Genomic DNA, 56,769 nt, shown 5'->3' with positions numbered 1-56,769 from the left:
CAACGGCGATGTCGGTTCGCTCCCTGAGAATCTGCGCCGCCTCGGACGCGCTGCTGGCAGCCACCACTTCGTAGCCGATGCTCATCAACAGTTCCGACGCGACGCCGAGCACATCGGGCTCGTCCTCGACGAGCAGAACCGTCTCGTGCTTCGCAACATGCGGAACACTGACCACAGCCTCCGGCTGCGCAAGCGGCAGATACAGATCGACTTTCGTACCCTTACCCACCTCGCTCGAGAGATGCACGTCGCCCCCCGACTGAGTGATGAAGCCATACACCTGGCTCAGGCCGAGCCCTGTTCCCTTGCCCGGCTGCTTGGTGGTGAAGAACGGCTCGAACGCCTGCGCCAGCACGTCGCCGGACATGCCCGTGCCGGTATCCGCAACCGAAATACGCACGTAGCGGCCAGCCGCCAACCCAGGCGGCAAGTCGGCGTCCGACTGAACGGCGCCGGTGCCGATCGTCACGGTGCCGCCCGCCGGCATTGCGTCGACCGCGTTGACGACGAGATTGAGCAGCGCCGCCTCGAAACGCCCTGCGTCGACCAGTGCGAAGGTATCGCCGGGCTGCAGCGCAAGTTCGACCTTCGTGTTGCGGTTGCCCGCGCGCGAAAGCATGGGCGCGAACTCGCGAATCAACGCGTTCAGGTCGTGTACCTGCGCCTGCAATGGCTGTTGCCGCGCGAACGACAGCAATTGCTGGGTGAGCGAGGCGCCACGGTCGATCGCCCTGCGCATGCCTTCGATCATCTTCCGCTCGATCGGCGTGCGCGACTGGATGGCCAGCACCTCCAGCCCGTTGGAAAGTACCGCCAGCAGATTGTTGAAGTCATGCGCGACGCCGCCCGTCAGGCGCCCGATGGCCTCCATTTTCTGCGCCTGGAACAAGGCCGCATTGGCCTTTTCCAGCGCGGCGGCCGCCTGCTTGCGCTCTGTAATGTCGCGTGTCACTTTGGCGAATCCGACCAGGGAACCCGCCTCGTCGCGGATCGCATCGACCACCACGTGCGCCCAGAAGCGGCTGCCGTCCTTGCGCACGCGCCAACCTTCGCGCTCGGCACGGCCTTCTTTCGCCGCTGTTGCGAGAATCAGCGCGGGCACGCCGGCCGCCTTGTCTTCGTCCGAGTAGAAGCGCGAGAAATGCTCGCCGATGATTTCCGCCTGCCGATACCCTTTGATCCGCTCCGCGCCGACGTTCCAACTGGTCACCACGCCCGCGGGCGACAGCATGAAAATCGCGTAGTCGGTCACGCCCTGAACAAGAATCCGGAACTGCTCCTCGGTTTCACGCGTCGCGTCCTGCCTGTTGTCATTCTGGCTCATGTCGGGGGCTGTTCCGGTGAAGTCGTAAAATGTACTTGTAAGTCACATTTTACGCTGCACTTATGCGGCTTGTTTCGCCGGCATTGTCGGTTTGCCATTGCAACGCTTGCCCAACGCGCAGATGCGCCTGGCGGCCTGGCGGATTTCCCGCCAGTCAACCAGGCTTACTCCTTTGTTCGACGGCGAGCTCGATCGAATCGAGCAACGCTTCTTCCGCGAACGGCTTGCGCAGAAAACTCACGGCGCCGTCGCGCAGGGCTCGCCGCACCGTTTCGTCCTCGCCGTGCGCGGACATGAATACCACCGGTATGGTCCTGTGTTCCGCTTTGAGTCGACGTTGCACTTCCAGCCCCTGCATGCCCTGCATGCGAACGTCGAGCAACACGCACAGTGCGTCGTCCGCGAGCGGCGACGCAAGAAAATCCTCGCCGGACGAAAACAGCATCGTGGTATATCCGACCGACTTCAGCAGATTGCCGATGCCGTTGCGTACCGAGGCGTCATCGTCGACGATGCAAATAAAGCTCATAGCTGCCCCTACTCCCATTGCGCTTTCATTGCGCCGACGCGGCATATCCGCTGTGTCTTCACAGTCATATTAATTGGGAAGACCAGGGCGAGCCATTATCCATAGGGATACGTTGCCCGGCACGCGCTCGGTGCCGCCGGCCGCGCATGCGGTGCCCGAGGCGTTTGCGCGCTCTGCCGCCGCCGTGCCGGCATGACACTAAAGTATGAGCCCTCATTCACGCAGGCCACGGCCCGAGCCGCTTCGGTCCACCTGGCTGCGCATCAGGGACCCACGCAGAGCGCACAATAAAAAGGCGCCCGAAGGCGCCTGCGGACAACCTGCCATGCACCACAGGTCACCTTTCGTCGCTGTCGACGCCTGCGCCAACGAGGCACACAAACGCCGTCGCCTTCAACACGCATTCCACCGCGGTCAGTGCAAAGCCGAGCGGAAAGAGCCGGTATTCGGCAGGCAAGGCGAACGCCATGGCAATCAGACCGATCGTGCAAAAGAATCCGTAGGCGATGCGCGCAACGCGCTGGCCTGCGAGCACGAAGCCCACCAGCGCGAGCCAGAGCAGCTTCGCGGTGACCAGGGCGAGCGCGTCGCGCACGGAGGTGCTGATCCACAGCTCGAATGGCAGTTCCAGCACTGACCACGCTCCCGTTGCGATGACGACGCGGCGCGTCCAGCGTCCGGGCAGCGGCGGTTTCGCAACCTCGGCAGCCGAAGCGCGCGACAGCCCGCCGCCGCTCGCGTAGGGAATGTCAGCGCCGTGCACGGGCCGCCAGTCACGGCGATCGATGTCGCGAGCCGATTCGTCCAGATATCGCATGAGGAGTGCTCCGGTGGTAGCAGGGTTCGGCGCGGGGCGGAGTGCGCAACGCGGTGCCGCCGCGCCCGCTTCGCACGAGCCTCGCCGCATGGAAACGATTATTGGCCGAGCTGTAGTGCCGGTCTTTCCAGAACGCCTGCGAGCTTTCGCAAACGCACGGCATGCACGGCGCACCCGCCGGGCGCAGCCGCGCCCGGCTGCATGCAGCGTGCGAATCTGCAACGGGCGGGCATTTGCAAAAGCGCCGCGCACGAGCTTCACGCATTCTTCTGCGCATGTTCCCAACGAAACGCCAGGAAACGGTCATGGCCAAAAAGACAATCCGCATCTACAGCGACCCCGCCGGCGGTTGGGGTGCGCTGAAGGCAACCGGCGAGGCGCTCGCGCTGCAAGGCGTGGCCGTGTCCGGCGCAAAGACGCTGCTGCACATGAACCAGCCGGAAGGCTTCGACTGCCCCGGTTGCGCATGGCCCGACCCGAAGCACACGTCGTCGTTCGAGTTTTGTGAGAACGGCGCCAAGGCCGTGGCCTGGGAGGCCACCGCGAATCGCTGCACGCCTGAATTCTTCGCGGAGCATAGCGTCTCTGAGCTAACCGCCTGGGACGACTACGACCTGGAAATGGCCGGCCGACTGACGCATCCGATGGTCTACGACGCGCCCTCCGATCGCTATGTGCCAATCGAGTGGGACGACGCATTCGCGTTGATCGCAACCCATCTGAACGCTCTCGAAAGTCCGGACCAGGCGGACTTCTACACGTCGGGGCGCGCGTCGAACGAAGCGGCGTTTCTCTACCAGATTTTCGTGCGCGAATTCGGCACCAACAACTTTCCCGACTGTTCGAACATGTGCCACGAGGCAACGAGCGTCGGCCTACCCGAATCCATCGGGGTGGGCAAAGGCACGGTGCTGCTCGAAGATTTCGCGCAAGCCGACGCGATATTCATCTTCGGCCAGAACCCCGGCACGAATAGCCCCCGCATGATGAGCGATCTGCGCAGCGCTTCGCGGCGCGGCGCGAGCATCGTCTCGTTCAATCCGTTTCGCGAGCGCGCACTGGAGCGCTTTGCGTCGCCGCAGGACCCCGTGGAAATGGCCACGCTCGGCTCCACGAAGATCAGTTCGTTTTTCTATCAGGTTCGCGTGGGCGGCGACGCCGCCGTGCTCAAAGGCATGATGAAAGCCGTGATGGAAGCGGACGACGCCACGCTCGCCGCGAACGGGCCGCGCGTACTGGATACCGCTTTTATCGAGGACCATACGCACGGCGTCGAGGCGCTGTTCGCCGATCTGCGCACGACCAGCTGGAACGCGATCGTGCGGCAAAGCGGACTGGCGCGCGAGGACATCGAGAACGCGGCGAACATCTACATGCAGGCGAACAACGCGATTCTCGTGTACGGCATGGGGCTCACGCAACATCGCCGCGGCACGGAAACGGTGCAGCAGGTAGCCAATCTCGCACTGTTGCGCGGCAATATCGGTCGGCCCGGCGCAGGGGTGTGCCCGGTGCGTGGCCATTCGAACGTGCAGGGCAACAGAACCGTCGGCATCACGGAGAAGCCTTCGCCTGCACTGATCGACGGCATCGAGCGGGCCTTCGGTTTCCGGCCGCCGGCCACGCATGGCCACGACGTGATCGGCGCGATCGAATCGATGATGCGCGGCGACGCCAGGGTGTTCGTCGCGCTCGGGGGCAACTTTGCGGCGGCCGTGCCGGACTGGATTCGCGTGCAGGCGGCAATGCGCAAGCTCGATCTGACGGTTCATATCGCCACCAAGCTCAACCGCAGCCACCTCGTCCACGGCAAGAACGCGCTCATCCTGCCCTGCCTTGGCCGCACCGAGATCGACATTCAGGCGGACGGCCCGCAATCCATCACAGTGGAAGATTCCATGTCGATGGTGCACGCGTCGGCCGGGCGCAACGAACCCGCGTCGCCGCATTTGCGCAGCGAACCGGCAATCGTTGCCGGCATCGCGCGCGCGACGCTAGGCAGCCGTTCACATGTCGACTGGGAACATCTTGTCGCGAGCTACGACCGCATCCGCGACAAGATCGAAACCGTCTACCCGATTTTCAATGCGTACAACGAGCGCATTCGCGTGCCTGGAGGTTTCCATCTGGCTTCGAGCGCGCGCGAACGCGTGTGGGCAACGCCCACAGGCCGCGCGAACTTCATTGTGTTCGAGGGACTCGGCGAAGATCCGCACGAGCCCGATCCCGATGCGCTGTGGCTCACCACGATGCGCAGCCACGACCAGTACAACACCACGCTGTATTCGCATTCAGACCGCTATCGCGGCGTGTTCGGCCAGCGCGACGTGGTCTTCATGAACGCGCGCGAATTGCACAAGCGCGGCCTGCAAGCGGGCGAGCGGGTCGACATTCATACGCTCGCGAATGACGGCATGGAACGCGTGATCCGCAATTTCAAGGCCATCGAATTTTCGCTGCCTGACGGTTGCTGCGGCGCCTACTACCCGGAAGCGAACCCGCTCGTGCCGCTCTATGCGTTCGACCCGAAAAGCCGCACGCCTTCGTACAAGTCGGTGCCGGTAAAGATCGCACGCGCCGCGACGCCCGCTGCCGACACCCCTCGCAAGCCCGCCACTGCCGCCGCCACGGGAGGCCAACATGCATCTGAATGAGGTCCTCGATCTGTCGCGTGCGCAGTTTGCAATGACGGCCATCTTCCACATCCTGTGGCCGATTCTCACCATCAGCCTGTCGGCGTTTCTCGTGCTGATCGAAGTACTGTGGCTGCGCAGCGGCAACGTCGTCTATTACAGGCACGCGCGCTTCTGGAGCAAGCTGCTGGTGCTGAACTTCGCGGTCGGCGTGGTCAGCGGCATTCCGATGGAGTTTCAGTTCGGCACCAACTGGGCCGGCTTTTCGCGCTATAGCGGCGAGTTCTTCGGCAACATTCTCGGCTTCGAAGGTGCGATGGCGTTCATGCTCGAAGCCGGTTTCATCGGCGTCATGTTGCTGGGGTGGGCTCGCGTGCCGCGCGGCGTGCATCTGTTCGCGACCTGCATGGTGGCGCTCGGCTCGAGCATCTCGGCGTTCTGGATCATGGTCGCCAATTCGTGGATGCAAACGCCTGCGGGCATCGCCGTGCAAAACGGCAAGATCGTCGTGACCGACTACGCGGCGGCGATCTTCAACCCCGACATGGTGTGGGGCGTGGCGCACATGTGGGTAGCGGCGATAGAAACCGGCATGTTCGTGATCGCGGGCATCTCCGCGTGGAATCTGCTCAAGCGGCGCCATCCGGAATTTTTCGTGCGCTCGTTCAAGATCGCCTTACTAGTGCTCGTTTTTGTGACCCCGCTCCAGATCTGGCTCGGCGATTCGAGCGGCGGCAGCGTATTTGCCACGCAACCGGCCAAGGGCGCCGCTATCGAAGGACACTGGACCACCAACAAGCCGGGCACCGCCGCGTCGTGGTCGCTGCTCGCGTGGCCCAATCAGAAAGAGCAGCGCAACGACTGGTCGATCGAAGTCCCCGGCATGCTGAGCATTCTCGCCACGCATACGCTGCACGGCGAGGTCAAGGGCCTGTCCGAATTCAAGCCCGCGGACCAGCCGCCGATGCTGCCTCTGCTCTATTACTCGTTTCGCGTGATGGCCGGAATCGGCTTCGCATTCATGTTGCTGGCGTTCTGGACGGCGTTCGTCTTGCGCAAGACGCGCGCAAACCTCGAGCGGCTCCTCGAACAACGCAAGCTCCTCATCGCCTGGGTGCTCTGTATTCCACTGCCTTATGTGGCGGTCGAGGCCGGCTGGATCGTGCGCGAAGTGGGTCGCCAGCCGTGGGTCGTGTATGGTCTGCTGCGCACCAAGGAGGCGGTCTCGACCGTGGCCGCTTCGTCCGTGACGTTCAGCATGGCAATGTTTTTCGCCTTCTACGTCGTGCTGCTGGGCACATTCTTCGTGCTCGCGCGCGCCTGGCTGCGCGCAGGGCCCGACCTTTCCCTGAATCCGCCTGCACCGGTCAAGGCCGAAGCGCAAGCGGCCGTCACCGAATATTGATCGTTCACATTGCGAGGCAAGTTTATGGACAGCTCTACACATGCAATGCTCGCTATCACCTGGTTCGGTCTGATCGGTCTGATGCTGGCGTTTTACGTGATTACCGACGGCTTCGACCTTGGCATCGGCATACTCAGTCTCCTGCGCAAACGCCGCGAGGATCATGACGCGATGGTGCAGACCATCGGCCACGTCTGGGACGCCAACGAGACCTGGCTCGTCGTGCTGGGCGGCGCGTTGTTCGGCGCTTTTCCGCTTGCCTATGCGCTGCTTTTGCAGGATCTGTATCTGCCGGTCATGCTGTTGATTGCCGGTCTGATCATGCGCGGCGCGGCGATCGAATTCCGTCATAGCGTGTCGCACGGACCGCTGTGGGACAAGGTGTTCGGCATCGGCAGTCTGGTCGCGGCGCTTGCGCAGGGCGTGATACTCGGCAAGCTCATCACGGGGCTCGCGCCGGGCGCTATGAGCGGCGTGTTCGTGGCCGTCTCCGCAATCGGCGTGGTAGCGGGCTATGCGCTGCTCGGCTCGACCTATCTCGTGAAAAAGACGGTAGGCTCGCTCGAGCAATGGTCGCGCAGGCTCGCCCTTCTCAGCGCTTTCATTACGGTCGCTGCGGCCGTGGTGCTGACTGCGGCGACATGGTTCATCAGCGACGTCGGACATGACCGCTGGACGCAACCGGGCGTGTTCCATTTGCTGAGCGCACTCGGTGTGGCCGCGGCAGTGGCGTTCGCCTTCATCATGGGCTCACTCTATTTGGGCAGCTCGAACGGGCCGTTTCGCGCTTCCGTCGCACTCTTTCTGCTGTCGTTCGCCGGGCTCGCCGTGAGTCTGTTTCCGTACTTCGTGCCTGGCAAGCTCAGGGTAATCGAGGCCGCATCGGGTACGCCCACGCTCGCGTTCATGCTGATCGGCATCGGCCTGATCTTTCCGGTAATGATCGGCTACAACCTGTACCAGTACTATATTTTCCGCGGCAAGGTGGGAGCCGCGGCTCATCAGGAAGGGTGAGAAGAGCAGTGAAAAGCGCCGTGCGTGCGATGCACGCGGCGCCGTCGTAACGGCTTGAAGGTGCAGATGGGTGCAGGCGGGCGCATGCGGGTGCATGCAGATGCATGCGGGTGCAGGCCCTCACCTCATATCATGCGGGCGCTGCCTCGTTCATCACCGAGCCCAGAATCATGGCGCCCGCGTTGAGCGGGGCCGGCCTGCAAGGCCTCGGCTTATAGATCGCGTCGCCGCGCTGAATGGCGCGGCCGCTCATTGCACAGACGCCGGCGGTCCGCGCGCGGCTTGCATGCCAAGTCTGGTCGCCGTAAGAGCAATGCGTGGAATCCCGCCATATCACGGTGGCTGTCGTTCTACTCGGCCGGTCGATCACCTGGATCTGGACGGCGGAGCGCTGGCTCAACGCGGCGAGCCGTGCGCCGTTGCGGCCAGCGCGTTGAGCCAGCGCTGCGATGTCACCGACGCCTGAATTCGCGCCGCCGGACAACGTGGACAACAGCCCAAGCGTCTGTTGCCACGGATCGTTGCCACCCGCTTTCGTCAGCATTTTTTCGCTCCCCTTGTACCGATGATTCCGTTAATCGTCACGTTGCCGAGATACGTTGCAAGGCAGTGCAGCGCCCGCCATTGCGCGAACCCGTTCCTGCGAAATGCGCTCACTGGCCGGCGTTTGCTTTCATCTTCCAGCAATGTGGCGTTTGCCCGACGAAGCGCTTGAATACCGTGGTGAAGTGCGCCTGTGAGCGAAAGCCGCAGCTCAGCGCAACGTCGAACACGTTGTGTTTCGATTCGCGCAAGAGCTGCTGCGCATGCTCGATCCGGCGGCGCAGCAGATATTCATGCGGACGCATGCCGGTTGCGCGACGGAACTGCGACGCGAAGTGCATGCGCGTGAGTCCGGTACTGTTGGCGATGTCCTCGAGCCCGATCGATTCCGCAAGGTGTGCATCGACGAATTCGAGTGCGCGGCTAAGCCGCCACGGCGGCAGCGGACTTGCCTCGCGACGCTGCCGTTGCGGCAGCGAGAAATGCCGCGCGATCACGCGCGACACGATGGCGAGGCTCACTCCGTCCGTGAACACCTTGCCGAGTGCGGCGTCGTCGGACTGCGAAACCGCGAGCGCCTGCGCGAGGCGCTCGAGCGCGGGATCGCACACGATGCCAGGCGCGTCGAGGCGAATCTCGCCGCCATGCGGCCGGCCGAAGGTGTCCTCGAAACATTCGCTCAGCACCTGCTGCGAGACGAACAGGTGCAAGACATCGCCGGGCGCCTCGAAGGTTGCGCTGCACGGCACTTCAGGCGCAGTGATCTGCACCGCACCGGCGGTCACTCTGCCATGTACGAGCGTGCGGCCCGCATAAACGAATCGGAGCGACGTGCCTTTCAGGTTCATCGCGATGCAGTGATGCGTGGCGCTTCCCGGGTTGGCGACCTCGACGGGCTCCAGGTCGTGACGCGTCCAGCGCGACACCAGTATGCCGCCCGGCTCGTGCGCGTTGAGCGCGTCTTCGCGAGGGCAGCGCCAGTGGTGCTCCACACCGATCCGGCTTAGTTGGCTCCTTCTTGCGAATGCAACCGTGGGTTCAGGATACGACGTCGACGAACTGGTCATGATCTGGTCATCCGGTTAGTTGGGACACAGTGCCGGAGCGCGACGGCGCTGTGTTGACGAGAAGGTATCGCGCGGCAAGTCGTGCAACCAGCCCTACTTAGGTGTGGTCTCAATGACCTATGGTTGAGGCGTCCTATTCGCAGGTTTAGCCATGCCGCGAAGCGCGCCGACGAGCGCAGCGCAGCGTGGGCCGTGCAGACCCCGCTTTGCGCAGGATGATTGGTCACGGCCCGCCCAGCCGAGGCTCGGTGCGCAGAACGGTGGAGCGCCTATACCTTCGTATGAGCCGGCAAGCCGCGCGGTGCGGCCGCAGTGCCCGCAAGCGCCGCATCGGCGGCCTTAGCGCAGCGGCGGCTTTAGCCGTATTAGCGGCCTGGACGGCACGAGCGGAACTGGCGGAACTGGCGGCACTGGCGGCACTGGCGGCACTGGCGGCACTGGCGGCACTGGCGGATTAGCGGCATTAACGGCATTAACGGCGTTAGCGGCATCAACGCATCAACGGCATCGACGGCATCAACGCATCAGCGGCATCAACGGCATCAACGCATCAGCGGCATCGACGGCATCAACGCATCAGCGGCATTAACGCATCAGCGGCATCAATGGCATTAACGGCACTAGCGGCACTACCGGCATTAACAGCATTAACGGCACTGGCGACACCAACGCATAAACGCATCAACGGCAAAAACAGCAATCACCCGGCTAACGGCACCGCCCGAACCTGCCTCAGCATCCGCACGGTGGGCACCACGGACGCGGCGCCTGCCCGCTGCATCGGCCCGCGCAATCCACGCGGCACGCGCATCGTCAGGCGTCGGACCTGCGCGCCGCCGCTCCGGTACGTTGCGGCAGATCTAGCCCGAGCGTCTCCGCCTTGCGCACGAAATCGGCAAGCGAGCGCGCGCCCATCTTGCGCATGGCCTGGCCGCGGTGAATCTTCACCGTGATCTCGCTCAGGTTCAGCTCGCCCGCAATCTGCTTGTTCATCAGACCGGCGGCGACGAACGCCATGACCTCGCGCTCGCGCGGCGTCAACGACTCGTAGCAACGGCGCAAGTCGGCGACCGAGCGGCTCGCCGCGCGACGCTGCGCGTCGCTCGCCAACGCCTGCTCGACGGCGTCCAGCATGTCCTGATCGCGAAACGGCTTGGCGAGAAAGTCGGTGGCGCCCGCCTTCATGGCCTTCACGGTCATCGCGATATCGCCATGTCCGGTCATGAAGACGATGGGCAGGCCGAGCTGGCTCGCCGTTATCTGCTCCTGCACCGCGAGCCCGCTCTGCCCCTTCAGGCGCACGTCGAGAATGAGGCAGCTCGGCACGTCCGGCATGTCGATGCCGAGAAATTCCTGAGCGGAACCGAAGGTCTGCACATTGAGCCCGACCGAGCGCAACAGCGTGCGCAGGGCATCGCGCATCGATTCGTCGTCGTCGACCACATACACCATGGCGCCGGCGCCCTCTTCGACATGCAGACTACTGCTCATGACATCCTCCTTTATCGATGGGCAGCACGAACTGGAATACCGCACCGCCGCCTGCGCGCGGCTCGGCCCAGATGCGCCCGCCGTGCGCTTCGACAATCGAGCGGCAGATCGACAAGCCCATGCCCATGCCGTCCGGCTTGGTCGTGAAAAACGTGTTGAAGAGCCGCGCGGCGTTTTCTTCACCGATGCCGGTGCCGCAGTCCTGCACGATCACATGCACCTGTGCGTCCTCCAGCCGCCGGGTCGCGATACTCAGCCTGCGCGGCCCCGCCACCTCCGCCATCGCCTGCACGCCGTTCATGATCAGGTTGATCATGACCTGCTGCAATTGCACGCGGTCGCAACAGGCGGCAAGCGGCGGTTCGGCAAGGTCGAGCTCGGGCTCGATGCGGTTGCGCTGCAATTCGCGCTGTACCAGCTCGATCGACTCGACGATCACCGCGGCAAGGTCCACCGCCGTCGGCCGGCGCTCGCGTTTTCTCGCCATCGAACGGATCTTCTGGATCACGTCGTCCGCCCGCTTCGCGTCGCGCACGATCTGTCTGAGCGACTGCGCCGCTTCCTCGAGCTCCGGCGTGGGCCGGTTCAGCCAGCGCAACGCCGCGCTGCCGCAGGCGGCGATTGCCGCGATAGGCTGCGCAACCTCGTGCGCAATGGACGCGGCCAACTCGCCCAACAGCGTGATGCGGGTCACGTGGGCGAGTTCGTCGTTGGTGCGCGCGAGCGCTTCCTGGGCGCGCTTCATGTCGGTAATGTCCATCAGCGCCGCCACGTACTCCTTGTGGCCGGACCGCGTCGCAGCAAGATGGGCCACGCAGTGAACGTGCTTGATGCTGCCGTCGGGCATGGTGAGCCGGTGTTCGATATCGACTAGCGGCTCTGCGCCAACAGTCTGTTCGAAGGCGCCACGCACGAGCGCAAGATCGTCGGGATGAACGCGCGCGAGCAACGCGTCGATCGAGGGCAGCGTGTCCCGCGAGTATCCGAGGATGCGGTACGCTTCGTCCGACCACCACATCTCGCCGGCCGGAAAGCGCATCGCAATGCTGCCGGTCCGGCTCAGTTGCTGGGCGTCGCGCAGGAAAGCCTCGCTGCGCTCGAGTGCCTGCTCGGCCCGCTTGCGGTCGGTAATGTCATTGTTGGTCGCGAGCACCGCGCGCGGGTTGCCTTTCTCGTCGCGCAGCAGCGCGGCGCGGCTCGCGATGACCACCACGCTGCCGTCGTGGCGCACGCGCTGCAGTTCGCCATGCCAGCGGTCGGCGCGCAGCAATTCGGAGCGGACCTGTTCGTCGGGCACGGGGTACGAGGTTTGCGTCAATTCCTGCAGCGACTGCCCGAGCGCCTCTTGCGCACTCCAGCCGTACAGCGCCTGGGCGCCGTGATTCCAGAACGTGATGCGGTCGTTCATGTCGTGAACGACGATCGCGTCGTGCGCCAGGTTGAGCAGTTCCACCTGCTCGCGCAGCGTCGCGGTGGCGGCCTGAATTCGCAAAGCGAGTATCGAGGTGGTCGCGATCGCCAGCAGGCTGACCACGCAGCGCGCGATCGCGCCGCTCGAATAGCTGTCCTCGTGCGAGATCACGAAGCCCAGCAGCGTCAGCACCACGCATCCCCACGCGGCCGCTACCGTGGACGGACGCTCGCCGGTCGAGGCGACCAGCAGCACTGCGACCACGTAAAACACGGCGACGGCGATATCGAGTGGAGTCAGCGCGTCAAGGACGAAGACGCACAGTGAGATGACGGCCGCCAGCGTCAGCAGCACGTTGCGCTCGAACGGCAGCGCGAGCGTCGCCCGAGCCGACGTCTTCACGACAAGCGGGTCGAAGGGGCGCCGCATGGCAGGACTTTGACGGAGTGGTTGAGTGCGGACATCACGTAGATAACGGGCGTTGGTTGGCGAATACCGCAGCCTGTCCGTCGAATGACAGCCGGGTGGCTGTCAGCACACCTCACACCGGACGTAGCAGCGAGCGATCGCTTTCATGATGAAAGCGATCATGCACCGCGCGTCGCGAATCGCAAACTTATTTTTCCTTAAGGCTTCAAAAATGCCCGGCGCCTTGCGCGGCGAGCCCGGTTTCGGGCCGCTGCCAGCCGCTCGCGCGAGACGCCGCGCCACGGCTCGAGAGCGAGCTTCGGTGCTTCGGTGCGCCGCCGCCTGCGGCGGCGGCGCATCATGCCTCGGTCGGAGCTTAGGGCCTAGGGCTCCAGGCTCAAGGCTCAAGGCTCAAGGCTCAGGGCTCAGTGATGGCCGAAGTCTTTACGCGCGATAGGCACCGTGCGGACTTTCGCATACTGAAATGCGGGAATCGCCTTGACCGCTTCGCGGGTGGCGCCCGGCCACACGAGCTTGCCGTTCATGTAGTCCAGTTGCGACATCGGGATGGCCACGTCATGGTGCGACACGCCCAGAAACTGGTGCGCCGCCACGATGCCGAACGAGACCGCGTTATCGGGCGCAATGATGATGTCGTGAAGCACACCGACCTTCTGCCCTTCGTCGTTATAGATGCTCTTGCCGAGCAGGCTTTTCTTGACACTCCAGCCTTCCACCACGAGTGCCGTCTGTTCGACGCTAATGCCGATCGGCTGCGCGCCCGCCACCTGCGCGCTGGCCTGCTGGCTCACCACGCCCAATGCCGACACCGCCATCAATACGATTGCCCACTTTGCCTTGATCATGTTTTCTCCACGAAATGCGTTGAACGGAATTGCCTGTTTGCACCACGGCGCCCGACTTTGCCTTGAGCGGCGGGCGTCGCTGAGCGCTACTGTGAACGCTTTGCGCGGAGCATGTTTTTCGATTCGCACGATGTCGCGCCGCGCATCTCTTCAGGGCGCGCCTCGCGGCCGGAGCGTGACGGTGCACGTCATGCCCGTCGCGAGCCTGACGCCGGCCGGAATGCGGTCGAGATGAACCCGTACCGGCACGCGCTGGGCGAGCCGGACCCACGTGAAGACCGGATTGACGTCCGCTAGCAGATCGCCGTTGCTGGTCGAATTGTCGCGGTCGGCGATGCCGGAGGCGAGGCTGTCCACGTGCCCCTCGATGTCCGCGCCGCCCGACAGCAGTCGCACCACCGCGCGATCGCCGACGTGCACGCGCGGCAGCTTGGTCTCCTCGAAATAGCCGTAGACCCAGAACGAGTTCGAGTCGATCAGGGCCATGCGCGCGCTGCCCGCGGTAGCAAAGTCGCCCGGGTAAAGATTGAGGTTGGTGATAAAGCCGTCGGAGGGCGCGCGCACTTCGCTGCGCGCCAGATTCAGTGCGGCTGTCTGTTGCGCCACCACGGCTGCCTTGACGGTGGCTTCGGCGGCGCTGTAGGCGGCGACGTCGGCGGCATGGTCGGACGCGGCCTGGCTTGCGAGCGACGCGAAATCCAGCCGGCTTTCGTCAGAAATAACGTCGCCCGCCAGGTTGGCGCGGCGCGCGGCCTGGGCTCGCTTCATTGCCAGATCCGCTGCGCTTGCCGCCATGCGTGCCTTCGCCTGAGCCATCTGCGCCTGCGCACGCGCCAGATCCGCGTCGGCCTGAGCAAGCGCGTAGTGAAAGCGCGCCGGGTCGAGCACGAACAGAATGTCGCCCTTGCGCACCCACTGGTTGTCCACGACGCGCACTTCGCTGACCAGCCCCGAGACGTCGGTGGCGACCTGCACGACCTTCGCGCGGACCCGGCCGTCGCGGGTCCACGGCGAGTACATGTACTCGAGCCAGAGCATGCGAACCAGCACGATCGCGACGACGAGCAGCGTGAGCGTGAAAGCGGCCCGCAGGATGGATTGCGTTTTCATCTAAATGACCTGGCGTTAGCGTGGGCAGTCGGTGGGGTGAAAAAAATGGTGGATGCCGTGGCCGTTCATTGCCACAACAGCAGCGAGGCGCCGCTAAACAGCGCGGCAAACAGCGCCACCCGAAAGAGGCTTGGGTGCCACGTGCAGCGATAAAAGCCGAATCTCGCCAGCACGAGGTCGAGAACCACGAACAGCAGCGCGCAGCCGACGAGAATCGGCAGCAAGCCCGGCACGAGCAGCGAAAAGAGGTCGATTTCACCGGGCATTCGCCACTCCTTGCGGCAAGTCGTGCGGCAAGTCCTGCGACTCGTCGGCCTGGAACCCGCCGCCCAGTTCCTTCATCAGCAGCGCCCACGCATCGAGCCGCTTTGCCTGAATTGCCGCGAGGCTCTCCTGCTGTTCCAGTTGCGCGTTTTGCGCGGCAAGTACATTGAGAAATTCGGTGATACCGCTGCGATAACCGGCGTCGGCCAGCTGGAACGACTTGCGCGTCGACGCGAGCGTGCTTTGCACCGAAGCCTGCTGCTCTTCGAGCGAGCGCAGCGACACCACCTGCGCCGCAACGCCTTGCAGCGCGTTGACCACGCTCTGGTTGTAGGCGTCCACGGCGGCGTCGCGCGAGGCGACCGCCACGCCGTAGTTGCCGCGCCGCCGGCCGCCGTCGAAAACCGGCAGCGAGATCGCCGCGCCTGCGCCGTGACCCAAGCCATTGCTGTCGACGAAGTTCAGGAAGCCGCCGAAAGTCGCCGCGGAACCGAGCGACGCCATTGCGACCAGATTGATGTCCGGATAGAAATCGGCGTGCGTCGCGGCAATGCCCTTGTCCGCTTCCTGCACGCGCCAACGGTTGGCCACCACGTCGGCGCGGTGCCCGAGCAGATCCGCCGGCAGCGAGGCGGGCAGCTTCACCGGCACGCTGAGCGCCAGGTTGGGACGGCGCAACGTGTCGCCATAACCGGGCCCCTTGCCCGCCAGCCCGGCAAGGCCGATGCGCGCGAGCGCGATCTGCTGCTGCGCCTGCTGTAACCGCGTGGTGCTCATCGCCAGCTGACTTTCGGCCTGGCTGACCTCGAGGCCGCTGCCGACGCCCGCGCGAAAGCGGCGCTCTGCAATGTCGAGCGTGCGCTGCTGCTGGCTTTGCACGGCGCTGTGAACGTCGAGCAACGCATACGCCAGCGACAACTGCACATAGCTGCGGACCACGGCGGTCTGCAGTTCCACCTGAGCGAAACGCGCGTCGGCGGCCACCGCGCGCACATTGTCGAGCGCGCCCTCGCGAAGCGCGCGCGACTTGCCCCACAGATCGAGATCGTATGAAAGGTCCGCCTCTATGCTGTTGCTCCACACCGTCGTGCCGCCGGGCGGCGCCGGCGTCGTGTAGCGCGCGTAGCGCCGGCGCTCGAAGCTGCCGCTCGCATTCAGTTGCGGCAGTTCGGCTGCGCCCGCCACCTGCGCCTGAAAACGCGCCACCTCGATGCGCTGCCCGATCGCCTGCAAGCCGGGATTGCCGGCGGTGGCGTCCGCCACCAGCCGGTCCAGTTGCGGATCGTTCCATTGGCGCCACCAGCCGCCGGCCGGCCATTTCGCATCGGCCTGCGTGGCGCGCAGCGCAGCGCCCGGATCGAGCGCCGCGGCGTCGAACGGCGTTTCGCGCGTGTGAATGCCGCCATCGCCGATGCATGCGCCAAGCAGCAGCGCGCTGGCAAGCGCGGCTGTCGCCGGCCGCCACGCCGCGCGCCAGCAGATGGACGAAGAGAAGGAAAAGGACGAGGACGAGGACTCGAAATGCCGTTTCATGCGGGCGCCCGCTTCGTGTGGCCGAGCGGCGCGGGCCGCCACACGCTCAGCGTGTCGTCGGTCAGCGTCAGTTCGGTGAGATGCAGCAACGCGCGCATCCGGTAGCGCGCGAGCGTGTTCGCGTCGACAGCGATACCCGGTTCCGGCGGCAGCAGATCAAGCGCGCGCCGGGTGGCTGTCCGCGCATTGTCGACGGCCTGCGGCGTGGCGACGACAAAAGCCTCGGCGAGCGCCGCCAGCCACGCCTGCTGCGCGGCGCGCCATCCCGGCGGCAATGGCGGGCGGTTTTCGCCGCCTGATTCTGCTTCGCCATGCCCTTCGCCCCGCGCTTGCCTCAGCCGCCCGGCGAGCTGCTCGGTATGCATGCGCATCAGGATCATCGCGCGCCCGATCTCGAGCGCGGCGAACGCCCAGGCCATCAGGCGCTCGCGGTCCAGGTGCCGGTCCACCGGAGCCTGTGCGACCTCCAGCATGAAGTCGCGCACGCCCGCTTCGAAGCGATACAGAAGGTCGTCCAGCTCGCCGTCGCGCGCGTCCTCTGCAATCAAGGCGCGAATCTGGCCGATGTACTTCGCGTTGATCCACTCGCCCGCGCGCGGCACCAGGACCGAAAACGCGACCGCGGCGACCGCGATACCGCACAAGAGCGCAAAGCCCGTGTCGAGATACCCGCTCGGGTTATAGACCGTCGGGTTCGTAATGCCGACGATAAAGCAGAAGTAGAGGCTAAAGCCGAGTCCAAGAATGGCCGTCTTCGCAAAGGTGTTCACATAGCTGCCCACCATCACGAAGATCGCCATGGACGCGGCGAGCAATTCGAATGTATCGATGCGCGGCAACACGAAAAAATTGAACCCGAACCCCGCGATCCAGCCGCCCAGGCAGCCGCCGAAAATCTGCCAGCTCGCCACGATCGGATTGGGTGCGAGCGCGAACAGCGCACTTGTGATGGCCACGGCGACAATCGCCGTCGCCCCGCCCACCCAGCCGGACGCCATCCACGCCGCACCGACCAGCAACACCGCAACCGCCGCGCGCGCGCCCGCAATGGTCGCGGCAATCCGGTTGGCGTTCGCGCGCGTCGTTCGAGCGCGGCCGAGGCGAGCGAGAGCCCCGAGTACCGACTGTGGCCAGGGCGCCAGGACAATGCTGCGCGCGGCGACATAGCTGTCGCACATCCTGCGCAGATCGTCGATTGAAAAGAACAGCGCCCCGCCGGTGGCCGCGACGAACTGGCGCTCGTGCGGCGGCAAGTCCGCGAGCGATTGCAGCAGGCGGCCCAATTGCGCGGGCAAAGCCGTTTCGAATGCGTCGAGGCGGCTCGCCGTGGCCTTCACCTGTTCGATTGTGACGAGCTCGGCCGGTGCGTGATTGGGCACCACCGCAAGCAGCCCGCCAAGCAGTTCCTGCACCGCGGCGAGCGCGCGCGGGTGCGCTTGTGCGGCGGCACGCGCCTGCAACTGCTGCAACGCGTGAATCCAGCCGACGGTATCGAGAAAGCCGCGGTCGAAGTCCATGTAGATGGGATTGCGCAAACGGATCAACGGATCTTCGAACACCGCGCCGCTGCGCAGGCTCTCCACACCGACACGCTCGCGTATCAGCGCGACAAACGTGTCGAAGCCGGCGAGCGTCGCCGCGCGCTCCAGCACTGCGTGCATTGCGTTGAGCAGATTCGTGAAGCTCTTGCGGCTCGACGCGTACAGTTCGGGCACCACGGGGCGCGGCAGCAGCACCGCGCTGACCACGCTCGCGCAGACCACGCCGATCACCACTTCGCTCACCGTGAACACCACGTTGTCGTACACGGCGTAAGGATTCGACCAGACGGGTATGGCGGTAATCGCCGTGCCGTATCCCGTCAGCACGAATCCGTATGACTGGAAATTGCGGTAGTACGCCGCGCCGAACACGCACGCGCCGATCCATGCTGCCAGCGCCGTGAGGAAGAGCCAGGGCTGCTGTGCAAACAACGCAATCAGCACCAGGCCGGCGAAGCTGCCGCCCACTATGCCAAGGCCGCGATAAAAACCGCGCGCGATCACCATGCCGCTTTGCTGATGCATCATCACGATGACACAGGAGACCATCGCGGTAGCGGGCGTGCGCAGTTCGAGGCGCATGCACAGCCACATCGCGAGCGTCATCGCGATGGCTACCTTCGCGATATGGCGAAAGCGCGGGCCGTCGTCGCTCCAGTAGGTGCTCAGCTCGCTGCGCCATCGGGGCAAGGTTGCGGTGGCCGTGTCCGCTTGCAGTGTCATCAGGCTCCCCGTGTTCTGCTCGATGTGAAGTTGCGTGTGGCTCGGCCGCAGCTCTGGCCGCGTGCATGCCGCGCTATGCGTACCGTCGTCAGTCTGCGATAGAAGCAACGGCCGCCTTTGCGCAAAAGCACGGTTTTTGCGCATACGCGAGATGCCGCGCCAAAAACCGAGCAAAAAAGAAGGCGCCCGCAACGGCAGGCGCCTCGGCGCGCGTCGCCTGGCTTGCGCGCTTGCTAACGCAAGTTCGTGCGCGCCAGTTCGACGATCTCGTCGCCGCGTCCGTTGAGGATTGCGCGCATCATGTAGAGGCTGAAGCCCTTTGCCTGTTCCAGCTGGATCTTTGGCGGCATGGCCAGTTCGTGTTTCGACGTGACTACGTCGACGAGCGCCGGTCCTGGATGATCGAATGCCTGTTTCAGCGCGGCCGCCACGTCTTCCGACTGCTCAACGCGAATGCTGAAGATGCCGGCGCCCTTCGCGATTGCCGCGAAGTCGGTCTTCGCGAGGTCGACGTTCGTATCCAGATAGCCGCCCGCCTTCAGTTCCATCGAGACGAAGCCGAGCAGGCTGTTGTTGAACACCACGACCTTGATCGGCAAGTCGAGTTGCCGCGCGGTGAGCAGGTCGCCAAGCAGCATGGAGAGGCCGCCATCGCCGGATAACGACACCACCTGCCGCCACGGATGCGCCCCTTGCGCGCCAAGCGCCTGCGGCATCGCGTTGGCCATCGAACCGTGATTGAACGAACCGTGCAACTGGCGTTTGCCGTTCATCGTCAGGTAACGCGCGGCCCACACGGTGGGCGTGCCGACGTCGGCGGTGAAGATCGCGTCGTCGCTCGCGGCTTCGTCGATCATCTTCGCGAGATACTGCGGATGGATCGGGCGGCCGGGGCCGGCTGGCGTCGCGAGGTCGTCGAGTCCCTTGCGGGCCGACGCATAGTGCTTGCGCGCGTTGTCGATGAAGCCGCGGTCGGTCTTGCGTTGCAGCTTCGGCAACGTGGCGGCGACGGTCTCTTTGACGGTGCCGACCAGCCCGAGCGCGAGCGGTGCGCGGTGGCCGAGCTGCGAACCCTTCCAGTCGACCTGAATAACTTTCGCGTCGGTCGGATAGAACGGCCGGTATGGAAAATCGCAGCCCAACAGCAACAGCGTGTCGCACGACATCATCGCGTGATAGCCCGAACTGAAGCCGATCAGCCCCGTCATGCCGACATCGTACGGATTGTCGTATTCGATGAACTGCTTGCCGCGCAACGCGTGCACGATGGGCGCGCCGAGCGTATCGGCCAGTGCGACCACTTCGTCGTGCGCGCCCTGCGTGCCGCTGCCGCACATGATCGTGACCGCGTCGGACGCATTCAATAGCGCCGCCAGACGGTCCAGGTCCTGTTCAGCGGGCAGGATGCGCGGCGGCGCGCTCTCTGTCCAGGAAGGCGCTTCGGCCGGCCCCTCGCTTAGCGCAATGTCGCCCGGCAGCACGATTACCGCGACGCCCCGCTCCTCGATGGCCGTGCGCATCGCGCGGGCCAGCACACGCGGAAACTGTGCCGCCGACGACACCACCTCCACATAATGGCTGCACTCCTTGAAGAGCTCCTGCGGATGCGTTTCCTGAAAGTAGCCGAGGCCGATTTCCGTCGACGGAATATGCGCGGCAATGGCCAGCACCGGTTGATGATTGCGATGGCAGTCGAACAAGCCGTTGATCAGGTGCAGGTTGCCCGGCCCGCAACTGCCCGCGCACACTGCGAGGCGCCCGCTCGAAGCGGCGTCGGCGCCGGCCGCAAAAGCGGCGGCTTCCTCGTGACGCGTGTGCATCCAGCGTATCGAACCAAGCTGGTCGAGGCTGTACGCGAGCCCGTTCAGACTGTCCCCGGTCACGCCCCAGATCCGTTCGACACCTGCTGCGGCGAGCGTTGCGGCAAGGTAACTGGCAATCGTGTTGCTGGCCATGCTTGACTCCTTTTCACGGTGGATGAGATCGACTGGCTCACACTAGCAGACTGCGGCCAAGCGGGCAGGCAAGCCACCGTTGGCAAGCCGCAACACTGCGGCAATGCGGCCATTAGGTAAGCAGGGAGCCGCATTTCAGCCGCGACACGACGCCAACCCGACCCCAACCCGCGCCGCGACCGGGCGGCAACACGACCGCGCGGCAGCGTCGCGGCAACTCTCGCAAACTAGGCGACGGGCACGAAGAAGTCCTGAACGACGGCTTAAAAGACCTGAATACCGGCCGCTTCGACGAGCCGCGCATGCCATTGCGACGGCCAGATCGACGCCCGTCGGACCGTGCGCCGCGAACCGCAACACCCTGCGGTAGCGGCGGCAGCTACCTGCCACGGCTTCATGAGCAACGCGGCACGGCTGCTCAAGCTGTGAGGCGGTTCATCTTTCGCGAACCTATACCAACGGATGAGTGCCGTGAATGCATAGGTGAGCGCGTGAGCCGTATGTAGGGATGGTGCCGGGGCGCCGCGAATCGTATCTTTTCCACATCGGTCAAGCAGTGTTGTCGGGCTCAATGGAATCGGGAGATCGGAGCGGCCATGGACAGAATCTTCAGCATGCGGGTGTTCTCGCGGGTAGCAGAAACCGGAAACTTCAGCGCGGTTGCGAAACACATGGACTGCAGCGCCGGCAATATTTCGCGCGCTGTGGTTTCACTGGAGGAGCATCTGCATACGCGGCTTTTGCAGCGCACGACCCGCAGCGTCTCGCTCACTGAGTGCGGCGAGCGCTACTACCGGCGCTGCAAGAAGATCCTCGCCGAGATCGACGAGGCCGACGCCGAGGCGAGCAACGCCCACATGCTGCCGCGCGGCACGCTGCGAGTACATGCGGTGCCCGACATTGGCCTGAAGCAGTTGACGTCCACCATCGTCGAATATCGCCATGCGTTTCCGGCCGTCTCGATCGACTTGAAGTTGCTGCCGCGCATGGCCAACCTGATCGAAGACGAGGTTGACGTGTCGATCATCTCAGCGGCGTCGCTACCCGACTCCCGCAATGTGAGCCGGCTGATCGGGCGTTGCCAACGCATTCTGGTTGCCGCGCCCTCCTACCTCGCACGGCATCCGGTGCACAGCGTGGACGATCTGCCGAATCACACGCTCATGCAAAGCAGGTCGTCGTTCGATCCGCCTACGGAGTGGCCGGCCGGCGACGCGGCGCAGGCCGGCCACTTCGTCGTCAACAACATGCAGGCGCTGCGGCTCGCGTTGCTGGAGGGTGCGGGCGTCGGCGCGGTGCCGGCTTACTCGGTCCAGGACGAGCTGAAGGAAGGAAAGCTGGTTCATCTGTTCGCGCACTACCCGCTCGAAGCAACCAATGTGTTCGTCGTGTATCCGTCGCGGCAATTCGTCGACGCGAAGATCAAGACGTTCGTGGATCACCTGATCGTGTCGCTCAAGCAGAAACTGGATTTGCGGGCGGAACATGGAACCGCGGACATCGCGTAGGGCCGTGCCGCACGCACAGCCATCCGGCCGTCGAAGCCCACGTTCAACCTTCGAGCGAAGCCCGCAAGCGCGGCTCGAGAAACTGTAGAAGCGCACGCACCTTGCTCGACTGACGGCGATTGGGCAGATACGCGGCGTACACGACGGCGTCGCCGGCATGAGGCCGCGCGTCGAACTGCTCGAAGAGGCGCATCAGGCGTCCGGCGCGCACCTCGGCTTCAACCTGCCATTGCGGCAGCAGCGCAATGCCGCTTCCGGCCAGCGCGGCTTCGAGGAGCACGTCGGGACTGTTCGAAAGCAGATGGCCGCGCACCTCGACGCGCTGTTGTTCGCCGTCGCGGTGGAAACTCCATACCTGGCGGGAGCGGTGGCCGCCGCCGTAAGCAAACCGCAGGCACTCGTGCCCGGTGAGCTCCGCAGGCGTGCCGGGGGTGCCGCAACGCTGCAGGTACGCATGACTCGCCACGACATGGCGCGGATTGTCCGCAAGCTTTCTGACGATCAGATTGGCGTCGCGCTCGGCAAAGCCGATGCGAACCGCGACGTCGATCCGCTCCACCGCGAGATCGACGAAATGATCGCTCACCACCACATCGAGAAACACGCGCGGATGTTCGGCGAGAAACGCCGCAAGGTGCTGCGCGAGGCACAGCCGGCTGTAGGTGGACGGCACCGCGATGCGCAGCGCGCCGACTGGCGACGCGCCGCTGTCGAACACGCTCTCGTCGGCCTCGGCGAGATCGTCGAGCACCTTGGAGACCTGTTCGACGTAGGCGATGCCGGCGTCGGTGAGGCTGACCTTGCGCGGTGTGCGAGTCAACAGCGCCGTGCCAAGCGAAGCCTCGAGCGAATCCATCAGGCGCGTGACCGACGACGTCGCGACGCCAAGGCGTTGCGCGGCCTTTGAAAAGCCGCCCGCGTCGGCCACTTCGAGCAAGGTTTTGACGGCGAGGAATTTGTCCATTGGCGACCCGACTGACTGTTTCGTTGCGAAAAACGCAACGTCGGATTGCATTTTAGCCATATTCCGCGCCTCGCACGCAACGCTTAAGCTTCATCAGGCGCGCTCGAAGTACCAGGACGCGCAGGTGAGCGACGCGGTCTCGCGCGCCGGGCTTCATGCATAGAACCACCGTTTCTGCCTCTTTACTTCACGGAGTTGTCATGTCAACCCAGCTATCCGCCGCGACCCGCGCCGGCAGTCCCGTCAAACTGACGCAAAGCCTGATCGCGCTGTTTGCGTTCTGCTGCGGCGCTATCGTCGCCAACCTGTATTACGCGCAGCCGATTACCGAACTGATCGCGCCGGACATCCACATGTCCGGCGGCACGGCGAGCCTGATCGTCTCGCTCACGCAGATCGGCTATGCGTTCGGACTGTTTTTCCTGGTGCCCCTCGGCGACCTGCTGGAAAACCGCAAGCTGATGATCGTCACCGCGCTGGTGTCCATCGCGAGTCTCGCCGCCGCCGCATTCGCGCATCAACCCAGCGTGTTTCTCGTCATCTCCCTGCTGATCGGCTTCAGTTCGGTGGCCGTGCAGATCCTGATTCCGCTCGCGGCGCATCTGGCACCGGACGAGTCGCGCGGCAAGGTGGTCGGCACGATCATGAGCGGCCTGCTGCTCGGCATTCTGCTGGCGCGTCCCGTCTCGAGCGTGGTGGCCGGACACTTCGGCTGGCGTGCGGTGTTCGGCGGTGCCGCCGTGCTGATGGCAATCGTCACGAGCGTTCTCGCGTTGACCATTCCGCGCCGCCAGCCCGATCACCGGGCCACGTACTTCGAACTGATCGCCTCGCTCGGCCATCTGCTGCGCACCATGCCGATACTGCGGCACCGTTCGTTCTACCAGGCGTTGATGTTCGCCTCGTTCAGCCTGTTCTGGACTGCGATTCCCGTCGAACTGACGCGCCACTTCGGCCTCACGCAAACGCAGATCGGCATTTTCGCGCTGGTCGGTGCAATCGGCGCGACCTCGGCGCCGGTAGCAGGCCGGCTCGCCGACGCGGGCCACACGGTGCGCGCGACGCTCATCGCACTGGTGGTGGGCGCCCTCGCCTATACGCCTGCGTTGATCCACCCGGCGTGGGGCGTGGTCGGACTGGTGGTCACCGGCATCGTGCTGGACTTCGCCGTGCAGATGAACATGGTGCTCGGCCAGCGCGAGATCTACGCGCTGCATGCGGCGAGCCGCAACCGGCTGAACGCGCTGTACATGACCAGCATCTTCGCGGGCGGCGCATTGGGCTCCGCGCTCGCGAGTCCGCTCTATGAACATGGCGGCTGGCCGCTCGTCGCGGCAGTCGCCACGGCCTTTCCGCTCGTCGCGCTCGCGCATTACCTGATGATCGGCCGCCCGCACGCCGCGCGCCACGGTTGATTGCGCAGTGCGGTTGCGACAGGGCGGTGCGGTCGCAACGGGGCGGCGCGCCGCCCGGCTCGACAAGACTTCATTAACAAGAATTCAGCGTGGCTTCAGGAATTCTCAAGGCCCCGGCGATACGCTTGCCTGCAATGTGCCTGTGCCTGAACGACGCTGCATGGCTCGCCAAGGAATAACCAGCATGTCCTCACTTTCTCCTTTGCTCGACGGTTACGATCTGTCCGGCCTGCAGTTGCGCAACCGCGTCGCCATGGCGCCGATGACGCGCTCGCGGGCGCCCTCGCACGGACGCCCCACGGAACTGATGGCGCGCTACTACGCGCAGCGCGCGTCGGCGGGATTGATCGTCAGCGAAGCGACCAACGTCAGCGCAGCCTCGGCGGCGTTCGACCTGACGCCCGGCATTTTCACGGCGGAGCAGATTGAAGGCTGGCGCACCGTCACGAGCCAGGTGCACGCCGAGGGCGGGCGCATTTTCATGCAGTTGTGGCATAGCGGGCGCGTCAGTTCGTTCGCTCTGCTCGGCGGCGAGGTGCCGCTCTCGCCTTCGGGCGTGAACGACGACCTCGAACAGTTGCAGGTCTGGGCGCAATTGCACAACGGTCAGTACACAAAAATTCACGCGACGCCTTCGCGCGCCATGTCGCTCGACGAAATCCGGCTGACGATCGAGGCCTTCCGCCAAGGCGCGGCAAACGCGATGGCCGCGGGCTTCGACGGCGTCGAGGTGCATGCGGCGAACGGTTATCTACCGCATCAGTTTCTCTCGTCCACCATCAACACGCGCGACGACCGGTACGGCGGTTCGGTGGCGAACCGCGCGAATTTCCTGCGCGACATCGTCGAGCAAATCGGCTCGGTGATGCCGCTCGAGCGGGTCGGCGTGCGCATCTCGCCTTATGCGCACTACAACAACGTGAGAGACGCGGACCCGGACGGCACTTACGACTACGTCGGCAGAATGCTCGGCGAATTCGGCGTGGCCTATGTGCATGCGGCGGACACGAACGGCTGGAGCGGCAAGCCGGACTTGCCGCGCATTATCGGGCGCTTGCGCCGCGCGTATTCGGGCACGCTGATGGTCAACGGCGGGATTTCCGTGAGTGCTGCCGAGGCGCTGATCCGCGACGGCCACGCGGACCTGGTGGCATTTGCCCGCGCGTACATCGCAAACCCCGATCTGGTCGAGCGCATCGGCAACGGGGCGCCGCTCGCCGCGCCGAGGACCACGGGCTGGTATGGCGGCGACGCCGCCGGTTACGTCGACTATCCGTTCGACGGCAGCGCGAGCGGCCACACGCCGGCGGCGGCTGCCGGACTGCCGGCCCGCACGGGCCACGCATGACGCGGCGCGTCGAACTCACTCGCGGCGCGTCGTCCACACTCGCGGCGCTGCGCGCCGCTTCTTCCACGGCAAATCACAGGTGTGCGAATGACTAGCAAGTCCAGATGGCTGGCGGCAGGCGGCGTGGCGATAGCGGCCGCGCTGGCGGCAGCCTTCCTGTTGATGTGGAAGCCGGCGCTCGCGCCCATCAGCCCGCCCGCGCCAAACGCTTTCGACGCCCCCACCAGACTCGCGGGCGCACGCGTCGTCGCGCTCGGCGACTGCATCGTGTGCCACACGGCAAAAGGCGGCAAGCCGTTCGCCGGCGGCCTGCCGCTTGCCACGCCGTTCGGCACCATCTACGCGACCAACATCACGCCCGATGTGCAGACGGGCATCGGCAACTGGTCGCTCGAAGCGTTCACGCGCGCGCTGCGCTACGGCGTGGCGCGCGACGGGCACCTGCTCTATCCCGCGTTTCCGTACATCCACTTCACGCGCATGTCCGACGGCGACATCGCCGCGGCCTACGCGTATCTGATGACGCGCGAACCGGTCGAGGCGACGGCGCCCGCCAACCAGTTGATGTTCCCGCTGAATTTCCGTCCGCTGCTCGCTTTCTGGAACGTGCTGTTTCTGCATCCGGGCACGCAGCAGCCCGATGCATCGAAAGACGCCGAGTGGAACCGCGGCAAGCTGCTGGTGGACGGGCTCGGCCATTGCGCGTCGTGTCACTCGCCGCTCAATGCGATCGGCGGCGAAAGGTCGGGCCATGCGTTCGACGGAGGCATCGTCGACGGATGGGAAGCGCCCGCGCTCAACACGCTCGGCGCAGCGCCGCGGCCTTGGACGAAGGACCAGCTCGTCGCCTATCTGCGCACCGGCAGAGCCAGCGAACACGGCGCCGCCGCCGGTCCCATGCTGCCTGTCACGCGCGACCTTGCCACCGTTCCGCAAGCGGACGTGCAGGCCATCGCCACGTATCTGCTGTCGATCCAGAAGCCGCGGCCCGCGGCCGCCACCGACACGGCGAGCACTCGCGAGCCCCCCCGCTCTGCCGAAGCGCAACGCGGCGCGACGCTCTTTGCCGCATCCTGCGCGCAATGCCACGGACCGGCCGCGCCCATGCAGTCGATAGGCGAACGCCCGACGCTCGCGTTCAGTACCGCGGTGAACGCCGCGACGCCGCGCAACGCAATCCAGATGATGCTGAGCGGCAACGGCTGGCACGGCGAAGACAGCATGAACTACATGCCCGCTTTCGGGCAGATCTACAACGACCAGCAGATTGCCGATCTGGCCTCCTACATTCGCGCCGCCTATTCGCAGCGCGGCCCGTGGACGGACGTCGAGGCGACGGTGACCAGGCTCAGAAAGGAGAACAACGCGCGATGATCCATCTCACCGTCAACGGCGTGCAGCACGCGCTCGACATCGATCCTTCCACACCGCTGCTCTACGCGCTGCGCAACGATTTGCAACTGCACGGCGCGAAGTTCGGCTGCGGCCTCGGCCAATGCGGCGCCTGCACCGTGATCGTGGACGGCGAAGCGGTGTTCTCGTGCCTGATTCCTGTGGCATCGCTCGGCAACAAGGCGGTGCGCACCATCGAAAGTCTCGGCACGCCTGAGCATCCCGGTCCGCTGCAGAAGTCGTTCATCGATCATCAGGCCGCCCAGTGCGGTTACTGCATCGCCGGCATGATCATGCGCGCGCAGGCACTGCTTGAGCGCAATCCGCGACCTACCGAGCGGGAATTGTTCGAGCACATGGAGCCGAATCTGTGCCGTTGCGGCACGCATACGCGCATTCTTGCTGCGATCCGCGAAGTCGCGCATCTGCCGAAGCCCGACGCCTCGCACGACAAACCGCAACTTGCGGCAAGCCACGGAGGCGCGCAATGAGCCGCAGCGACGAACACACCGAACAACGCACCGGCCCCGGCCTGGACCAGCACGTGGACGACCCCATCGACGAAAGCCGCCGCCGCTTCATGCTGGGCAGCGCGCTTCTCGTGAGCTTCAGCATGTTTCCCGGTGTCAACGCGCTGGCGCAGGAAGTGATTGCGGACGAAGGCGCAGCCGTGCACATCGGCAAGGCGACCCAGGCGCTCGCGGGCAGCCTTAAAACCAACCCCTACCTCGATTCGTGGATCAGGATCGACCGCGCGGGCAAGGTCACTGTGTACACCGGCAAGGTGGAACTGGGCACCGGCGTGCGCACTGCGCTGCTGCAGATTGCCGCCGAAGAACTGGCAATGGCGCCCGGGCTCATTACCTTTCTTACCGCCGACACCGGCGCCTCGCCCGACGAGGGCCTCACGGCCGGCAGCCATACGATTGCCGACAGCGGCAGCGCGCTGCTCAACGCGTCGGCGCAGGTGCGGGCGCTGCTGGTGGAGGCCGCGGCAAAACGCTTCGGCATCCAAAGCAATCTGCTCAGCACGCGCGACTCGGTCATCAAGGCGCCCGACGGCCGCAGCATGACTTACGGCGAAGCCGTCGGCTTCGTCGACCTGCATCGCATGGCAGCGCCTCTTTCGCCGCTGAAGGATCCGGCAACTTTCCGCGTGATCGGCACCTCGTTGCCGCGCGTGGACATTCCGCGCAAGGTGACGGGCGGCGTCAGTTACGTGCAGGACATGCTGATGCCGGGCATGGTGCACGCGCGCGTGGTCATGCCGCCTGTGTACGAGGCGCGGCTTCTGCGCACCAATACAACCGAGGTCCTGAAGATGCCCGGCGTACTCAAGGTGGTGCAAAACGGCAGCATGCTCGCGGTGGTCGCGAAAGGCGAATGGCAGGCCGTGCAGGCGCAGCGCGCGCTCGCGGCAGGCAGCGAATGGAGCGCCGGCCGCGCGCTGCCCGATCCCGCCACGGTTCATCGCGATTTGCGCAAGCTCTGCACCGAGCATATTGAAATCGCCAATACGCACAAGGCGAGCGGCGCGGCTGTGAAGACGCTCGGCGCAACCTATACGAAGCGCTACATGATGCACGGCTCCATTGGGCCGTCCTGCGCGGTCGGGCTGTTCAAGGACGGCGCGATGACCGTATGGACGCATTCGCAAGGCGTATATCCGCTGCGCGACGGGCTGGCGGAAATGCTCTCGATGCCCAAGGACACGATCCGCTGCATTCATGTTGAAGGCTCCGGCTGCTACGGACACAACGGCGCGGACGACGTCGCCGCGCATGCCGCCCTGATCGCGCGCGAGATGGAAGGCCGGCCGGTGCGCGTGCAGTGGATGCGCGAACAGGAACATACGTGGGATCACTACACGCCGGCCATGGTCACCGAGGTGAAGGCTTCGCTGGATGCGGGCGGCAACATCGTCGACTGGAACTACGCGCTGTGGAGCAGCTCGCACAATGAGCGGATCGTCAACGCGGGCCGGCTGATTCCGGCGCAGTTGCTCGACAGGCCGTTCGAGCCCGCGCCTTCCGTGCCGATGGTGCAGCCCGAAGGCGGCGGCGACCGCAACGGCATTCCGCTGTATGCGCTGCCGAATATGCAGGTGATGAACAACTTCTCGCCGACCATGCCGCTGCATACGTCGGCCATGCGCTCGCTCGGCGCGCATATGAACGTGTTCTCCATCGAGACTTTCATGGACGAGCTGGCCGCCGCCGCTGGCGCCGACCCGGTCGCGTTCCGGCTCAAGCACATGCAGGACCAGCGGGCGCGCGACGTGATCCGGCTCGCCGCAGAAAAATTCGGCTGGCCCCGCGCGCCGCGCAAACGCAATCACGGTGTCGGCTTTGGCTTCGCGAAGTACAAGAACCTGATGGCCTACGTGGCGGTGGCTGTCGAGGTGTCGGTCGTGCCGGAAACCGGCCAGGTGATTCTCGAACACGCCGAAGCAGCCGTGGACGCGGGGCAGATCGTGAACCCAGACGGCATTCGCAACCAGATAGAGGGCGGCGTGATCCAGTCGGCGAGCTGGACGCTGTACGAAGCACTGCAGTTCGACACGAGCAGGATCCGCAGCTTCGACTGGAGCAGCTATCCGATTCTGCGGTTCTCCGCCGCGCCGCGCAGCATCAACGTGCATCTGATCGACCGGCCAGGCGCGCCGTTTCTCGGCGCAGCGGAGGCGTCGATGGGACCGACAGCGGGCGCCCTCGGCAACGCGCTATTCGACGCGACCGGCCAGCGCCTGCGCGACATGCCGCTGGCGGGCGACAGCCTGCGCCGGCGTATCGACGCGTAGAGAATTCGGCGTGAATGCGGCGGCGCGCGCGCATCCCTGATAATCTGAGCGTCCTGGCTCAGCGGCGCCGCGCTTTCGCGCGCGCCGCATTGCCGCCGATTGAACGCCGATGCCGCCACTGTTTCGCCGCTTACTGCTGCTCTACCACGCGCTGCGTTACGGCGCGCGCCTGATCTGGCTCGCCGCACCGCCAGGCCGCAAGCTCCACTGGATGATCGAACTGGTCGGCCGCGTGCATGCGTCGCCGGGCAGCGCGCGCGGCGTTCACGGCGTGCTGCCGGCGCTCGGCCCGCTGGCCGGCCGTTTCGCGAAGGCGCTGCTCGAGCGTCCTGAACTGGCAAGCGCCACGTTGCACGACGCGATCGACGCCGTCGACCATCTGGAAGCGCCGTTGCCGCCGCACGAGTCCGAAGAAGCGTTGGCGCGCGCGTTCGGCCGGCCGCTCGCCACTCTCTTCAGCGCGGTCGATCTGATACCCGTGCGCAGCGGTTTTGCCGAGCAGACGCATATCGCGCGGCTCATCACGCCGATCAACGGTCATCGCGAGGTGGCGATCAAGCTGCTGCGCGCCGGCCAGTTGCAACAGATCGGCGACGAGCTCGCGCTGCTGCGCTGGGTCGCGCGTTGGCTCGAAAAACTTTCGGGCACCGCGCGCCGCCTGCGGCTGCGAGCGCTGGCGCAGACCTTCACCGACGACCTGCTGCGCCGCTTCGATCTGCGCGCGGAGGCCGCCAACCTGAGCCAGACCGGCCATCACTTCGAAGGCGACCCGCGCCTTGTCGTGCCCAACGTGATCTGGGACCTGTGTACGAACCATACGCTGACCATGCAGCGCATCGACACGCTGCCGGCGAGCGACCTGCGCGGCCTGCATGCGCACGGCGTGAAGCTGGCGCCGCTCGCGGCGCATATCGTCGAAGTGGTGACCGAGCAGGCCTTCGAGCACGGCTTCTTTCATGCGACGCTCGATGCAAGGCGGGTTCGCGTGAGCGTCGAAGCGGATTCGCTGGGGCGGCTGGTACTCGCGGAGTTCTCCATCATGTCGAGCCTGTCGACCGGCGAGCGCGAGTTCTTCGTGCACGGCGCAAGCGCGCTGTTCCAGCAGGATTACGGACGGCTTGCGCAACTGCATCGCGAGGCGGGCCACGTGCCGCACGACACGCGCGCCGAATTGCTGGAAGCCGAATTGCGCACGCGCGCCGAAGCGCACTTTGCGGCCGCCCCGCAGGAGCGCTCGGCGGGCGCGCTGTTTCACCATCTGCTGCACGCGGTGCATCCATTCGACGGCGCCGTGTCCGGCCGCCTCGCCACCGCGCAACGCTCGTTCCAGCAAGCGGAGATGCTGGCGCGCGCGCTGCATCCGGGCGTGGATACGTGGAATATCGCGCGGCGCGTCGTTGTGGAAATCGCGCGGCGCGACGTCGACCATCGCGGTTGGCTCAAGCGCATTTCACGTGAACTGCCGCATCTCGCGCATATGTTGCCGCGCGTGCCGCAACTCGCGGTGCGCTACCTGCAGCACGAGCACGACCGCGCGCGCACGCCGGGGCAGCAGGCTCAGTTGCTGGTCGAGATCGGGCGCGAATATCGGCGCACGCGTGCGCTTTTGTGGGCGTGCGCGGTGTGCGGCGGGATTCTCGGCGCGGGGACGATGTTGTTGATGCGTTGATGCGGTGATGTGTTGATGGAGCGTATGTCGATGTGCTGAGGCAATGCTGTGGCGTGCGGGTGCGAGTGGCCGGTGGTGCATTGGTGCATTGGTGCATTGGTGCATTGGNGCATTGGCGCATTGGCGCATTGGCGCATTGGCGCATTGGTGCATTGGTGCATTGGTGCATCGGCACATCGGCTCATCGGCTCATCGGCGCATCGGCGCAATGCGCCCATGCGACCCCGTGGCCTGACCGCGCCGCAAATCAGTCCGCCGTATCCGTGCCGGCCGGCACCCTCGCGTGCGCCTTCGCGCCCGGTGCCGGCGACCATGCTGGACGCGCCTTGCGCTCCGAATCCACGACGACGATATAGCGACCCGCCCACGGCAAAATCTGGCGGTCGCTCTTCAACACCCACAACGACTTGCCGGACTCGACAAGCGCCGCATATTCCGCGTCGAGAATGCCATAGTGATCGAGGAACGTATTGAGCGACGCCGGAATGCGCACGCAGCCCTTCGAATGACGCACGCCGAGCAGTGGCTCGAGCCGGTCGGGATCGGTGGCGTGCATCTGGAAGCGCATCTGCGACACGCCGCCCTTGCCCCAACCGCGTTCGGCCTGCGCCCAGCCGAGATCGAAGATGCGCATGTCGCGCTTGCCATAGCCGCGAATGTGATTCTGGTTCTCCGTGCCCTCGGAGCGGAAGTCCATGTTGGACGGCGTATGTTCGAACACGCCAAGCGGCGTCACGAAATGGTCGAACTCGCCTGGCCGGCCGGTGGACACCGGCGATGCGCCGATCATCTGCCAGGCGTCGGCGGGCGTCGCTCGAAAATAGATCAAGAGCGCCTGCACGTTAGCATTGCGGTCCACCATCACGACGTATTCACCCGACAGTTCGCCGAGCGCATGCTCGCGCAACGCCGCCTGCAGACGCCCGGCGTAGGCGCGCTGCTCGGCGGCCGGCACGTTGAGCCGGCGCGTGACCTGGCTGGCAAACACCTCGCGCAATGCCAACGCGCGGCGCGGATCCACCACGCCGGCCGCGTCGGGTGCGGCCACGGACGCCCCGGCGGGCAACGATGCTGCAACCGATGAGCCAGCCGACGACGCTGGCGATCCTGCCGAGCCTGCAGACCCTGCGGCAACCGCTGAGCCGCCAGACGCCGACAGCGCGACGGACGGCTTCGCGGGCGACGACGCAGCGCCAGACAATCCCGCCGACGACCTGGCGGCAACCCCTGACTCGCCAGACGCCGGCAGCGCGACGGACGGCTTCGCGGGCGACGACGCCGCACCTTGCGCCCGAGCGGACCAGGATACCGCCCCCGACGACGCAGCGACCGACCGCCCAGTGGCCGACGACGCAACGCCGGCAACGGCCGCCCGGCTGCCTGCCTCTGACGGCGTCGCCGCGAGGCTTGCACGAGCCGGTACGGCGAGCGCACCGGCCAAAGCAAAGCTCGCGAGCGCCGAAGCAGTCGCGCGCATGGCGGGGCGTGGTGGCTTCGCCGCGAACGACGGGCGGCACAGCGCCTGGCTGATCGACGACCATCGGCGCAACAGACGGAATGCGCGCCGCACCCTGCGGGTCACGCTCGCCGCGACTCGTGTAAGAGCTGCGCGGCGCAGTTCAGGCGGGCGAGGCCGCTTGGAGTAATTCATCGCGGGTTCGCACTGAGATGTGTTTATTATTTGCTGCTCGCAGGTTGATGCGGCGCTCGGAACCCGAGATGTTACGCAGCACATCGAGTTCTGTCGATGGCGCTTGCGCGGGTCCGCTACGTGCTCGCAGGCCAAGGCAGTCGCTGGTTAGACATCGCGTTCACGAGCAAGGAGCAGAACCATGAAGCACACCGATCCAGCCGCTGTCCAGACGGACATCGCAGCGGAGATGCATTTGACCGCCCGCTTCGACGCCAGCGAGGAAATCGAGCGTCGAGTCTCTTTTCTCGCGGATTATCTGCGCAGCAACGGCCTGAAGACCTATGTGCTGGGCATTAGCGGCGGGGTGGATTCGACGACCGCCGGGCGCCTCGCGCAACTGGCCGTTGAGCGCTTGCGTGCCGACAGCTACGACGCGCGCTTTGTCGCGATCCGTTTGCCGCACGGAGAGCAGAAAGACGAGGCCGACGCGCAGCAGGCGCTCGCCTTCATTCGCGCAGACGAGACGTTGACCATCGACATCAAGCCCGCCGCCGACGCGATGCTTGCGTCGCTCCGTCAAAGCGGCCTGCCCTTCTCGGACGAAGCGCAGGAAGACTTCGTCCACGGGAACATCAAGGCGCGGCAAAGAATGATCGCGCAGTACGCGGTGGCCAGCACGCGCGCGGGCGTCGTCATCGGCACGGACCACGCGGCGGAATCGCTGATGGGATTCTTTACGAAGTTCGGCGACGGCGGCGCCGACGTGCTGCCGCTCGCGGGTCTCAACAAGCGCCGTGTGCGAGCGCTCGCGAAGGCGCTGGGAGCCTCGGACGCGCTTGCCTACAAGGTGCCGACCGCCGACCTCGAAGCGTTGCGCCCGCAACGGCCCGACGAAGACGCGTACGGCGTTCCCTACGAGATCATCGACGACTTCCTGGAAGGCAAACCGGTGAGCGACGAAGCACGCAACATCATCTTGCGTTTTTACACGGTCACGCGGCACAAGCGGGCGCTGCCTTACACGCCCTTCGACTGGCCGGCGCCTGAAAGCGGACAATGAAGCGCGCGGGGCCGGAGGCAACGCGCATTGCGCCGGCTGGCAGTCGAAGGCCGCGCAGAGGCCACACGACGGTCACGGAGGCCGCACGGGGCCGCGCCGTGGCTGCGCCCAAGCCGCGTCCGTTGGGCGCCGCTACACCTTGACGCTCACTGCGTGGGCGGCGGTTCGTCGGTGAAAAGATCGGCGCTCGCCTCGAGCGCCACGCCGCCCAGGTGCTTGCCGTGAATCTGCCGCGCGATGACTTCGCCGACATACGGCACTTGCGCGTCGAGTTCGACGGTGGCGTACGCGCCGGGCGTGCCGGCGTCGATCACTTCGACATGGCGTGCGTAATGCCCGAGCTCACGCTCGAGGAATTCCCGCACTTCCTGCTCGCTACACGACGGCGCGATGTTGCGCACGATGAGGTTCATGCAGCCTACCCCTGACGGCTGCCGCGCCTGTCGGCGCGCACGCGCACCGGGCGCAATGCCGCGCGTTGTCTGGCCTGTGCGGCGGCCAGTTCGCGGATAAGTGCGGCGCCCGCCGCGCCCAGCGCCGCCAACGACAGGTAGAAGGCAATCATTCGAATCTCCGGTATTCCGATAGGTTCGCGAGGCACCTGTTCCAGCCTGGCCACTGGCGCTCGCCAATGCGATGCGATGCGACGTCGAAACAGCGACGTGCAACGATCACCGCGATCAATGCACTGTACCTGAACCGCCCGATCTTCGTCCGGCCACTGCGCCGTCTTCTTGATGCTGTCTTGACGCTGCTCAGCCCTTGCACCCTTTGTCACGCAGACGCCAGTTGCAAGAAGCGGGCCGCGTCGCGTACGCCGGTCCGCAGGGCGCCGAGCGGCGCGCGAAAACCCGGCGCAACCAGTCAATGTCAGTCCGCGCCCACGTCCTGCACGTTGGCCGCGCTCACCCACCACGCGTTCTTGCCGTGCGGCAATTCGACCAGTACCGCGGAGGGATCGTCCACACCGTCGTCTGCCACTTCGCATACGGCGAGGCCGTCGGGCAGATGCTTCACTTCACCCGCCGACTGAAAAAGCGCGATGCGTTGCGCATTGAGCGGACGCAGTTGACGATAAACATCGAACGAGATGGCGGCGGGCACGTCGCCGCGAATCTGCAGCGCGTCGGCTTTGCCGCAACCTATCGGCCCGGCCGCGAATGCGGTGGAGCTGCCGGCGGCACAGGCGAGCGTCAGCGCTGCGAGCGTGGCTGCGGCAATACGTGAAAAGGTCATGGTGATTCTCCGGGAATGAGTTAAGTCTGCGAGCTGAACGCCAAAATAGAAAGCACGCCTGCTGGACGACGGGTGACAGCAGTGCGTTGGGGAATCAATCGTTTGGTCCGGCGGCCGTTGTAGTGGCGCTGGCTGTTGCTGTTGCCATTGCCATTGCCATTGCCATTGCAGTGGCCCTTGCCGTTGCCATCACAGCGGCCGTTGCCGTTGCAGCGGCCGTAACGGTTGCAGTGGCCGTTGCTGCTGCCATTGCCGTTGCAGTGGCCGTTGCCATTGCAGCGGCCATTGCAGTCGCATCGCCGCAACTCAACCGTAACGGTAACCCCGGCTGTAGCCATAACCAGGCCGCAACCGTGAGTTCTGCGCTTTCACCGACCACTGCAACCGGGTCCGCACAAGACCGTGAAAGCGACCCGGCAAGCTTACGGCGATGAACCAGGTCCCGCTCTACGGCCGCCGTCGACACTGGTCGCAACGTCGAGCCGGCTGATATTGCAGGACTCCTGGCTGAAGCCCGAATAGACCACCGACCAGTCGCCGACGATCGCCGCTTGCGCTTCCGCGAGACTCAGCTTGCCTTCGCAGACGCAGCGCTTGAGCATGACCGCCGCGCGCGCCTTGCGCCGCTCGCCCTGGCGCCCCGCCCACGGCAGAAGGCCGAGGTTGGACGGCGCATCCGGCGAACCGCCGAGCACCACCGGCACGCGCCGGTCCAGCGCGAAGTCCGCAGCGTCGTCCGGGTCGATGCCGCGCTCGGCGAGCATCCGGTCTTTGCGCGCCATCAGTTCGTCGAATGGCGGCGCAACCGCGCTGGCATAGCCGGGCCGGCAGATCGTCTCCCCGATCGACTGCTGCGTCACGCGCTGATCGAGCATGCTCGAGTCCTGCGCATGCGCCACGCCCGCTCGCCATGCGATGAGCGCGGTCAGACCAAGCATTAGCGTGACACGCGCCTGCCGCACGCGCAGCGGCGCCGGTGCACGTAAATGCGATGGAAACATAGTCCCGCTAGGGTCGCCGCAACAGCCGCTACGACGCGTGTCTGCAATGCCTGCCTTCATCCGTCGGCGCGCCGGCGGAGGCGCGCAAGAGTTCAATTCGCAAGCCAATTAAAACACATTCGATGCGCATAAGTAAAAAAGCTCGCCGGATCGGAGCCCGCGCGGACGCCCATCGCGCGCTGTCCGGCACAGATTGCGGATGTGTTCGGCGCGATACGCGGCGGCCAAATGCCGCAGCGAAAACCGCGCCGCCTCGCCTATTGCGTGGCCCGCGCCTGCAGCGCGCGGATGCGGCTGAGCGCTTCGGTGTTGGCTACCGTCGCATCGTACATTTGCGCGAGGTCGGCTTTCAGCGCCGTGCGCGAGCCGCCGTCGAGATAAATCATGTGGCCCGACGGATAGAAACGCGCCGACAGGTTCTGCCGGACCTGCTGACTCAGCAGCGGCATTTGCTGCAAGTCGAGCACCGTCTGGTAGAACGGCGTGACGAAATCGTAAAAACCGTTGGCCGACAGTACCTTGAGGTCCGGGTTCAGCGCCATGACCGCGGCCAGGTCGCCAGCCGTGTAAAGGATCACATTGCCCTTGTCGTCTACGCCCTTTTGCGCGCCGGTCGGATCGATATGGCTGAAGTCCCAGAACTGGAACGCCTGGTCGTTGAGGTCGGTGAAAGCCGAATTCGACGTGTATTTCAACTGCTCGTTCAGATAGACGTTCCACATCGTCGTGTAGACGCCCGACACCGCCGTCATGGTCGGATCGTTGCCGCCCGAGTTCGGGTCGATCTTGCCGGCAATGCCGGTTCCGATAGCGGTGACGCGGCCGTCGTATGCGCCAAGCACCAGCCCCTGGGGCTTGAGCAGCGTGGTCAGAAAGAGCGAATTGCCACGGCTGTCGTATGACGCGATGTCGAGACTCCACGCGAGCAAGGTAGTCTTGTCGATGCCGGTGTATTCGGCAAGCTTCTCGACCGTCGCCGAATCCGTGGTGGGAAATTTGCGCAGGGCCGCGAGGTAATCCGTGCGCGCAAACTGGGCGACTTCCTCCGCGAATGCGCCGAGATCGGTCGGCCGCGGCGCTATGCCGAGCTTCTTGTGATACCACGCGTCGGCGGCGGCCGTGGGCAGCACGCCAACAGGGTTGCCCGCCTGCGCATAATCGAGAATCGACGATTGCAGCGTGATGCCGTTCAGATCCACCCCGCCTTCGTGCAGCCGGTAGGCAAGCACGCAGCTGCGCGCCGTGCCATACGACTCGCCGAACAGGTACTTGGGAGAATTCCAGCGGTTGTTTTTGGTCAGGAAGCGCTTGATGAACTGGGCGATCGAATCGGCGTCCTGGTCGACGCCCCAGAAATCGCGGTTCTTCTTGGGCGCAATGGCCGCCGAATAGCCGGTACCGACCGGATTGATGAAAATCAGATCGCTTTTGTCGAGCAGGCTGTCGGGGTTGTCTTCGATCGTATAGGGCGCGGGCGGAGTGAAGTTCGGCATCGACGTCCTGATGCGGCGCGGCCCGAACGAGCCGAGCAGCACGAACACCGCCGAAGAACCTGGGCCGCCGTTATAGAAGAACGTCAGCGGCCGGGTTTCCTCCTTCTGGTTGTCCTGCGTGAACGCGACGTAGAACATGCGCGCGGCGGGCTCTGAACTGCTCGGGTCGACGATCACCAGATGCCCCACCGTCGCGGTGTAATTGATCTTCTTGCCGTCTATGGTGACCGAGTGATGCGTGATCGCGGCGTTCTCGTCCGTCGCGGTGACCGAATCGTCGGGGCCGTTGCCGTACGCGAGCGGATCGAAGAACGGCTGATCGCCCGCCTTGTGCTTGCCGCTACCGGCTGCGGCTTTGGCGGAGACTTCTGAATCGTGCGGCGACTGCGGACTAACGGACGCTGGCTCTGTGCTTGTCATGATCGCTCCATGGGTACGTTCACGTCTTGTGCCGGTGCTTCGGTTATGTGCCGGGCAAGTTGGCCGACTTCTCGACCAGCTTGCCGACTATAGTGCGGCAGCCACTTTCTGACCATTGGGACTGCCGAGCCCCGTGCAGGCGTCCCACCCTCCGGACGCCGCGAAGCTGCCGTTGTTGCCCTGCGTGATGTCGTTGCAAACGCCCGCCGCCTTGTACAGCTTCGGATTCACGAAGCCCGCCGGTGCGCCTTGCGCCGCATTGATGCGGGCAATCAGTCCCGCCCACAGCGGCGCCACGGCGCTCGTGCCGCCCACCACCGTTTGCGTGCCCGCGACCAGTACGGTGTAGCCGGTGAGCGGCGAGGCGTCGCCGGCCACGTCGGGGACGCCGCGCCGCGTCAGCGGCTTCTTGCCCCCCGCCGTCAACGCCACCGAAAGTCCCTCCTGCCACGCGGGCAACGCAAACGCACGGCTTACTCCGCCGCCGCCCGAGCCGCCTTGCGGGCCGTCGTTCCAGACCACCTCGTGCGTGATCGCAGTGCCCGACGCGCTCAGGCTCGTGCCGCCGCATGCGAGTACATACGGACTTGCCGCCGGAAAATCGACCTGGTCTCCACTACCGGCGCCGTCGCTCGAGCCGCTGTCGCCCGACGCCGCGCACACCGTGACGCCGAGCGCCGCAGCGGTTTGCAGCACGCTGTTGAACGCCTTCAGCGACTGGCTGGTCCAGATCGACTCGGGCCCGCCCCAACTGATCGAAATGACCGACGGCTTGTTGACCGTATCGTGCACGGCACGGCTCACGGCGTCGATAAAGCCGGCGTCGCTGTTCGGCGCGAAGTACACCGCAATCGTCGCGCCCGGCGCGATTGCGCCGACGATCTCGATGTCGAGCGTCACCTCGCCGTCTGGGCCGTTCGGGTCGCCGGTGGGTTCGTTGCGCGCCTGATCGACACTGACCGATTTCACGGTGGGCAAAGGCACGCCGAGGCTCGCGAAATACGATTTGAGATCCGCCGGATCGTACCCGCCACCCAGTTCGATGATGCCGACGCACTGGCCATTGCCGTCGCCTTGCGGAAAGTTGTAGAGCGACGCGAGTTCCAGTGGCGTGAACGAGGCCTGGTGGGTTCGCGCGGGCCGGAACGGCGGACGGATGCGAAAGTGCGGCCGCGCCTGCGGGCGGTTGTCGAGCCCGAGCACCGCTTCCACGACGTCCTGGAGGTCGTCCGGCACATTAACCACTCCAGTGCGCCCGCGAAACTCTCCGGCCGTATGGTGCTGATATTTTTCCAGCTTGACTTCGAACGCGCTCTGGAATTGCGCGACCGTGCCCGAGAGCAGCACCGAGCGCGCGGCCGGGTCTTCGCGCTCCACTGCGAGGCCGTGTGCGGCGGCAAACGCCTTGACTTTGGCGAGGTCCTCCGGCGCCGCGCCAAAGTCTTTGGCCAGCGCCTCGCGCGACAGTGGCTTGACATTGGGGTCGCCGGCTTCTATGCGGCTCATCAGCGCGTCGAATTGCGCCTGCTGCTGGCGGCGCAGCATGACGAAAACCTCGAGCCTCTCGGCTGGATCGCAGGCGCCGATCAGTTTCGAGCCTTGTTCTACCGTTCGCTCGCTTCCGGGCAGCGGTTGCTTGGTGGCCATGTGTCGATTCTCCTCGTGGCATGACGACGCCGGTTGCGAAAAGCAACGGAGCGGCACGTGCGCCCCATCCACTCGCCGCCGGACGACAGCGGTTACAAGGTGCTGCATGCAGGACTTCGCAAACCTTCGGACCAATGCATTCGAACACAGTTCCGGCGCACGCGGCAGTCGGCCGAATGGCCAATGCGGCGGCTCCGCCGCGCACGCGGCAGTGCGCTCCGCTATGATGCTGTAGCGGCAATTCAGCCGTTACATTGCCTCGCGCGCGTGAGCGCGCACGCTCGAAGAATCAGAGGAACCCATGTCAATCTCGATGTATCAAGCATCTCTGCCCGTGCTGATTCGCGGCCTCACCAATCTCCAGGCCATCCTCGGCAAGGCGCAGGCGCATGCCGCAGCAAAGCAGATCGAACCGTCGGTATTCACGAACGCGCGCCTCGCGCCGGACATGTTGCCGCTCGTGCGCCAGGTCTATATCGCGAGCGATACCGCGAAGGGCTGCGCCGCGCGTCTTGCCGGCGTCGAAGCGCCCAAATACGACGATGTCGAACAGACTTTCGACGAACTGCACGCGCGCCTCCAGAAGACGATCGACTATCTGAAGGAATTCAGCCCGCAACAGATCGACGGCTCCGAAGAGCGCACCGTCGCGTTGAAAATGCGTAACGGGGCGATCGAGTTCACAGGCCAGTCGTATCTGCTCGGTTTTGTGCTGCCCAACTTCTTCTTCCACGTGACCACGGCGTACGACATCTTGCGCCATAACGGCGTGGAGCTCGGCAAGCTGGACTATCTCGGCGCGCTGAAGTAAGCGCAGGTCCTACACGCGCGGCTGGAAGGCGATGATCGCCATGCCGGCCAGCGTTACCGCGGCGCCGGCTGCGTCCCACAGCGTCGGCCGCACCTTGTCGACGCACCAGAGCCAGGCTATCGCCACCGCCACATACACGCCGCCGTAGGCCGCATACACGCGGCCCGCCGCGGTGCCGTGCAACGTGAGTAGCCAGGCGAACAGCGCGAGACTGAGCGCGCCGGGCACGAGCAGCCAGACAGAGCCGCCCTCTCTGAGCCAGCGCCACGGCAGATAGCAGCCGAGGATCTCCGCCACGGCGGTTAGCGTGTAAAGCAACAAGGTTTTCATCGTCGACAGACCGGCGGTGTGTGTTCGCGTGGCCGCAGGCCGCGCGTGTTCAGGCATGCGCGGCTCGGCGCTCTATCGGTCTTATTAACACAATCACTTGGCGCGCGAGCATGGGCCGTGCGAAAGTCGCTTCACCTTTTCGCCATTCACGACCTTTGCCCGACATGAGCACTGCATCGCCCTGCATCGACATCTGCAAGTTCGACAGCGAAACCGGCTACTGCATTGGCTGCCTGCGCACGCGCGACGAATGCAAAAGCTGGAAGAAGATGAAAGACAAGCACCGCAAGAAGATTATCGACGACCGCTCGCGCCGCGAGCGCAAGCTGAACCGGTAGCCCGCTTCCCGTTCGTGAGAAGCGCGGAGCCGGTTAATGGCAGGTTATCGGCCGTTGATCGCCGTAAGCGCCTGGAAAACGCCCGTTAATGAGCCCGTTAATGAGCCCGTTAAAGATCCCGCTGAAGCGCCCGTTGAAGCGCCCGTTGAAGCGTCCATTAACGGGCCCGCTCAAGCTTCTATTAAAGCGCCCGCTGCAGCGTCGACTAAAGCCCGGCACAGCCTCAATCGAGCGACAGCCGCAGCGCGAAGCCGATCAACGCCGCCGAGAACGTCCAGCGCTGCAGGGTCTGAGCAAGCGGATGCGCGCGCATCCAGTGTGCGATGCGCGCGGCGCCCACTGCATACGCAACGTCGAAGCACAGGCCGACGGCGAGCAGCACCGAACCCAATTCGATCATCTGCAAGGCGACTGGCCCCGCTTCCGGACGCACGAACTGCGGCAGGAGCACTGAACAGAACAGCAGCGCCTTCGGGTTCAGCAGATTGGTCAGCAAGCCCTTGACGAACGCAGCCCGCAACTGCGGCATGCCGGTGCCGCGAGCTCCTTGCGGCGAGCCCGCCTCGTCGCGCGCCGCGCCCGCGTCGGGCAGCGCGAATACCGGTGAGCGGAAAATCTGAATGCCGATCCACGCGAGATAAACCGCGCCGCCGTAGCGCACCACGTCGTAGAGCCACGGCGCATTGCGCAGCAGCGCGGCCGCACCGCAGGCGGACAGCGTCACGTGCGTGGCGCGCGCCACGCCGAGCCCGCACGCGGCCGCGAAGCCGCTGCGCACGCCGCGCCCAATACTCGTTTGCAGGATGAGCGCCATGTCGGGGCCCGGCACGGCGTAGACGACCAGTAGCGCGGCGACATAGACGGCAAGCAGGTGAGCGGAAATCATGTGAGCCTCCTGTGATTCAGGGCTCTATCTTGCTATCGCCGATGGAGGGTTTGTTGGCGAAATTCCGGACTCGCGGCACTCGTATTGGGGGAATACGCTAATATCGCCGGATCTACACAAGCTTTCCACCAGCGCGGCAACTGCCGCCTACCCAGCATGACAATCGACCTCGACAAGACCGACCGCGCGATCCTCGCCGCGCTGCAAAAAGACGGCCGCATGTCGAACGCGAGGCTCGCCGAACTCGTCGGTCTTAGCGAAACACCCTGCGCGCGGCGCCTCAAGCGCCTTGAGCATGAGGGCTATATCGGCCAGTACCGGGCCGTGCTCGCGCGCTCGGCGCTCGGCTTTGGCGTGGTCGCGTTCGTTCTCGTGCGCTTTGCCGTGCACGACAAGGATCTCGCCAACCGTTTCGAGCGCGAGGTGCAGGCCATTGAGCGGATCATCGCGTGTCACAACGTGTCGGGCAGCGCGGACTACATCCTGCAGGTGGTCGCGCGCGACCTCGACGACTACGGCACCTTCATGCGCGACCAGATCCGCAGCCTGCCGGGCGTGACGTCGGTGGAGTCTGCGCTATCGTTGCGCGAGGTGAAGGCCGACAGCGGCCTGCCGTTTTTGTGAGCCCGAACATGGCATAGTCACGCCATTTCACGCGGCGCAAGCCGCACGGACGAACCTGGAGTGTTTATGGACGACCTCGATCACGACAAGGCGCGGGCGGAAGAAGCCGCCGCGATGGAACGCGTATTGACCGCGACACTGCGAGTGAAGACGGCGTTTGCATCGTTGCAATCGCAATTCCCGCCGGCCGGCAGCGGCAAGCCCTCGCAATTCGCGCTGCAGACTTTCGACGCTGCATTGCAGGAGCTCGAAGACGCCCAAGCCGCGTTCGACGAACTGCTGGGCGATCTGCTCGACGGCAACCGTTGAGCGTTGGCGAACGCGAAGCCGCACGCGCGCCGCTTGACGCAGCGCAGCGGCAGAAGTCGCGCTGGCAAGTGCTGCCAGGGGCAAAGGTCGCGGCGGCATGCTTTCTGAGGCAAGGCGCTCAGGGGAAGGCTCTTGACGGCGACGCTGTCGGCGGCAGGGGCTCTTTCTTGACGGCCACGCTGTCGGCCACAACGCTTCAGGCAGCAACGCTCCCGGCGGCAAAACCCGCACCGAAAGGTTCAACCCTCCCGGGTTTCGATCACCGGCTCGCACAGAATCGGAAAGTTGACCGAGTTCGCGATGTAGCACTTCTCATGCGCCGCGTGATGCAGGCGCCGCGCCAGTTCGACGTCGGCGCCCGCCTGAACCAGCACGCGCGGGCGTAACACGATTTGCGAAAAACGGCCTTGTTGAGGACTGTCGAGCATCGTCCCTTCCGCATCGTCGCGGTAGTCCATCACGACAATGCCGGCGTCCGAGCACAAGTGCAGGTACCACAGCTTGTGACACGCCGAGGCCGACGCGACCAGCAGATCTTCGGGGTTCCAGCGGTCGGCATCGCCGAGAAACGCGGCGTCGGAGGAGCCCGCAATGGCCGGTTTGTTTCCCGAGGCGATCACATGATCGCGACCATAGTCGCGATAGCCGGAGGTGCCGCTGCCGCGATTGCCGGTCCACTGCACGCAGACCTTGTATGTGTGCTCGCCGTATGCCATGCGCGCTTCCTGTGTTCGAGTCGACGGTTGACGAAGCGTCTATCTTAAACCGCCGGCACCGGGCGCCGGGCAATCTGCCGTTCCCGCAGGTGTTTCTATCGTGGCGCCGCGGGCCTGCCGCCCAGGCTCGGCACTCGCGGATCGGGGTTCTGGTTCAGACTCGTGCCGTTCGCCCGCATGTTGTTGGGCACCCGGCCGGGATTGACGGTAATGCCCGTGCCAAGGCGCGAGCCGGTGCCGAGACCCGTGCCGGTGTGTGCGCCACTGCCAAGGCCACCGCCGATTGCACCGCCAGGCGTAGCAAGCCCCGGCGTCGGGCTGAGCGTCGAGCCCCCTGCTCCTGCACCGCCTGCTGCGTTCCCGTTAAGCGGCGTGGCGCTCAAGCCGCCAATGCCGGCGCGGCTGCCAGGCGCCTGCGCGCAAGCCATTGTGCTCATGCCGCACAGGCATGCCGCGATCATCACAGTTGATGCAACACTGCCAGTTGCAATTCTCATTGCTCCGCTCCGTCAGATAACGCGCCGCTCAGTCCATATGACGAGCCGGTGCGTGCTTCGTTCACGCTCGTAACAGGTTCTATCAACGTCGGCGCTCGAGCGGCGTTCCATCGTGCAACAGCGTACAAATGCTTACAAAGCACCCACGGGCAGCGTGCACCGGACGCTTCGTGCAAGCGTTATTGCAGGCATCTACCCGCGGAGCCCGCAATGAACACGAACCTCACGCCCAGCACTTCACCCCGCAGCCGTATCCATCCGTTGATCGCCGGCGCGGCAGTGGCCGTCATCCTCGCAAGCACGACGGGCATCGCCGCGATGACGGGCTTGCTGCCCACGTCGCACGCGCTCACCGAACCTGCGCCTTCACCGGTTGCGCTGGCCGCGCAGCAGCCGTCGGCGGCTCAACAAGCGGCTCAACAAGCGGCTCAACAAGCGACTGAGCAAGCGGCTCAACCAACCGCGCAGCAGCCCACCCAGCGCATCGCGCCCGCGAAGCCGCCGGTTCCTCGCTCGCATACTGGCGCCACGCAGGCCCCGCGATATGCAAACAACAGCGGCTACCAGACAGCCAACGAACCCACCGCGGCGCGCCCGGTTCCGGCCGATCCGTACGCGGGCGAAGTGGTCGCCATCAACACCGTGCAGTCGCCCCAGGCGACCACCGGCCTGGGCGCACTCGGCGGCGCCGTTGCGGGCGGGCTGGTCGGCAATCAGATTGGCGGCGGACGCGGCAAGATTCTGACCACGATTGCCGGCGCGGTCGGCGGCGGACTGGCAGGCAACGGCATCGAGCACGCCGTGCGCAAGCAGACCACCTACCAGGTTCAGGTGCGCATGCAGGACGGCAGCTACCGCAATTTCGACTATCAGACGCAGCCGCCCGTGCAACCCGGCCAACGCGTGCACGTCTCGGGCGACACGCTCACGGCTTCCTGAAGGTTCGACGAAAACTCGCGCGCGAGTCGGCGCGCGAGAAATGAGCCAGAGTGGACCATCGGATAACGCCGTGCGCGTTATGATCGGTCGTTACGCCAAAACGGCTGATCGCGCGCGATGGAGCAAGCCTACGTCCACCTTCTGCATCTGCTCGCCGGTCATCCGGAATGGATGCTCACGGTCGTGTTCCTCGCGGCCTTTCTCGAGTCGGTCGCCGTCATCGGCACGTTTGTTCCCGGCAGCACCGCGATGTTCCTCGCGGGGGCGCTCACCGGCACCGGCTCGCTGAGCCTCGGCTGGGTGCTCGCGTGGGCCATAGCGGGCGCCATCGCCGGCGACGGGCTCAGTTTCTGGCTCGGCAGCCGCTACAAGAGCCGCATCGTCAAACTGTGGCCGTTTTCCCGTCATCCCGAAGTACTCGAAGCCGGTTACCGCTTTTTCGGCAAGCATGGCGCGAAGAGCGTGGTGCTCGCGCGCTTTGTCGGCCCGCTGCGGGCTATCGTGCCGGTCGTCGCCGGCATGCTCGGCATGTCGCCCGTGCGCTTTTACGCGATGAACGTGCTGTCCGCGCTGCTGTGGGCACCGGCGCATATCCTGCCGGGTGTGGTGTTCGGCGCGTCGGTGCTGCTTGCGGGCGCCGTGTCGTTCCGGCTCGTCGTGATCCTTGCGTTGTTGCTGGTGAGCATCTGGCTCAGCTATCGCGCGGCGGCCTTGCTGCTCTCGCACGCCCACGCATGGTCCGTTGCGGCCGGCCGGCATCTCGGCAGTTGGGCTTGCCGTCACCCTGGACCGCTTGGCCGCGTCGCACGAAGAATGCTCGACCCGGCAGCGCCGGATGCAACCAGCATTCTGGCCGCGTCTTTCATCGTTCTGGTATGCGGCGCACTCTTTTTCGGCATTCTCGAAGACGTGATAACGGGCGATCCGATCACCCACGTCGACCAGTCCGTCTATCGTTTCATGCAATCGGTGCGCACGCCGTGGGGCGATGCCGTGCTCGCCGGCCTCGCGACGCTCGGCAGCACCGGCACGCTGGCCGCGCTGATCGTTACAGTCGCGCTGTGGATGGTGTGGGAGCGGCGCTGGCGCACCATCGGCTACTGGCTCGCGGCCGTCGTCTTTTCGCAGATGCTGATCTTTGCGTTGCAATTCGCGATGCAGCGCACGGCGCCCAATGGGCTGCTGCCCGGCGCCTACGTATTCCCGAGCAATCACGTGGCGGCAACCGTGATCGTGTATGGCTTTCTGGCTTTTCTCCTCGCGCGGCGGGTCGGCATGCTCGAAGGACTGCTGGTGGTCACGGTGACGACGCTCGTCGTGATCCTGGTCGCGCTAGCGGGCGTGTACTTCGGCCGCTACTGGGTATCGGACGCGATCGGCGGCGCCGCGCTCGCCTATGTGTGGGTGGCCATTGTCGCGCTGACTGCGATGTTGCGGCATCCAGAGCCGCCGCCTACCCGCCGGTGGATGCCGGCAATCGTGCTGGCGGTGGTGCTCGCCAGTGTCGGCGTGCAGTCCGGCCTCGGCATGATGACGCCGCCGCCCGGCGTTCTCGCGCCGCTGCCGCTCGCACACGTCACCCGGCAACAGTGGACGCAGACGGTGTGGAAACAGTTGCCCTGCTATCGCTCCGATATGGGCGGCGACCGCAAGGAGCCGCTCACGCTGCAATGGGTCGCGCACAGCGAATCGCTGCGCCAGCAGTTGCGCCGCGACGGCTGGCTGGAGGGCACGGATCTGTCCGCGCATAGCCTGCTCTCGCTCGCCTCGCCCGATGTGGCCGCCACCGCGTTGCCCGTCCTGCCGAAGCTGAACAACGGCGTGCTTTCGTCGCTCGTTTTCATGCGCCCGGGTGCTACGCGCAACGAGCGCGACGTGCTGCGCTTCTGGCCCAGCGGCTATGCGGTCGGCGATGGCGCGGCGGGCGTACCGCTATGGGTTGGGTCGATTGCGCATGAGCGGCTCGCGCACGCCTCGTGGCCGCTGAACGTCGTGCGGGTGGACAAGCATCTCTCCACCTATGACATTGGCATGAAGCTGAGCGCCGACTCAGTCGCGAGCGTGGTCGCGACTGGGATCTGTCATGGCGTGCCCGTGGCGCTGCTCGCCTCCGCGGCGCAGTGACTGGCGTTATTCGAACGTGGCGCTGATCGCAAGCTGTACCGAGTTGCCCCGAGGCCGGTGGCTCGCCTCGACTTCGTTGACCCAGCGCAGCGCGGCGGAGACCGGCGTTTTCGACACTTTGCCCGACCAGGTGATCATCGGACCCAGGCCCCAGGCGTGACCGCGCGCGCCTCCGACGCGCTCTGCAATGCCGCCGCTGTCGTCGGCAAGCTGCTGGATATAGCCGCCCACCACGCCCACGCCCCAGCCGCTTTGAAAACGCTTGAGCGCGAGCACATCGAGCACGCTGACAGGCGCGTTGTGGTAATGCGTGCGGCTATTCGGCGTGTAAAAGCCGATGCCGTAGTTGACTGTCAGTTCGATATTTTCCGAAGGGATCAGATGCGTGTACGCGATGGTCGGCGTGAAGGTCCACGTGTTTTCGCCTGCATTGGCAAGGCGGCTCGTACTGTAGGAACCCGTGGGCGCGAAAATCTGCACGCTCAACGCCACGTGGTCCGTCTTGGTCAGATGGTAGCCAGCGATCACGGGCACGAAAAACAGGTCGGCGAACTCTGTCGAGTGATCGTTGGGAAGGATGCCGTTGAAGCTCGACGCATGGGTGTACTGCACGGGCACGCCGACCAGCGAGGCGAAATTCCAGCCGCCCCACGTGACGCCCCAAGGTTTGAGCAAGTCTGCAATGGTATAGACCACCTGATAGTTCAGACCCTGGGTGACAGTTCCCGACACCGGCAAAGTCTTCGTCGCGCCGAGCGAACCTTCGTAATAGATGGTTGCGAACGAAACGATCCACTCGGAGGTGGGCGGCACCACGCCTGCGTAGGGCGAGACCTGCTGACCGGTCACGGGCCTGCCGACGCCGCCTTCGGTCGCGGCGCACTCGTTGGCGTAGACACACGCGAGCGCCGCCACGGCGCGCGCGAGGCGCGAGGCCCTCGCTCCCGTAGAAGGCCGGCGCAAGGCGGCCGACGAAGTCGCCGCTCGCGTCAAGAGACGCAAGGCGGCTGCGGCAGTCGCCGGATGCGAGCCGCGAGGCTTCTCTCGCGCCAACACGCGCGGCGTCGCTGCGCTTGTCTTCATGTGGCCTCCTATTGGACCGTGTAGCCCTTGCCTTGCATACACGCGCCGTACGCATGCCAATAGGTGGTCATCGCCGATTGCTGGGAGGATGCCGCGGCCTGCGCCTCGGCGGCATGCTGCTGACGGCTGCGCACGCCGCCCGCGAGCGCGCCCGCGGTTGCGCCCACCGCGGCGCCGTGGCCGGCGTCATTGCCGCTCACCTCGCCGACGAGCGCGCCCGCGGCCGCACCTCGCGCAGCGCCTCTGACGCGCGAGCCGGTCGGGCCCGCTGGAGGCGCGGGCGTCTGCGCAACGACAGCCGGATCGATGCCGGTAGTCTGCTTCGCCCAGGCGTAACAGGCGCCGTCGTCTGACATCTGCTGCTGTTGGCTTTGTCCATGCGCGGGATAAGTGGCGGGTTTCTGAGCGTAGGCAAGTGCGCTCGCACTTGCGATAACCACTGCGGCGATTCGCTTCATTGGAATCCTTGTCTTCGGGAAAGCTGATGAGTTTCACGTGGCGTCATGGCCAGAGGCCGGAGCCGCTCCCACGTAAAGCATCTTAGGCAACAGACTGCCTGCCACCGAGAGCACATCAGCTAAACGCGAACAGTTTTACTTAACACTGCGTGCGCCGCTTGCTGCGCTACGATGCACGTCACCAGCACTGCCCCTCGCATGGAAGATAGGAAAGCACCCTGCCAAAAGCAAGCCTATGATTAGATATACATACGTTTTTCCGGACTTCGCCTGCCTGCCTTGATGCCATTGCAGAACAGCACTGCCTTAGTTCATCTTCCCGTCAACTTCAACCTGAATTTGTTTGGCTCAAGCATTGCATTTATGTATGGAAGGGAGCTAATAATCTCGCCATCGAAAGAACGGAGTCGTTTGCGAATAAAGACCTGAGGTCTTGCCAAATAAGATTTCATTCAAACCGGTTGCATTTCGCAGTGCGATGTTTGTCACGCCGCGCACGACGCCCGCAGCGCATACGCGAGCGTACAAGCCGGGTTCGCTCTCACCCACATCACAACGAGACGTGCAACTTCGAAACACGGAGATTTCATCGTGAAACGCTCAGGCGCACACCAGAGGGCAACGCTCATAGCGCTTGCCATCCTGGCCGGCTCGCCGGCCATGTTCGATACCGCGATTCCCGCGGCTCATGCGCAAACCGCCGCGAAGATATCGAACCAACAACTCGATTCGCTGACTGCTTCCGTCGCGCTCTATCCCGATGCACTGCTCGCGCAGGTGCTGATGGCGTCTACTTTCCCGCAGGACGTGGCGGCCGCGGCTGCGTGGTCGCGAGCCAATCCGAACATCAAGGGAGACGACGCGGTGAGAGCGGTCGCGGGCGAACCGTGGGACCCGAGCGTGCAATCGCTGGTGGCGTTTCCACAGGTGCTGGCCACGATGTCCTCCAGGCCCGACTGGGTCGCACAGCTTGGCAATGCGTTTCTCGCGCAGCCCAACGACGTGATGGACTCTGTCCAGCGTCTGCGTAGACAGGCGCAACAAGCGGGCAACCTCAAGACCAGCGAACAGCAAAAGGTCATTGTCGAACAGAGCACCATTCAGATCGTGCCGGCCAACCCGCAGGTCGTCTACGTGCCCACCTACAACCCGACAGTGGTCTATGGCACATGGCCCTACCCAGCGTATCCACCGGTTTATGTGCCGCCGCCTCCCGGCTATGCGGTGGCGAGCGGCCTCGCTGCCGGACTCGCGTTCGGCGTGGGCGTCGCGATTACGAGTGCGCTATGGAGCGATGTCAACTGGAACAACCACAGCGTCAACATCAATGTGAACCGGTACAACAACATCAACGTGAACCGGCGCCTCGACGTGAACAGCAACACGACCCGGTGGAATCGCGATACCACGTTCAACCGCAACACTTCCGCGAATCTGGGGGGCGTGCAGCGCGACGCCTATCGCGGACGCGATCTGTCCGGCTCGCGCGCGCAGGCGCAGCAGAACCGCACCGGGCAGAATCTGGGCGGCAGCGCGAGCGAGCGCCTGCACGGCATCCAGCACGGCGGCACGAACGCCTCCAATATTCAGGCTCGCGCGCAGAACGTGAATCGCGACAACGCGCTGCGCGGCGCAGGCAATGGCGCCGCCGCGCAGCAGGACATTCAGCGCGGGCAAGCGAGCCGCGAGGCGCAGGCCCGCGCGCGCAATAACCTTGGCGCAGGCGCTGGAGCGGAACGCGGCGGCTTCGGCGGCGGCGGGCAACCGCGCAACCTGCCGGGTGCGGGCGGCACAGTGCCACATGGCGGCTTTGGCGCGGGCGGCGGCGGACAACGTCACTTTGGACGCCAACGTTGAACGATACCAGGAGCCGCTCATGAACTACATCCAATCGATTCGCGCTTGCGTCGCGAAAATTTCCGCACTGCCCTTGTCCCGTCAGTTTGCCCGCACGGCGCTCGCACTGTCGGCGCTGTTCGTCAGTACGGCACCGGCCCACGCGCAAGCCGTCTATCCGACCCCGGACGCCGCCGTGAACGCCTTCGTGGACGCGCTTGCCACCAACGACCACGCGGCGATGCAGCGGGTGCTCGGCAAGTACTACAACCGCTTCATTCCGTCGAAAGACGTCGGCGAGGAAGACATCTACGACTTCCTCGGTGCGTGGGCCGCGGGCCACCGCATCGTCGACGACGCCGCGCCGCTTCACGGCCGCCCAAGCAAGCATCTGTCCGTCGGCACGAGCGGCTGGACGCTGCCCATTCCGTTGGTGCAGGCCGAAAGCGGCTGGCGCTTCGATCCCGCAGCGGGCAGCGACGAAATCCTCACGCGCCGGATCGGCCGCAACGAACGCGCGGCGATCATGACATCGCTCGCTTATCTCGACGCGCAGCGCGATTTCCGCGCGTTGAGCGGGCACTATGCGCAGCGCCTGATCAGCACGCCGGGCCAGCACGACGGACTCTACTGGCCCACAGCTGAAGGCGAGGCGGAAAGCCCGCTCGGTCCGCTCGCGGCAGCCATGCCGAAGGTCGGCTCGATCAGCAAGGACGGTTATCACGGCTATCACTTCCGCATTCTGAGCGCGCAGGGTCCGCATGCGAAAGGCGGTGCGCTCGACTATGTGCAGAACGGCACGCTCACGCGCGGCTATGCGCTCGTTGCGTGGCCCGCGGAATATGGCAAGACCGGCGTAATGAGCTTCATTGTCAATCAGGAGGGCCAGGTATATCAAAAGGACCTTGGGCGCGATTCGTCGCGCAAAGCCGCGGCGCTCAGATCGTTCGACCCCGATCCGTCATGGCAACCGGTCATGCCGTGAACAGGCCGTGAACAGGCCGTGAACACGCCATGAATGCCCGGTGAGCGACGCAACGAGCGATGACGGCCGCGTCATGCCGCCGTCATCGCCGCTATTGACGCTCAATCCGCATGAACGACGATAAGCTGATCGCCTGCCACGAGTGCGACGCGCTGTACAGCAAGCCGCGGCTATGCGGCAAGTCATGCGCGCGCTGCCTGCGCTGCGGCGCGATCCTTTATCGCGGTATGTCGCGCCGGCTCGACGGTATTTGCGCACTGACGCTCGCGTCATTGGTCACGTTCGTGATCGCGCTCGGTTCTCCCATTCTCGAGCTGGAAACGGGCGGCATTACCTCGCGCACAAGCCTTTTCGGTGCGCTCGTCGCACTCTGGGACCAGGACATGCAACTGGTCGCCGCCATGGTGTTCTGCTCCACCGTGCTGTTCCCGCTGACCGAACTCGCCGCCCTGCTATACGTGCTGGTCGCGATACGTCACGGCTATGTGCCGCCCGCCTTCAATCGCATCCTGCGCGCGATCCAGTTCGTGCGGCCGTGGGGCATGATCGAAGTCTTCATGCTCGGCGTGCTCGTCACTATCGTGAAGATGGTGAGCCTCGCACGCGTGGTTCCGGGCGCGGCGCTGTTCGCCTTTGGCGCGCTCACGCTGATGCTTCTGCTTGTCGTGATGTTCGATCCGCGCACGCTCTGGGATCTCGCAGACGACATTCCGGATGCCTCGCGCCGCGCAAAAGAGGCGCATGCGCCCCCACCCCACGCAGATCGCCGGGCCGCGCGCCCCACGGTATAACACTGACCCTTGCGATGAAGACACTCACCGCCTCCCACGCCGGACTGCTCGCCTGCCACGCATGTGGGCGCGTCGAGCGACGCAGGGCCGGCCATGCGCCGCAGCACTGCGGGCGCTGCGGTGCACCGCTGCATCGGCGCAATCCCGCCAGCCTTTCGCGCACCTGGGCATTGCTGCTCGCGGCCGCGATCCTGTATGTGCCGGCCAATCTGCTGCCCGTCATGCACACCGCATCGCTGGTCGGCTCGGAAGACGACACGATCATCAGCGGCGTGATCTACTTCTGGACCTCGGGGTCGTGGCCACTCGCAATCGTCGTGTTCGTCGCGAGCATTCTCGTACCGATGCTCAAGCTCACCGTGCTCGTGCTGCTCGCCGCCAGCGCGCAACGCCGCTCCGCCTGGCGCCCGATGGAACGCGTCAAGCTGTATCGGCTCGTCGAGCGCATCGGCCGCTGGTCGATGCTGGATGTGTTCGTCATCACGCTCACCGTCGCGCTGGTGCGCTTCGAATCGCTCGCAGTCATTACCGCGGGGCCGGGCGCGCTTGCGTTCGGTTGTGTAGTCATCCTGACCATGCTGGCTTCAATGCAGTTCGACCCGCGACTGATCTGGGACCACGTCGAGGGCGGCAACCCGCTCACGGCCAGCACCGCCACGGAGCCGCCTCATGAATAGCACGCAAGATCCGGACACGCCAGCCGAACTGCCGGACGCGCCCGATCCCGGCATCGAGCCGCGCCGCGGCTGGCTGCCCTCTCTCGTCTGGCTGGTGCCGCTCATTGCGGCGCTGATCGGCATCGGGCTCGTCGTCAAGTCGATCACCGAACGCGGCCCACAGGTCACCATCAGTTTCAACAACGCGGAAGGTCTCGAACCCGGCAAGACCCAGGTCAAGTACAAGGAAGTCGTGATAGGCGCGGTCAAGTCGATCACGCTCTCGAAGGATCATTCGCACGTGGAAGTAGCCGTGCAATTGAGCAAGCAGGCCGAAGACTTCGCGGTGAAAGACACGCGCTTCTGGGTAGTGCGTCCGCGCATCGGCGCGAGCGGCGTGAGCGGAATCGGCACGCTGCTCTCGGGCGCCTATATCGGCGTGGACGCGGGCCGCTCGAAGGAAACGCGCGACACCTTCGTCGGGCTGGAGGCACCGCCGCCCGTTACCGCCGACCAGAAGGGCCGCCGCTTCACACTGCATGGCGATTCGCTCGGCTCCATCGACATCGGCTCGCCTATNTTCTACCGGCGCGTGCAGGTGGGTCAGGTGTACGGCCTCTCGCTCGACAAGGACGGCAAGGGCGTCACAATGCAGGTGTTCGTGGCCGCGCCCTACGACCAGTATGTCGGCACCAATTCGCGCTGGTGGCATGCAAGCGGCGTCAACGTGCGGCTCGATTCGAACGGCTTTGTCGTCAACACGCAATCTGTCACGTCCATCCTGGTGGGCGGCCTGTCGTTCCGCGCGCCGCCCGGCCAGGAGCGCGGACCGCAGGCGGCCGACTACACCAGCTTCCGACTTGCGTCCGACGAAGACGACGCGATGCGCGCACCGGACGGCCCGCCCATGCGCGCCGTGATGAAGTTTAACCAGTCGCTACGCGGCCTCTCGGTGGGCGCCGCCGTCGACTTGCGCGGCATCGTGCTCGGTCAGGTAATCGACATCGGCGTCGACTACGATCCGCAAACGCATAGCTTCACAATGCCCGTAACGGTTGAGCTATATCCCGACCGCCTGAAGCGCCGCACTCATGGCGCGCCGGCTCCCGATCTGGGCACCGCGGAGAGCCAGCAACTGCTGCGGCATCTCGTCGAGCGTGGTCTGCGTGCACAGTTGCGTACCGGTAATCTGCTGACGGGTCAGCTATACGTCGCGCTCGACGTTTTCCCTAAAGCCGCGCCCGTCAGTTTCGACGCCACGCGCGACCCGCTCGAGCTGCCGACCATCCCCAACTCGCTCGACGCATTGCAAACCCAGGTGGCCGACATTGCAAGAAAGCTGGAGCGAGTTCCATTCGACCAGATCGGCGCAAACCTGAACAACTCGCTGAAGAATGCCGACAGGCTCTTCGCGCAACTCAGTACGGAAGTGATGCCGCAGGCGCGCGACACGCTGGCGGCGGCGCGGCAAACCTTCAGTTCCGCCGAGGCTACGCTCAAACAGGATTCGCCGCTGCAGTCCGACATGCATCAGGCATTGCAGGAACTGACGCGCACGCTGCAGTCGCTGAATGCACTGGCCGATTATCTGGAGCGTCATCCGGAATCGCTCGTGCGCGGCAAGACGGGAGACCAGCCATGAACCGTCATGCAAGCCGCCGGACGGTGTCAGGTGTGCGCCGTTCGCTCGCAGCGTTGGCCACGTTCGTGGCGTGGGCGGCATGGCCGGGATTGGCAGGCGTGGCCGGGCTTAGCGCATGCTCTTCGCCGCCGAGCGGTTTCTACACGCTGGCTGGCGGGATGCCGCTCAGCAAGAGCCGCGGCACTGCACCGCCTGCGCTGCTGATCGACGTGGCTGCTGTCGACGTCCCCGCGCAAATCGCCAGAACGGCCTTTGTCGTGCACACCGGCGCAAATCGCGTCAACGTACTGGAGCAAACGCGTTGGGCCTCGCTGCCCGCCGACGAAATCCGTCAGGCGCTCTCGCAGGAACTCGCGCAGCGTCTCGACACGTTCGACGTCGCGCGTTCGCCGCGCCCCGCCGGTGTGCCGGTCTATCGCGTCACCGTGAACGTGCAGCGCTTCGAATCCTGGCCGGGCTCGCATGCGCTGATCGATGCGGTCTGGAGCGTGCGCGCCTTGGCCAGCCAGACGGTGGTGACCTGCCGCAGCGTCGTCAGCGAACCGGTGAGCGCGGGCAACAACGCGCTGGTCGCCGGGCACCGCCAGGCGCTTCAGCAAATTTCGGCAAATCTTGCCGAGGCAATTCGCACTCTCGACGCCGAGGCGAAGGCGCAAGCGCGGCGCCTTGCGCCGGCGCAAAGCCCGGCACTGTGCCCCACAACCTAGGGCGCTCAATTACAAACACCCTTCAGTATTCCAACAGACAGACGTAAACCAGATGTACGCCTTTTCTGGATACGGAACTGAAATGGAAAACATGAAGGTATCGACCCGCTTGCAGGCAGGGTTCGGACTGTTGACGGCGCTCATGCTCATGCTGGCCGCCATCGCGTTGTTCGGCCTGTCGCAACTGGACAAAAGTCTCGACGGCATTGCCCGCGTGAATAACGAGGAAACGCGTCTGGCGAACGTATTGCGCGCGTCGATCCAGGACCGCGCGATTGCCATCCGCAACCTCGCGTTGATCACCGATCCACGCGACGTCGCAGAAGAAGCGGAACGCATGAAGAAGCAGGACCAGATCTATGCGGACGCGTACCAGCAACTCACGCGGCTGTTCACCGAAGAGCCCAGCACCACCGCGAGAGAGCGCTCGCTGATCGACCAGATCAGGCAGGACGAAGCGGCGACAATGCCGCCGTTGCGCAAAGCAATCGAGCTCGCACTGGCTCAGAACACGGCGCTCGCAACCCAGGAGGTACTGCAGAATGCGCGTCCGCCGCAGCGAGTATGGCTCGCCCGCGCGACCGAACTGGCCGGCTTCGAAGACGAGTTGAACAAGGAGGCGCAGAAGAGCGCTGCTGCGACCTATTCGACGGTACGCAACATGGTCGCGGTGATCGCGGCAATTGCGGTCCTGCTGGGCATTGCAACCGCCGCGCTGATCTCGCGCAGCATTCTGCGGCAGTTGGGCGGCGAGCCGCGCGCCGCGCAGGAAATGGCTGCACAGATTGCACAAGGCAACCTCACCGTCCGCGTGCAT

The 56,769-nt window shown here is 65.1% G+C and carries 52 protein-coding genes (2 of these 52 only partly in view); 24 read left to right on the top strand and 28 right to left on the bottom strand.

All coding sequences use genetic code 11. The features are described from left to right. From F757_RS0102070 to F757_RS0102055, 3 genes are all read right to left on the bottom strand, one after another. On the bottom strand, nt 1-1,324 hold the 5' portion of the coding sequence (locus F757_RS0102070) for a PAS domain-containing sensor histidine kinase (protein ID WP_027209934.1). The gene continues 203 nt to the left of window position 1, outside the view; the window shows 1,324 of its 1,527 coding nt (coding positions 1-1,324); the start codon lies at nt 1,322-1,324; the stop codon falls past the left edge of the window. Between the two features lie 154 nt (nt 1,325-1,478). Then, nucleotides 1,479-1,853: a response regulator transcription factor gene (locus F757_RS0102065; protein WP_027209933.1), complete on the bottom strand. Its 375-nt coding sequence runs from the start codon at nt 1,851-1,853 to the stop codon at nt 1,479-1,481. A 337-nt stretch (nt 1,854-2,190) separates the two neighbouring features. Beyond that, complete coding sequence (locus F757_RS0102055) at nt 2,191-2,670, bottom strand: hypothetical protein (protein ID WP_027209932.1); 480 nt, start codon at nt 2,668-2,670, stop codon at nt 2,191-2,193. Between the two features lie 305 nt (nt 2,671-2,975). Here F757_RS0102055 and F757_RS0102050 point away from each other — a divergent pair, with 305 nt between their 5' ends. From F757_RS0102050 to F757_RS0102040, 3 genes are read left to right on the top strand one after another with little or no spacing between them, the layout of a single operon-like run. Further along, nucleotides 2,976-5,324: an FdhF/YdeP family oxidoreductase gene (locus F757_RS0102050; RefSeq protein ID WP_027209931.1), complete on the top strand. Its 2,349-nt coding sequence runs from the start codon at nt 2,976-2,978 to the stop codon at nt 5,322-5,324. Then, a complete protein-coding gene (locus tag F757_RS0102045; protein ID WP_027209930.1) occupies nt 5,311-6,708 on the top strand; it encodes a cytochrome ubiquinol oxidase subunit I in 1,398 nt (465 codons plus the stop codon). The genes F757_RS0102050 and F757_RS0102045 overlap by 14 nt, the downstream gene beginning before the upstream one ends. Nucleotides 6,709-6,732: 24 nt before the next feature. Then, on the top strand, nt 6,733-7,722 hold the full coding sequence (locus tag F757_RS0102040; protein WP_027209929.1) for a cytochrome d ubiquinol oxidase subunit II: 990 nt from the start codon (nt 6,733-6,735) through the stop codon (nt 7,720-7,722). A 130-nt stretch (nt 7,723-7,852) separates the two neighbouring features. Here the strand turns inward: F757_RS0102040 and F757_RS0102035 are convergent, their stop codons facing one another. From F757_RS0102035 to poxB, 10 genes are all read right to left on the bottom strand, one after another. Beyond that, nucleotides 7,853-8,266: a DUF3331 domain-containing protein gene (locus F757_RS0102035; protein WP_027209928.1), complete on the bottom strand. Its 414-nt coding sequence runs from the start codon at nt 8,264-8,266 to the stop codon at nt 7,853-7,855. 109 nt (nt 8,267-8,375) lie between these two features. Then, the gene (locus F757_RS0102030; protein WP_027209927.1) at nt 8,376-9,332 is read right to left on the bottom strand and encodes a helix-turn-helix domain-containing protein; all 957 of its coding nucleotides are present in this window, start codon (nt 9,330-9,332) and stop codon (nt 8,376-8,378) included. Between the two features lie 813 nt (nt 9,333-10,145). Further along, nucleotides 10,146-10,823 carry a response regulator transcription factor gene (locus F757_RS0102020; RefSeq protein ID WP_027209926.1) on the bottom strand — a complete coding sequence of 226 codons (678 nt, stop codon included), beginning with the start codon at nt 10,821-10,823 and terminating at the stop codon, nt 10,146-10,148. Continuing rightward, complete coding sequence (locus F757_RS0102015) at nt 10,813-12,663, bottom strand: PAS domain-containing sensor histidine kinase (RefSeq protein WP_232221323.1); 1,851 nt, start codon at nt 12,661-12,663, stop codon at nt 10,813-10,815. The genes F757_RS0102020 and F757_RS0102015 overlap by 11 nt, the downstream gene beginning before the upstream one ends. 404 nt (nt 12,664-13,067) lie before the next feature. Beyond that, entirely contained in the window at nt 13,068-13,505 is a 438-nt protein-coding gene (locus F757_RS0102010) for a PRC-barrel domain-containing protein (protein WP_027209924.1), read from the bottom strand. 153 nt (nt 13,506-13,658) lie between these two features. Beyond that, entirely contained in the window at nt 13,659-14,618 is a 960-nt protein-coding gene (locus tag F757_RS0102005; RefSeq protein WP_027209923.1) for an HlyD family efflux transporter periplasmic adaptor subunit, read from the bottom strand. Nucleotides 14,619-14,683: 65 nt separating this feature from the next. Further along, a complete protein-coding gene (locus F757_RS0102000; protein ID WP_027209922.1) occupies nt 14,684-14,884 on the bottom strand; it encodes a DUF1656 domain-containing protein in 201 nt (66 codons plus the stop codon). Further along, nucleotides 14,874-16,415: an efflux transporter outer membrane subunit gene (locus F757_RS0101995; RefSeq protein WP_027209921.1), complete on the bottom strand. Its 1,542-nt coding sequence runs from the start codon at nt 16,413-16,415 to the stop codon at nt 14,874-14,876. The genes F757_RS0102000 and F757_RS0101995 overlap by 11 nt, the downstream gene beginning before the upstream one ends. Next, the gene (locus F757_RS0101990; protein ID WP_027209920.1) at nt 16,412-18,679 is read right to left on the bottom strand and encodes an FUSC family protein; all 2,268 of its coding nucleotides are present in this window, start codon (nt 18,677-18,679) and stop codon (nt 16,412-16,414) included. The genes F757_RS0101995 and F757_RS0101990 overlap by 4 nt, the downstream gene beginning before the upstream one ends. 233 nt (nt 18,680-18,912) lie before the next feature. Continuing rightward, entirely contained in the window at nt 18,913-20,634 is a 1,722-nt protein-coding gene (gene poxB / locus F757_RS0101985; protein ID WP_027209919.1) for a ubiquinone-dependent pyruvate dehydrogenase, read from the bottom strand. Between the two features lie 596 nt (nt 20,635-21,230). On the opposite strand from poxB, the gene F757_RS0101980 reads away from it, so the two are divergent. Beyond that, complete coding sequence (locus tag F757_RS0101980) at nt 21,231-22,142, top strand: LysR family transcriptional regulator (RefSeq protein WP_027209918.1); 912 nt, start codon at nt 21,231-21,233, stop codon at nt 22,140-22,142. Nucleotides 22,143-22,185: 43 nt separating this feature from the next. On the opposite strand, the gene F757_RS0101975 is transcribed toward F757_RS0101980, so the two are convergent. Then, nucleotides 22,186-23,106 carry a LysR family transcriptional regulator gene (locus F757_RS0101975; protein WP_027209917.1) on the bottom strand — a complete coding sequence of 307 codons (921 nt, stop codon included), beginning with the start codon at nt 23,104-23,106 and terminating at the stop codon, nt 22,186-22,188. 200 nt (nt 23,107-23,306) lie between these two features. Between F757_RS0101975 and F757_RS0101970 the strand changes: the two genes are divergently transcribed. From F757_RS0101970 to F757_RS0101945, 6 genes are all read left to right on the top strand, one after another. Further along, the gene (locus tag F757_RS0101970) at nt 23,307-24,521 is read left to right on the top strand and encodes an MFS transporter (RefSeq protein WP_027209916.1); all 1,215 of its coding nucleotides are present in this window, start codon (nt 23,307-23,309) and stop codon (nt 24,519-24,521) included. Between the two features lie 184 nt (nt 24,522-24,705). Further along, nucleotides 24,706-25,869 carry an alkene reductase gene (locus F757_RS0101965; protein WP_027209915.1) on the top strand — a complete coding sequence of 388 codons (1,164 nt, stop codon included), beginning with the start codon at nt 24,706-24,708 and terminating at the stop codon, nt 25,867-25,869. Between the two features lie 87 nt (nt 25,870-25,956). Further along, nucleotides 25,957-27,243, top strand: coding sequence for a c-type cytochrome (locus F757_RS0101960; RefSeq protein WP_027209914.1), 1,287 nt, complete (start codon nt 25,957-25,959; stop codon nt 27,241-27,243). Continuing rightward, on the top strand, nt 27,240-27,752 hold the full coding sequence (locus tag F757_RS0101955) for a (2Fe-2S)-binding protein (RefSeq protein WP_027209913.1): 513 nt from the start codon (nt 27,240-27,242) through the stop codon (nt 27,750-27,752). The genes F757_RS0101960 and F757_RS0101955 overlap by 4 nt, the downstream gene beginning before the upstream one ends. Before the next feature lie 89 nt (nt 27,753-27,841). Then, on the top strand, nt 27,842-30,061 hold the full coding sequence (locus F757_RS0101950) for a molybdopterin cofactor-binding domain-containing protein (protein ID WP_198021333.1): 2,220 nt from the start codon (nt 27,842-27,844) through the stop codon (nt 30,059-30,061). 109 nt (nt 30,062-30,170) lie between these two features. Beyond that, complete coding sequence (locus F757_RS0101945; RefSeq protein WP_027209911.1) at nt 30,171-31,730, top strand: ABC1 kinase family protein; 1,560 nt, start codon at nt 30,171-30,173, stop codon at nt 31,728-31,730. Between the two features lie 247 nt (nt 31,731-31,977). Here the strand turns inward: F757_RS0101945 and F757_RS0101940 are convergent, their stop codons facing one another. Beyond that, nucleotides 31,978-33,207 carry a L,D-transpeptidase gene (locus tag F757_RS0101940; protein WP_232221330.1) on the bottom strand — a complete coding sequence of 410 codons (1,230 nt, stop codon included), beginning with the start codon at nt 33,205-33,207 and terminating at the stop codon, nt 31,978-31,980. A 355-nt stretch (nt 33,208-33,562) separates the two neighbouring features. Here F757_RS0101940 and nadE point away from each other — a divergent pair, with 355 nt between their 5' ends. Then, nucleotides 33,563-34,423 carry an ammonia-dependent NAD(+) synthetase gene (nadE, locus tag F757_RS0101930; RefSeq protein WP_027209908.1) on the top strand — a complete coding sequence of 287 codons (861 nt, stop codon included), beginning with the start codon at nt 33,563-33,565 and terminating at the stop codon, nt 34,421-34,423. Between the two features lie 146 nt (nt 34,424-34,569). Here nadE and F757_RS0101925 read toward each other — a convergent pair whose 3' ends face one another. The 7 genes from F757_RS0101925 to F757_RS0101895 all read right to left on the bottom strand — a co-directional run bounded on the left by F757_RS0101925 (nt 34,570) and on the right by F757_RS0101895 (nt 40,220). Continuing rightward, entirely contained in the window at nt 34,570-34,836 is a 267-nt protein-coding gene (locus F757_RS0101925; RefSeq protein WP_013341393.1) for an RNA-binding protein, read from the bottom strand. A 5-nt stretch (nt 34,837-34,841) separates the two neighbouring features. After that, a complete protein-coding gene (locus F757_RS36030; protein WP_198021331.1) occupies nt 34,842-34,988 on the bottom strand; it encodes a hypothetical protein in 147 nt (48 codons plus the stop codon). Nucleotides 34,989-35,293: 305 nt separating this feature from the next. Next, nucleotides 35,294-35,659 carry a hypothetical protein gene (locus F757_RS0101915; RefSeq protein WP_027209907.1) on the bottom strand — a complete coding sequence of 122 codons (366 nt, stop codon included), beginning with the start codon at nt 35,657-35,659 and terminating at the stop codon, nt 35,294-35,296. 20 nt (nt 35,660-35,679) lie between these two features. After that, nucleotides 35,680-35,997 carry a hypothetical protein gene (locus F757_RS35610; RefSeq protein ID WP_156923477.1) on the bottom strand — a complete coding sequence of 106 codons (318 nt, stop codon included), beginning with the start codon at nt 35,995-35,997 and terminating at the stop codon, nt 35,680-35,682. 84 nt (nt 35,998-36,081) lie between these two features. Further along, nucleotides 36,082-36,720, bottom strand: a complete 639-nt coding sequence (locus F757_RS0101905) for a hypothetical protein (RefSeq protein ID WP_027209905.1) — start codon at nt 36,718-36,720, stop codon at nt 36,082-36,084. A 197-nt stretch (nt 36,721-36,917) separates the two neighbouring features. Beyond that, a complete protein-coding gene (locus tag F757_RS0101900) occupies nt 36,918-38,573 on the bottom strand; it encodes a S10 family peptidase (protein WP_027209904.1) in 1,656 nt (551 codons plus the stop codon). A gap of 87 nt (nt 38,574-38,660) precedes the next feature. After that, nucleotides 38,661-40,220 carry a S53 family peptidase gene (locus tag F757_RS0101895; RefSeq protein ID WP_027209903.1) on the bottom strand — a complete coding sequence of 520 codons (1,560 nt, stop codon included), beginning with the start codon at nt 40,218-40,220 and terminating at the stop codon, nt 38,661-38,663. A gap of 301 nt (nt 40,221-40,521) precedes the next feature. Here F757_RS0101895 and F757_RS0101890 point away from each other — a divergent pair, with 301 nt between their 5' ends. Continuing rightward, nucleotides 40,522-41,031, top strand: a complete 510-nt coding sequence (locus F757_RS0101890) for a DUF1993 domain-containing protein (protein ID WP_027209902.1) — start codon at nt 40,522-40,524, stop codon at nt 41,029-41,031. Between the two features lie 9 nt (nt 41,032-41,040). Here F757_RS0101890 and F757_RS0101885 read toward each other — a convergent pair whose 3' ends face one another. Next, the gene (locus F757_RS0101885; protein ID WP_027209901.1) at nt 41,041-41,361 is read right to left on the bottom strand and encodes a YnfA family protein; all 321 of its coding nucleotides are present in this window, start codon (nt 41,359-41,361) and stop codon (nt 41,041-41,043) included. Between the two features lie 164 nt (nt 41,362-41,525). Between F757_RS0101885 and F757_RS0101880 the strand changes: the two genes are divergently transcribed. Continuing rightward, entirely contained in the window at nt 41,526-41,699 is a 174-nt protein-coding gene (locus F757_RS0101880) for a DUF1289 domain-containing protein (RefSeq protein ID WP_013341401.1), read from the top strand. Nucleotides 41,700-41,922: 223 nt separating this feature from the next. On the opposite strand, the gene F757_RS0101875 is transcribed toward F757_RS0101880, so the two are convergent. Next, entirely contained in the window at nt 41,923-42,585 is a 663-nt protein-coding gene (locus F757_RS0101875; RefSeq protein WP_027209900.1) for a LysE family translocator, read from the bottom strand. A 156-nt stretch (nt 42,586-42,741) separates the two neighbouring features. Here F757_RS0101875 and F757_RS0101870 point away from each other — a divergent pair, with 156 nt between their 5' ends. Together F757_RS0101870 and F757_RS0101865 are read left to right on the top strand one after the other, a co-directional pair. Further along, nucleotides 42,742-43,209: an Lrp/AsnC family transcriptional regulator gene (locus F757_RS0101870; RefSeq protein ID WP_027209899.1), complete on the top strand. Its 468-nt coding sequence runs from the start codon at nt 42,742-42,744 to the stop codon at nt 43,207-43,209. 66 nt (nt 43,210-43,275) lie between these two features. After that, the gene (locus F757_RS0101865; RefSeq protein ID WP_027209898.1) at nt 43,276-43,518 is read left to right on the top strand and encodes a hypothetical protein; all 243 of its coding nucleotides are present in this window, start codon (nt 43,276-43,278) and stop codon (nt 43,516-43,518) included. Between the two features lie 239 nt (nt 43,519-43,757). Here the strand turns inward: F757_RS0101865 and F757_RS0101860 are convergent, their stop codons facing one another. Together F757_RS0101860 and F757_RS0101855 are read right to left on the bottom strand one after the other, a co-directional pair. Beyond that, complete coding sequence (locus tag F757_RS0101860) at nt 43,758-44,234, bottom strand: OsmC family protein (protein WP_027209897.1); 477 nt, start codon at nt 44,232-44,234, stop codon at nt 43,758-43,760. A 95-nt stretch (nt 44,235-44,329) separates the two neighbouring features. After that, nucleotides 44,330-44,731, bottom strand: coding sequence for a hypothetical protein (locus tag F757_RS0101855; protein WP_027209896.1), 402 nt, complete (start codon nt 44,729-44,731; stop codon nt 44,330-44,332). A 210-nt stretch (nt 44,732-44,941) separates the two neighbouring features. Between F757_RS0101855 and F757_RS0101850 the strand changes: the two genes are divergently transcribed. Both F757_RS0101850 and F757_RS0101845 read left to right on the top strand, forming a co-directional pair. Further along, a complete protein-coding gene (locus F757_RS0101850; RefSeq protein WP_027209895.1) occupies nt 44,942-45,670 on the top strand; it encodes a glycine zipper 2TM domain-containing protein in 729 nt (242 codons plus the stop codon). 117 nt (nt 45,671-45,787) lie between these two features. Then, nucleotides 45,788-47,794 (top strand): bifunctional DedA family/phosphatase PAP2 family protein, encoded by a 2,007-nt coding sequence (locus F757_RS0101845; protein WP_027209894.1) that lies wholly within the window; start codon nt 45,788-45,790, stop codon nt 47,792-47,794. A gap of 6 nt (nt 47,795-47,800) precedes the next feature. On the opposite strand, the gene F757_RS0101840 is transcribed toward F757_RS0101845, so the two are convergent. Together F757_RS0101840 and F757_RS0101835 are read right to left on the bottom strand one after the other, a co-directional pair. Next, the gene (locus F757_RS0101840; RefSeq protein WP_027209893.1) at nt 47,801-48,877 is read right to left on the bottom strand and encodes a SphA family protein; all 1,077 of its coding nucleotides are present in this window, start codon (nt 48,875-48,877) and stop codon (nt 47,801-47,803) included. 8 nt (nt 48,878-48,885) lie between these two features. Next, on the bottom strand, nt 48,886-49,335 hold the full coding sequence (locus tag F757_RS0101835) for a YMGG-like glycine zipper-containing protein (RefSeq protein WP_027209892.1): 450 nt from the start codon (nt 49,333-49,335) through the stop codon (nt 48,886-48,888). Between the two features lie 591 nt (nt 49,336-49,926). Between F757_RS0101835 and F757_RS0101830 the strand changes: the two genes are divergently transcribed. From F757_RS0101830 to F757_RS0101800, 7 genes are all read left to right on the top strand, one after another. Further along, complete coding sequence (locus tag F757_RS0101830) at nt 49,927-51,192, top strand: DUF3300 domain-containing protein (protein WP_027209891.1); 1,266 nt, start codon at nt 49,927-49,929, stop codon at nt 51,190-51,192. A 19-nt stretch (nt 51,193-51,211) separates the two neighbouring features. Beyond that, complete coding sequence (locus F757_RS0101825) at nt 51,212-52,156, top strand: DUF2950 domain-containing protein (protein WP_027209890.1); 945 nt, start codon at nt 51,212-51,214, stop codon at nt 52,154-52,156. 110 nt (nt 52,157-52,266) lie between these two features. Then, nucleotides 52,267-52,947, top strand: a complete 681-nt coding sequence (locus F757_RS0101820; protein WP_027209889.1) for a paraquat-inducible protein A — start codon at nt 52,267-52,269, stop codon at nt 52,945-52,947. 14 nt (nt 52,948-52,961) lie between these two features. Next, entirely contained in the window at nt 52,962-53,624 is a 663-nt protein-coding gene (locus tag F757_RS0101815; RefSeq protein WP_027209888.1) for a paraquat-inducible protein A, read from the top strand. Next, complete coding sequence (locus F757_RS0101810; protein ID WP_027209887.1) at nt 53,617-55,245, top strand: PqiB family protein; 1,629 nt, start codon at nt 53,617-53,619, stop codon at nt 55,243-55,245. The genes F757_RS0101815 and F757_RS0101810 overlap by 8 nt, the downstream gene beginning before the upstream one ends. Further along, nucleotides 55,242-55,952 carry a PqiC family protein gene (locus F757_RS0101805; protein WP_027209886.1) on the top strand — a complete coding sequence of 237 codons (711 nt, stop codon included), beginning with the start codon at nt 55,242-55,244 and terminating at the stop codon, nt 55,950-55,952. The genes F757_RS0101810 and F757_RS0101805 overlap by 4 nt, the downstream gene beginning before the upstream one ends. Before the next feature lie 82 nt (nt 55,953-56,034). Further along, on the top strand, nt 56,035-56,769 hold the beginning of the coding sequence (locus tag F757_RS0101800; RefSeq protein ID WP_027209885.1) for a methyl-accepting chemotaxis protein. Its footprint extends 1,035 nt past the window's final position; only the first 735 of its 1,770 coding nucleotides appear in the window; it begins with the start codon at nt 56,035-56,037; its stop codon lies beyond the right edge, outside the window.

The sequence above is a fragment of the Burkholderia sp. WSM2232 genome (assembly GCF_000472545.1).
Lineage (GTDB): Bacteria > Pseudomonadota > Gammaproteobacteria > Burkholderiales > Burkholderiaceae > Paraburkholderia.
Note: the sequence above shows the minus strand (reverse complement) of the source record. Positions and strands in the feature narration are given on the sequence as shown.

Excerpts from the sequence above, each read along its gene's own strand:
- F757_RS0102065 (WP_027209933.1), bottom strand. The coding sequence starts at position 1,853 with ATGAGCTTTATTTGCATCGTCGACGATGACGCCTCGGTACGCAACGGC.
- F757_RS0102055 (WP_027209932.1), bottom strand. The coding sequence starts at position 2,670 with ATGCGATATCTGGACGAATCGGCTCGCGACATCGATCGCCGTGACTGG.
- F757_RS0102050 (WP_027209931.1), top strand. The coding sequence starts at position 2,976 with ATGGCCAAAAAGACAATCCGCATCTACAGCGACCCCGCCGGCGGTTGG.
- F757_RS0102045 (WP_027209930.1), top strand. The coding sequence starts at position 5,311 with ATGCATCTGAATGAGGTCCTCGATCTGTCGCGTGCGCAGTTTGCAATG.
- F757_RS0102040 (WP_027209929.1), top strand. The coding sequence starts at position 6,733 with ATGGACAGCTCTACACATGCAATGCTCGCTATCACCTGGTTCGGTCTG.
- F757_RS0102035 (WP_027209928.1), bottom strand. The coding sequence starts at position 8,266 with ATGCTGACGAAAGCGGGTGGCAACGATCCGTGGCAACAGACGCTTGGG.
- F757_RS0102030 (WP_027209927.1), bottom strand. The coding sequence starts at position 9,332 with ATGACCAGTTCGTCGACGTCGTATCCTGAACCCACGGTTGCATTCGCA.
- F757_RS0102020 (WP_027209926.1), bottom strand. The coding sequence starts at position 10,823 with ATGAGCAGTAGTCTGCATGTCGAAGAGGGCGCCGGCGCCATGGTGTAT.
- F757_RS0102015 (WP_232221323.1), bottom strand. The coding sequence starts at position 12,663 with ATGCGGCGCCCCTTCGACCCGCTTGTCGTGAAGACGTCGGCTCGGGCG.
- F757_RS0102005 (WP_027209923.1), bottom strand. The coding sequence starts at position 14,618 with ATGAAAACGCAATCCATCCTGCGGGCCGCTTTCACGCTCACGCTGCTC.
- F757_RS0102000 (WP_027209922.1), bottom strand. The coding sequence starts at position 14,884 with ATGCCCGGTGAAATCGACCTCTTTTCGCTGCTCGTGCCGGGCTTGCTG.
- F757_RS0101995 (WP_027209921.1), bottom strand. The coding sequence starts at position 16,415 with ATGAAACGGCATTTCGAGTCCTCGTCCTCGTCCTTTTCCTTCTCTTCG.
- F757_RS0101990 (WP_027209920.1), bottom strand. The coding sequence starts at position 18,679 with ATGACACTGCAAGCGGACACGGCCACCGCAACCTTGCCCCGATGGCGC.
- poxB (WP_027209919.1), bottom strand. The coding sequence starts at position 20,634 with ATGGCCAGCAACACGATTGCCAGTTACCTTGCCGCAACGCTCGCCGCA.
- F757_RS0101980 (WP_027209918.1), top strand. The coding sequence starts at position 21,231 with ATGGACAGAATCTTCAGCATGCGGGTGTTCTCGCGGGTAGCAGAAACC.
- F757_RS0101975 (WP_027209917.1), bottom strand. The coding sequence starts at position 23,106 with ATGGACAAATTCCTCGCCGTCAAAACCTTGCTCGAAGTGGCCGACGCG.
- F757_RS0101970 (WP_027209916.1), top strand. The coding sequence starts at position 23,307 with ATGTCAACCCAGCTATCCGCCGCGACCCGCGCCGGCAGTCCCGTCAAA.
- F757_RS0101965 (WP_027209915.1), top strand. The coding sequence starts at position 24,706 with ATGTCCTCACTTTCTCCTTTGCTCGACGGTTACGATCTGTCCGGCCTG.
- F757_RS0101960 (WP_027209914.1), top strand. The coding sequence starts at position 25,957 with ATGACTAGCAAGTCCAGATGGCTGGCGGCAGGCGGCGTGGCGATAGCG.
- F757_RS0101955 (WP_027209913.1), top strand. The coding sequence starts at position 27,240 with ATGATCCATCTCACCGTCAACGGCGTGCAGCACGCGCTCGACATCGAT.
- F757_RS0101950 (WP_198021333.1), top strand. The coding sequence starts at position 27,842 with ATGCTGGGCAGCGCGCTTCTCGTGAGCTTCAGCATGTTTCCCGGTGTC.
- F757_RS0101945 (WP_027209911.1), top strand. The coding sequence starts at position 30,171 with ATGCCGCCACTGTTTCGCCGCTTACTGCTGCTCTACCACGCGCTGCGT.
- F757_RS0101940 (WP_232221330.1), bottom strand. The coding sequence starts at position 33,207 with ATGCGCGCGACTGCTTCGGCGCTCGCGAGCTTTGCTTTGGCCGGTGCG.
- nadE (WP_027209908.1), top strand. The coding sequence starts at position 33,563 with ATGAAGCACACCGATCCAGCCGCTGTCCAGACGGACATCGCAGCGGAG.
- F757_RS0101925 (WP_013341393.1), bottom strand. The coding sequence starts at position 34,836 with ATGAACCTCATCGTGCGCAACATCGCGCCGTCGTGTAGCGAGCAGGAA.
- F757_RS36030 (WP_198021331.1), bottom strand. The coding sequence starts at position 34,988 with ATGATTGCCTTCTACCTGTCGTTGGCGGCGCTGGGCGCGGCGGGCGCC.
- F757_RS0101915 (WP_027209907.1), bottom strand. The coding sequence starts at position 35,659 with ATGACCTTTTCACGTATTGCCGCAGCCACGCTCGCAGCGCTGACGCTC.
- F757_RS35610 (WP_156923477.1), bottom strand. The coding sequence starts at position 35,997 with ATGGCTACAGCCGGGGTTACCGTTACGGTTGAGTTGCGGCGATGCGAC.
- F757_RS0101905 (WP_027209905.1), bottom strand. The coding sequence starts at position 36,720 with ATGAAGGCAGGCATTGCAGACACGCGTCGTAGCGGCTGTTGCGGCGAC.
- F757_RS0101900 (WP_027209904.1), bottom strand. The coding sequence starts at position 38,573 with ATGACAAGCACAGAGCCAGCGTCCGTTAGTCCGCAGTCGCCGCACGAT.
- F757_RS0101895 (WP_027209903.1), bottom strand. The coding sequence starts at position 40,220 with ATGGCCACCAAGCAACCGCTGCCCGGAAGCGAGCGAACGGTAGAACAA.
- F757_RS0101890 (WP_027209902.1), top strand. The coding sequence starts at position 40,522 with ATGTCAATCTCGATGTATCAAGCATCTCTGCCCGTGCTGATTCGCGGC.
- F757_RS0101885 (WP_027209901.1), bottom strand. The coding sequence starts at position 41,361 with ATGAAAACCTTGTTGCTTTACACGCTAACCGCCGTGGCGGAGATCCTC.
- F757_RS0101880 (WP_013341401.1), top strand. The coding sequence starts at position 41,526 with ATGAGCACTGCATCGCCCTGCATCGACATCTGCAAGTTCGACAGCGAA.
- F757_RS0101875 (WP_027209900.1), bottom strand. The coding sequence starts at position 42,585 with ATGATTTCCGCTCACCTGCTTGCCGTCTATGTCGCCGCGCTACTGGTC.
- F757_RS0101870 (WP_027209899.1), top strand. The coding sequence starts at position 42,742 with ATGACAATCGACCTCGACAAGACCGACCGCGCGATCCTCGCCGCGCTG.
- F757_RS0101865 (WP_027209898.1), top strand. The coding sequence starts at position 43,276 with ATGGACGACCTCGATCACGACAAGGCGCGGGCGGAAGAAGCCGCCGCG.
- F757_RS0101860 (WP_027209897.1), bottom strand. The coding sequence starts at position 44,234 with ATGGCATACGGCGAGCACACATACAAGGTCTGCGTGCAGTGGACCGGC.
- F757_RS0101855 (WP_027209896.1), bottom strand. The coding sequence starts at position 44,731 with ATGAGAATTGCAACTGGCAGTGTTGCATCAACTGTGATGATCGCGGCA.
- F757_RS0101850 (WP_027209895.1), top strand. The coding sequence starts at position 44,942 with ATGAACACGAACCTCACGCCCAGCACTTCACCCCGCAGCCGTATCCAT.
- F757_RS0101845 (WP_027209894.1), top strand. The coding sequence starts at position 45,788 with ATGGAGCAAGCCTACGTCCACCTTCTGCATCTGCTCGCCGGTCATCCG.
- F757_RS0101840 (WP_027209893.1), bottom strand. The coding sequence starts at position 48,877 with ATGAAGACAAGCGCAGCGACGCCGCGCGTGTTGGCGCGAGAGAAGCCT.
- F757_RS0101835 (WP_027209892.1), bottom strand. The coding sequence starts at position 49,335 with ATGAAGCGAATCGCCGCAGTGGTTATCGCAAGTGCGAGCGCACTTGCC.
- F757_RS0101825 (WP_027209890.1), top strand. The coding sequence starts at position 51,212 with ATGAACTACATCCAATCGATTCGCGCTTGCGTCGCGAAAATTTCCGCA.
- F757_RS0101820 (WP_027209889.1), top strand. The coding sequence starts at position 52,267 with ATGAACGACGATAAGCTGATCGCCTGCCACGAGTGCGACGCGCTGTAC.
- F757_RS0101815 (WP_027209888.1), top strand. The coding sequence starts at position 52,962 with ATGAAGACACTCACCGCCTCCCACGCCGGACTGCTCGCCTGCCACGCA.
- F757_RS0101805 (WP_027209886.1), top strand. The coding sequence starts at position 55,242 with ATGAACCGTCATGCAAGCCGCCGGACGGTGTCAGGTGTGCGCCGTTCG.